Consider the following 57671-nt stretch of genomic DNA (forward strand, 5'->3'; position numbering starts at 1 on the left):
CGATTTTGGAACTGATTTGCGCCAGTGTCGCAATGGAGCTGGCGCGGTGAATGTCGCCGACCAAATACACGGAATTGGCGCTCTGAAACCGCGTGAGATCGGTCGAGGACAGCAGCCCCGCCACGCGAGTGCCGTCGAGCACCGGTAAATGATGAACATTCAAGCGCGTCATCGTAATCAACGCCTGAAATCCCAGCGTATCCATATCCACAGTTTGCAGCGTTCGCGTCATAATTTCGCTGACCGGCTGCTCAGTCGGCAGTCCGGCAGCGATGCAGCGGCTGCGCAGATCGCGGTCAGTGACCATGCCGACCAACTGCTCGCCGTCCATAATCAGCAGCGACGACACATGCTGCGCCGACATGATTTGTGCGGCTTCGCGGATGCTGATGTCAGGCATCGCGGTAATGGGCACGCGCTGAATCATCGCCCGCACCGGCACGGTCATCAGTCCGATATTGGTGGCTGGTGCGGCAACCATGACATCCAACGCCTGCCGCAAGCGATTGGATGGTGACTGTTCAAAATAGCTCGCAAATGCGGGATGATCGCGGCACAGTTGCGCAAGTTCAGTGCACGGCAGCGCATAAACCAGCGTATCTTCTGCGGTTACGCCTTGTTCGTCAGTTGCAGATTGTCGGCAATGCTGTTCACAGAGATCGCCCTCTGCTAATTTGCCGATCAATTCGCTCTGGGCATTGCGCAATTCAACTGCGCCCTTGCGGAGAATATAAAGTTGTGGCGTGGCTGCATCCGGTGGCGGGAATGGCGAACCGCGTCGAAAATAGCGCACCGTTAATTGTTTGGGTAAACGGGTTAGCGTTGCTGCCGGAAGCTGATCGAATGGCGGATGGCGCGTTAAAAATTCTTGAATCTCGATGAGTTCGATGTCCATTGATTTGATAACCTCAAATCGAAAATTGCTGGTTTGAATGGCACATTACGGAGTAGTCTAACATTGCAATCCTTTGAACAAAACTTAATTGTTGCATTGCGTCATGCTACCGCTGGCGTACATGAATCAATTGAGCAATTAGCGATTATGCGCCGAATAATGTCATCATCAGTAACACGTGCCGATTACTGTCATTATTTATTCGTGTTGCGTGATTTATACACGCCATTAGAAGCAGCACTTTATACTGCAATAGATTGTGAAACGCAATTGCGTCTTGGTGTTCGCCCTAAATTACCGGCATTGCTGGCTGATTTGAATGAACAAATGGCGATGAATACAGATGAAACTTTTGTAACTGCCAATGCGATAGCACCAGCAACCATTGTGATACAGAATATCAATCATTTGGTTGGCAGTTTATATGTTTTGGAAGGAGCAACACTCGGCGGGCGCACAATTGCTCGCCATTTGCGGCGAGTGCTCAATGATAAATTGGGCGCAGCGCGGTTTTTAGATTTTCACGGTGAACAAACATCAGCAGTCTGGAAACAATTTGCTGGTGCGTTGGATGAATTATGCGCAGAACGGCGTTTAGAATCAGACGCAGTCATTGCTGGCGCACTTGCGACTTTTGATGATCTTTATCGGCAGCTGGCGCGGTGTGAATGATGATTCATATTAAATATGAAGATTTAACAGGCTTTAGTTAAATGCGCCAAATATCTTATGATTCATCTCAGTTTCCAAAAGCTCGTGTTTCTGCGTTGCCTGTTCCGTCATTCAATGCTTTTAGTTTTAATCCGCCTCCGGTCGCACTGGGAATTTTAACGCTCAATCACATTGTACATGTGCGCAGTGGACGTTACGCGATTGCATTAGCACTTAAACAAGCTGGCATTGGCTGTGGAGATGGTGTTTTATTGCCGGCATATCACTGTCTTGCAATGGTTGAACCATTACTTTTAGCTGGCATCAACCCAATATACTATCCAATCAATGCTGATTTATCAATTAACCTGAGTGAAATCGAAAAACGAGCAGCAGAAGTAAAAGCAATTATTGTGGTGCATTACTTTGGGTTTCCACAAGATTTTAGACCTATTCGCAATTTAGCTGATCGTTTGGGTTTAATTTTAATTGAAGATTGCGCCCATGCTTGTTTTGGTAAAGTTAACGATTTAGCAGTCGGCAGCTTGGGCGATTACGCGATTGCCAGCACCATGAAATTTTATCCAATTGGTCATGGTGGAGTTGTTGCCTCATCTCGTCATCCGCTGGTAAGTCTCAATTTAATTGATCCTCCGCTCAAGATTGAGATAAAAACAGCAATCAATTTATTGGAAGAAGCTAACGAATATGGAAGACTAGGGTTGTTATCTGGATTATTTAACGTTTTGATAAAAACCAAGAATTACTTAACACAAGTTAAACACCATGTTAGTAATTTTAAATCGAGACAAACAGAAAGCACTTCAGAAAAAATACCAGAATACGCGATGGATTTGTACCTGCTTGACTGGAAAAGTTCTCGTGTGAGTCAGTTTTTATTACAGCATACGCACACACGGAAGCTAGTTAAAACACGACAAAGTTATTACAGAATGTTTTTGGATGTTTTGTCGAATAGAAATGATTGCCGTCCACTTTTTCCAATACTGTCGATTGATGTTGTTCCGCAAGTTTTCCCTTTATACGTCAATCAGAGCTTGCTAGTATTTGTTAAATTAAAAAGCCAAGGAGTTCCCATCATTCGCTTTGGTGAATTCCTTGATGAAAAAATTACCAATGATTTTTGTTCAGTTAGTATTGATTACTCAGAGCATGTTTTACAATTTCCTTGTCACCAAACCTTAAAAGTTGATGAAGTTCAGTGGATTATTGAACATCTAATTTGTGCCTTAAACGAAATTTAGACATGTGAAAATTTCATGTGTAATAGAGGAAACATAGAATGTTGAAATGGGAACTATATCCAGCTCAAGATTTTGAAAAATATCGTGAGCAATGGGATGAACTTAACAAATTTTACTATGGATCAGCATTACTTGAATCGCGGTTTGTTGCGCTTTTGCTTCAGTATTTTGGAAATTCAAAAATTAAGTTAGCCATTGGTCAAAGTGATCAAAAAATTGTTGTTATGACATTGCTTGAACCGAATACATGGGGCACAGTTTGGACAACTTTTCAACCTGCTCAAGCGCCACTTGGTTTGTGGTTAATGTCACCTACATTAAATCAAGAACAAGCAATCCAATCATTAATGAGTACTTTTTTTAGAACTGCTATATTATTCGGAATCACGCAACAAGACCCTATTTTCATATCAAGACCAAAACAAACTTTAAATCTTCATACAATCGACTATATTTCTACAGCTCGAATACAAGTAAATGGCACTTTTGAAGATTATTGGTCTGTACGAGGCAAAAACTTACGTCACAATTTGAAGCGTCAGCGAAATCGTTTAGAGCGCGAAGGAACTACGTTGCATCTTGATGTGGTCTATCAACCAGAAGCAATTGCTGAAGCACTTTCGGATTATGGTCGCCTCGAAAGCGCGGGCTGGAAAAATGTTTCTGGAACCGCAATATCTGAGCACAATACTCAGGGTGCTTTTTATCTGCAACTTCTAAAGACTTATGCAGAAACTGGTGATGCTTTTATCTACCGTTATTTTATAACAATCGCGTAGTAGCCTGTGATCTTTGTATTGTCGGTAACGGTATTATCAATTGGCTAAAAACGACTTATGATGAAAGCGAAACAACTTCTTCTCCGCGCACTTTTACGTCAAGATTCGTTTGAACAGATATTTCAAATCCGCATATCAATACCATCGAGTTTTATGGAAAAGTGATGGATTGGCATACCAAATGGTCTGATGAAATCCGCACTATGTATCATGTTAATGTGTATCGTGGGCGGGCTGGCGAAGTTACATAAAACCAAAACAAAGTTGACAGTCTAAAATATGTGCTGGAAAGTATTATCTTTAACAGATGAGCAAAGTATTATCTTTAACAGATGAGCTAGGAGTTTATCGCCAAGATTGGAATCGTCTAAACATTGATTTATATCAAGGACAACCATTTTTTGATAGCCGTTTTGTTGAACCCGCATTGAAGTATTTTGCAACAGGAAAAGAACGTCTCTGTGTTCATTCGCACAAAGGAAAAATTGACGGTCTTTTAATTTTGACCCCGCGTCGCACTGGTGTTTGGAGTCTTTTCGCACCATCACAAGCACAAATCGTTCCAATTTTATTGAAAGATGACACTATTTTACCCTCACTCTTTACATCACTTCCTAATTTTTCTTTAAGTCTCGAATTCCTCAATCAAGACCCTTTGTTAACACCAATACAAGCTAATTCTAATCAACTTACAATTACAAGAGAACCACATGCGTTAACTATTGCTATAAAAATAACAGATAATTTTGAGAGTATTGGTCATCCAGATCAAAAAAACTGCAAAAAAATTACGGTCGCTATTTTCGGCGTTTGCAAAAAAAATCGTTATCTATGCGCATGGAATGTCGCGAAGGAATCTAGCCAAATCAGCGAAGCAGTCATTCGATATGGAGTTAGAATCACAGGGTTGGAAAGGTCTTCAAGGAACTTCAATTCACGCGAATAATATACAGGGCGCCTTTTATGCTCAGTTAATGAAAGAATTTGCAGTTTCTGGCAACGCATCTGTTTATGAACTTTATTTTAACGATACGCTCGTTGCTTCACGTTTATGTATATTTAATTCAGAAATGCTGATTATATTAAAAACAACCTACGCTGAAGAATTTTCAGAATATGCTCCTGGAAGACTGTTGCTATATGCGGTGATAGAACGGGAGTTTGCACAAAAGCGCGTTAAAAAAATAGAGTTCTACACCAATGCAAATCAAGATCAAATTAGCTGGAGTACAGAACAACGTTATATTCAACACATCACATTATTTCGTCACTCTTTACTAAAAAAAGCGTATCAAGCAAAAAATGTAATACGTGGAAAAATCTAAGAGTAATTAGCGTGTTTGCACAATTCAGCAGCACATTTTTAAATACACCTGTTAATTTGCCAGATCAAGCACAGCAAATCCTCAATGACCACGAAAAAAGAAGTTTTGACCTTGGATTTGACTGGCTCAAACTGTTAGTAGAAGTAGCTTTAGATGTTGATGACCATATCCGAATCTATTTAGTAAAAGAAAATGTTGATAATACTCAATTGATATTACCGCTGAAACACAAAACAGGAGCGCAAAACCTGTTTGCGTTAACCACTTTTTACACCTCACTTTATTCCCCAGCTATTATACAAACCAATGCAGTTTCAATCATGGTTAGTTGCTTCTCGGCAATTCGTCATGAAATCCCTGCATGGCATTCACTGCGCTTGCAGCCATTAGCTCGTGACGCAGAATATACGCAGATCAAAACGGCATTACGTCAAGCCGGATGGTTGACCTTTGAATTTTTTTGTTTCGGCAATTGGTATCTTCCCATTTCAACTACCAATTATGATGCAATTTTTGCTAATTTTTCGTCACGGGTGAAAAGTACGCTGAAAAGAAAACATAAGCAATTTTTAATGCATGGTCATGGTCATCTGACAATTATTACCAGAGACAAACATTTAGAGCAATTCATTCAGGATTATGTACATGTTTATGCTTCAAGTTGGAAAAAACCCGAACCTTATCCAGAATTTATTCCAGCACTAATTCGGTTATGCGCACGACGCGGCTGGTTGCGCTTGGGATTGGCTTATATTAATGGAGAAGTTGCTGCTGCGCAGATTTGGATTGTTTGTTATGGACGTGCTGCAATTTATAAGTTGGCTTATGATGCACGATTTGAGCACTATTCAGTCGGTACGTTATTAACCGACCATCTAATGCGCCATGTGATTGAAGTCGATCAAGTCAAAGAGATTGATTATCTTATTGGTGATGATCCATACAAACGCGACTGGATGACTCATCGTCGTGAACGCTGGGGATTGATCGCCTATAATCCACGTACCATTTCAGGATTATTTGGTGCAATGAAACAGTTCACTGTTGATTCTGCAAAAAAACTGTATTTTTGGTTAAAGCGCAATTAAAAATAGCAGTTTACTGTATTACAAATTGTTACGAAATTAGACGCGATAAATACTAAAAACATTTCAGTGAAAGTGATTCACTGCTGCCATATCATTAGCACTTGCATTTTAATTTGAAATTTATGAGATTGATTCGAGGCTTACACAATTTGCGCTCCACTGATTGCGGCTGTGTCGCCACTATCGGCAATTTCGATGGTGTGCATTTAGGACACCGCGCTGTGTTCAAACGTCTGCTGGCACGAGGGCGCGAACTCAGTTTGCCTGCGACCGTGATCACTTTTGAGCCGCAACCGTTAGAATTTTTTAATCCAACTGCTGCACCAGCGCGATTAACTCGTTTGCGCGAAAAGCTAGCGGCAATAAATCACAACGGCATTGAGCGCGTCATGTTATTGGAATTTAATCCAAAATTGGCTGCGTTACCGGCGAGGGATTTCGTCCAGCAATTGTTGATTGATGGGCTGGGAGTGCGGTTTTTGCTGGTTGGCGATGATTTTCGATTTGGTCATAAACGCAGCGGTGATTACGCGCTGTTGCAGACGATGGGTGCAGCGGAAGATGCTGATTTTACAGTTGAAAATCTTCACACCGTCACCCATAACGACGCACGCATCAGTAGCACCCGTGTGCGCGAGGCGTTGGCGCAGGGCGATTTTACGCAGGCACAGCATTTGCTTGGGCGGGCATATCAGATAGCGGGACGGGTTGCTTACGGCGAACAGCGCGGGCGAACGATTGGTTTTCCTACGATAAACATAAACTTACATCGTCGTTTTAGTCCGCTGCGGGGTGTTTATGCAGTGGTCGTGCACGGGCTGGGCGAGCTGCCACATCCCGGCGTTGCCAACATCGGCAACCGTCCGACCATCAGCGGGCGCGATGATCGTCTCGAAGTGCATCTATTTGATTTTAATGAACAGCTTTATGGGCGACATTTAGCGGTGGAGTTTCGGCATAAGCTGCGCAACGAACAACGGTTTGAATCATTTGACGCGCTTAAACAACAAATTCAACAGGATGCAGCAGCGGCGCGAGCGTATTTGGGATTGAATTAAAGGTAGTGATCATATTAAGCAAATGTACCAATATAAAGACTGCGGATGACAATTTGTATTAAGCCCTAATAAAAGCATGATCTTCGATGAAAATAAATCTTTGATTGAGCGATTTATTTTAGTTAGCATCCTGATTAAAAGCCTCGCAATAAATCTGATAATGCCGTGCAAAAAGTGTTTCTAATTCATCAATGACGACTTCCGCATTTCGCCCTTGTAGTACATGTGCTGACATCAGTGTTGAAGTATCATTGAGCAAAGTTGAACGGTCGAGCATATAATACGCATTTGAGAGTCTTTTAATCGCACCAATCACGGTTTCAATTGCCGGACGTTCAATCTGTTGTGGAAGACTTAACGTTTGTGCTGCCATTGGCGTTGGAGCGCGTTGCACTAAAAATTCAGCAAAAGCCAGTAACGCATGACGATCAGTGGCTGTTAATTGCGCAAACAATTTGAGTAACTGCCGTTTTTCACTGAATTGAGGATGTTGCATGTGCATGGTTTTAATTATGGACGTTTGCATTGGGAGCGACAGTAATCTCGCGCAAAATCAAGCAATTCTTCCATAACCCGTTGACGGAATTTTTGCTTTTGATGAACGAATGAAAAGGGACGTTCTAACGGTGGAATCATTGGAATAGCAACGAGCGTACCGAGTTTTAATTCTTTTTGAATTGTCGTACTGGACACCACTGATACACCCATTCCTGCTTCTACCGCACCTTTAAGTGCCTCTGGGCTGCCTAATTCCATTGCAATTTTCAATGTAGAATAACCTTCCGGTTGATGTTGCAAATAATCGTTAATCACTTCACGTGTGCCCGAACCTTCTTCACGGCAAATAAATGGATATTCCAATAGATGTGCAAAGGTCACTTCTGATTGCGTTGCCAATGAATGATTAGGGTGCATGATTGCTACTAAATGATCGAGTTTGCACACCTCAACCACCAGATTTTTGTTCGCCACTGGCGCTTCCACCACGCCCAAATCAATCACATTATTTTCCACCATCGACACGATACCTTCGGTATTCGATACCTTGAGGTGAATCGATACTTCTGGATAATGCGCCCGAAAATCACCGAGCAGCGGCGGCAGCATGTATTCCGCAATGGTGGTGCTCGCGCCGATCGTTAACATGCCGCTAATTTGCCCAGTGATGCCGCGCACTGCATTTTCCATTTCCGCATAAATTTCAAAGATATGATCTGCTGCTTCACACACGGTACGCCCCGCTTCCGTGAGGCTGATGCGGTTATGTGTACGGTCAAACAGCCGGGTATTGAAATGCTCTTCAAGCTGGCGCACCTGAAATGTCACCGCTGGTTGGGTCATGTGCAGTGTTTGCGCGGCTTTAGTAAAACTCAGCAACCGTGCAACGGTATGAAAAACTTGAAGTCTACGATCAGCCATCGAGAAACCGCTCTAAACGAGATACCGATATAGAAAGAACTTATATCATAGACTGAAAGCATCCCACTGACGCGCCATTAACGTCCTCGCGGCGCAGATTCTAAACTGGTCAACGGCGAGCGATCTTGTTTGAAATCGCTGCGCAACCGTTTTAACAAACGCATTCGCTCCGTAGCGTTGCTCACCATCAGCGCCGTAAATGCTGCTCGCCAATGCGCAAAATACTTCCGATCAGTCGCCGATTCGGTGTAAAGCATCACCGCCGTGCAGTAGTCGGTTGCTCGCAGATATTCTTTAAATGGGCTGTCGGTCGGCACGAGAAATTGCGCTACCAAGTCATGTGCTCGCGGTGATGCCGTCAGCGGCTCTGGTGGTCGCGCTGGTGTCATCGGTTTTTCCATGTCAATAAGACAGCATGGCAACGCGCCAGCCATGCGTATCTAATTGTAATCCCAGTATCAATGGCGGCATTTTTTCACTCACGATCTGCACTTGAAACGTGCGCCAATTGACGAAACTGCTCGCCGTCAACGCCGGTAAAAATCCTCCTTCCGTCGTCATTCGCGCTTGTAGCTGCTCGCGTATCCACTCGCGGGTGATTAATTTCTCCAGTACAGCAACGCCGTGATAACGAATTCCTGCGCCTAACCAATTGATAAAATTGTCTGAAATCTCGGCGATGGGACTGGTTTCATCTTTATTGAGCCGCCGTCGAATTGCGTCACGCACTGCGTCCACATCAATCAACGCAGTCAATGTCACCTGCTCATTGTGCAATAGTGCCTGATTCAGTTGCCACAGCGTCACATAAGGCCAGCTCCCATAACCCAACGCCAGCAACAATGCCAACACAATCAACCACTTCTTTGATTGGCATTTACATTGCCACCAGCGCGGAAGGTGTTCCCAAGTTGAGCGGCGAGCGAACTGGCGCATTAGCACCACCTGCGATTTTTCAACGCGCATTCTCATCTTCGCGTGACCCAAATTGCTCAATGGCTTCAGTGACTTCTAACCACGCATCTTCAGTTGCTTCGACATCAGCACTGAGCTGGCGCTGCTCGGCCAACCGCGCCAGCAACCGCGATTTCTGCTCCGGTAGATACAGATCGGCTGCCGCCAGCGCCTCCTCCACCGCTGCCCGTTGCGCGGTTAATTTAGCAAGCTGCTGTTCCAACTGCTTTTCACGCTGGCGCAGTGGCTGCAACGCCTTCCGCGCTTCGGCAGATTGCCGACGCTGCTGTTTGCGCTCACCGCCATCGCGGTTGGATTCCGGTACATCGCTGGCGCGGGTGAGATCACGCCCCGCCAGCCACGCCGGATAATCATCCAAATCACCGTCAAACGGACGCACCGTGCCAGCGTCCACCAACAACAACTGGTCACTGGTCACGCGCAGTAAATGGCGATCATGCGACACCAGCACCAGTGCGCCGTCGAATGCTTGCAGCGCCTCAGTCAGCGCATGGCGCATATCCAAATCCAAGTGATTCGTCGGCTCGTCGAGCAGCAGCAGATTCGGGCGCTGGCGGATGATGAGCGCCAGCACCAGACGCGCCTTTTCGCCACCGGACAGCGGCGCAATCGGATCAAGCGCCCGGTCGCCGATAAAGCCAAACCCGCCGAGATAGTTGCGCAACACCTGCTCGGTCGCATTCGGATCAATGCGCCGCAGATGTCCGAGCGGTGTGCCGTTGCGATCCAGTTGATCGAGCTGATGCTGGGCGAAGTAGCCGACACGCAGCTCCTGCGCTTGTTCATAGTGACCGGAGAGCAGCGGCAGCGTTCCAGATAACACCTTGATTAACGTCGATTTACCTGCGCCGTTGCGCCCGAGTAAACCGATGCGGTCGCCCGGTTCCAGACTGAAACCAACGCCGTTGAGAATGGGTTTCTCGCCATAACCGGCGACGGCGCGATCCAGGCGCAGCAGCGGACGCGGCAAATTTTCTGCGGGTTCAAAGCCGAAGCGAAACGGCGAATCAATGTGCGCTGGCGCAATCAGCTCCATCCGTTCGAGTGCTTTCAGCCGACTTTGCGCCTGCCGCGCTTTGGTCGCTTTGGCGCGGAAGCGTTCGACAAAGCTGTGCATGTGGGCGATTTCGCGCTGCTGGCGCACATAAGCCGATTGCTGTTGAGAAAGTCGTTCCGCACGCTGGCGCTCAAATCCCGAATAATTACCGGCATAAAGCGTCAGGTGCTGATGTTCGAGATGGAGAATGTGGGTGGCGACTGCATCGAGGAAATCGCGGTCGTGCGAAATCAGCACCAGCGTTCCGGTGTAGCTTTTGAGCCAGCCTTCCAGCCAAATCACCGCATCCAAATCCAGATGATTGGTCGGCTCGTCCAGCAGCAGCAAATCGGAGCGACACATCAGCGTTCGCGCCAGCGCCAGCCGCATTCGCCAGCCACCGGAATAGCTGTTGACTGGACGCTGCTCGTCGCCGGGCGCAAAGCCCAATCCGTGCAACAGTCGCGCTGCGCGGCTGGCGGCGTCATATCCGCCAATCGACTCGAAATGTCCGAGCAGTTCGCCGTGACGCAACCCGTCTCCGGCAGCATCAGCGACCGCGAGATCGCGCTCAATCTCACGCAATTCGCGGTCGCCATCGAGCACAAAATCAATCGCTGGGCGGGTGGTGTCCGGGGTGTGTTGGGCGACATGCGCCACTTCCCAGCCGACGGGAATGGTAACTGCGCCGGCGTCAGCGTGAAGATCGCCGAGCAGCAGCGCAAACAGACTGGATTTCCCGCAGCCGTTCGCGCCGACCAGTCCGACTTTTTGCCCGGGATAAACAGTGAGTGATGCCGCCTCCAGCAGGAGGTGTGGACCACGGCGGAAACTTAAATCGTTCAGTTGCAGCATAATCGTGGCGCAATTCAAACGAGCGTAGACAATTTGCCGCAACCTGTATCGGTGCTGGCGCAATATGGCAAGGTCTTGGTTTGAATGTCTAATCGTTGCATAGATGCCACTCTTGATAAAATTCTGTGGCGTCTATTCTAGCGCGGAAAGGGAATTCCCTAATAGTTGCGTTGTGCGCCGCAGCTTACGGGTGTAGCAAAAAAGCAAATGCAGAGTGATTTTTTCATTGCGCAGTGCGATATTGCACAATTCATTGAGTGAAGACAATTTAACAGACAAAACAATGGGCGGATGATACACGCTGCCATTGCAGCATGTATCACCCGCCCATTGGTAAAGCGTATCAGAACTTACTGAGCTTGAGTCGCAGGTGCAACAACAGCAGCAGGCGCTGCAACGCGTACGGAATCCTTAAAGCCATAGCCTGGCAGAGCCAGTGCGTAGCTGTGAATCATCCACATCTGTACGAACAGAATGCCGAAGAAAGGAACCATCCAAGTGGCTGGATTAATAACAGTCCAGATTTTCCAATCTTCTTCAGGATGGTTAGGAGCGGCAACAGACGGATCGGCTAACATGACAGGTACTTGCATCGGAGATCTCCTAGAGAAATAGGGAAACTAAAATCTTAGAACCAGGGCTGATAAACCCAAGTGACGACGTGAACGGCACACGCGATCATCACCCAGCTCCAGGTGCCATGCTTCCAATGCTCATGGAATTCTTTTGCTTGTGCATCGGTCAAGCCCGACAGGTTCTTTGCTGCTTCTGCCATTGGTATATCCTCAAAAGATAACTGAAATTAACACACACTTTTCAGTGTGTAACTGAGCTTGTTGTTGCGTTTCAAACTCTATTAAATGCGCTTGAATCTCAATCAACAGCGAGTGAGTGTTAGTTTAGCCTGACAGCTGGGCGTGTCAAGTTTTATTTACACAACACGACGAACATCGTAATGACGACACCAACATTCAACATCGGTGTGCTGATGGACCCCATTAGCACCATTAACATCAAAAAAGACAGCACCTTTGCGATGTTGCTCGCAGCACAACGACGCGGCTGGACAAACTGGTATTTGGAAATTGCCGATCTAAGTCTGCACAACAATCAGGTAATGGCGCGGCTGCGCGAAGTGACAGTCATGGATGATCCACGGGGTTGGTATCAGTTTGGGCGCGAGGAATGCCGACCATTGGCGACGCTTGACGCGGTATTGATGCGCAAAGACCCGCCGTTTGATATGGAATACATCGTCACAACCTATCTGCTGGAGCAAGCGCAGCGCGATGGTTGTCTCATCGTCAATGATCCGCGCAGCCTGCGCGACGCGAATGAAAAGGTGTTTACAACTACTTTTCCGCACTGCATTCCGCCGACGCTCATCACCCGCAGTGCTGCCGAGATTCGCGCTTTTCACGCCACGCATCAGGACATCATTCTCAAACCGCTCGACGGCATGGGCGGCGCTTCAATCTTTCGGGTGCGCCCGGATGATCCCAATCTCAACGTCATTATTGAAACGCTCACGACACACGGGCAGCGGTTTTGCATGGCGCAGCGGTTTATTGCCGACATCAGCGCCGGTGATAAACGCATTTTGATGATTGACGGCGAACCCGTGCCCTATTGTCTGGCACGACTGCCAGCGCCCGGCGAAACGCGTGGCAATCTCGCCGCTGGCGGTCGGGGCGAACCGCGCCCGTTGACCGAACGTGATCGCTGGATTGCGGCACAAGTCGGCTCGCAATTACGCGCTCGCGGCATTCTTTTTGCGGGTTTGGATGTGATCGGCGATTTTCTCACTGAAATCAATATCACCAGTCCGACCTGCATCCGCGAACTCGATGCTGCCTTCGGTCTCGATATCGCCGGTGAGTTAATGGATTGCATCGCGCAGCATCTCGCTACCGCCGTTAAATCAAAGTGTTAATGCGCCAGCCACTGCCTGCAATTATTCCGGCACTGCTTGGCGCAGCACTGCTGCATCTGGTTGTGATATTCACCGTGCAATTTGCGCCACCGACGCCAGCACCTGCGCTTCCCGATACGGCACTAGATGTGTTGCTACTACGCAACATAGTGCCAACCTCCGCACCGCCTGCGCCCAACGCAACACCAGCACCGCAGAATCAAGCTGGCGATTCGCCGCTGGGCAACGCCAGTGTAACGATGGCGCTCACGCCCAATGATGTGCCTCCACAATTGCCAGAACCCGTCGCGCTGCCGCCACCCGTTGCACCACCAACGCAGAAACCACTGCAACAACAAACGGTTATTCATCATCCACAACCTGCGCCGACACCGGTTGAACCAGTTGATGCGCTGGCGCTGCCGACTGCGCCAACGGCAACTGCTGCCAGCATTTTCGCTAGTCAAGGCGCTGAAATTACGCAATTAACCAGTGATTTAGATGCTCGTGCAACATTAGAAAGTGGACGGTTACGCCGTCAAGCAGTCAGCGCCAGCACCCGCGAATTGCGTTACGCCAATTATTTGGCGGCGTGGGCGCGTAAAGTGGAGCGCATCGGCAACCTGAATTACCCGCAAGTTGCCCGCGAGCAGCAGCTTTACGGCAATTTGATTTTGCACGTTGCAGTGCGTGCGGATGGCAGCGTCGAACACATTCGCGTGGTGCGGTCATCTGGGCTGGAGGTGCTCGATCAGGCAGCGATTGAAATTGTGAAATTAGCTGCGCCCTACGCGCCGTTTCCGCCTGATATTGCTAAAGATACTGATGTGCTTGACATCATTCGCACTTGGCAATTTACGCGCCGTGGCGTGCTCGGCTGGGAACGTACTCGCTAATTGGCGCTTGAATAAAATTCTCAGGTGATTACAATAGTCGGTCTTTAGCGCCCTTAGCTCAGTCGGTAGAGCATCTGACTTTTAATTAGGTGGTCGCGCGTTCGAGTCGCGCAGGGCGCACCAAACAAATCAAGCGGTTATCGTTCATTCGATAGCCGCTTTTTTTGTGCTCGATGCTATGGAGACAGCCATGCTCCGAAATGTGTATCAATCTTTTACGCAATAGAAAACGCCTATTTTCTGCTGACATCTAAACCAATGATCAACACTGGAGTATTAATAGTTTTCGTGATTCGCTAGATTGGCGCTGGTTTTAGGCAGCAATTTGCTGTGGCTTTGTTTGCGCTTCGGGATAAGGTCGCCCCATTTTTTTACAAGCTGCTAACCAAGATTCCATTGCTTGCTCCATTTCCTTAGCTGCCTCTTGTTGAGTATCACCAAAGGCAGAACAGCCCGGCAAATCAGGAGCAGTAGCAATAAATCCTTGGTCTTCATCGCTCCAAAAAATTTGAACCAGATATTTAAGACTGTTATCCATACTTATTTACCATAGCAATAAGTTGATGCGCCTGATAGGGCTTAATGTATCCGTCACGGTCTTGAAAATTGAGTAAAACAGGTTCATTTACATATCCATAAGTTCGATGAGAACCCTTACCACCTTTCCATTGAAAACCAAGTGCTTCAGCAATCAGACAAGCATCTTCAAAACGCACAGCTTTTGGGTTGGCAAGCAATCCAGCAATACGTTTATCATTTTTCGACATTGATGAGTTTTCTGTTTGATTTGCGGATTTACATTGCAACAAAAACGCCCCGTTAATGCGGGGCGTTTTCTATTCATTCAGTCAAGCAATTCGTGGAGTATTTCGGAATTAAGATTCAGCGAATAAATAGGGTTCTCACTGCTGTTCCTAATCTATCGTCAGTTTTGCAAGCTACTATAAACTTGCTCAATTAAACTTCAGGACTTAAATGTCTTAACAGACATAATTTTTCCATTCCCACCTCCCATACTAGTCACAGCAACGTCTACGCGAGCCATAGAGGTAATTCCGCCACCGCCAAAAATGACGAATACATACGAACAAGCCATACCTTGCAATTCAGGCATAGGAATCTTGTTCCAATACCACTCTTGTAGACCGTTATCAGAGCGATACTTTTTATAATCCTCTTGAGCTGTAGAACCAGATTGTCGCGCAATATGTGCTCCAAACACCCGTCCTCCTCCTTTACCTACTGCAAACTCACATCCGCTAAATGGTCCCGAAGCAACCCAAGTTTGTTGACCGCTGGCATATCCTACTACTGCCTGACTTTCCGCGTAGGGAACCCAGAGACCGTTATTATCTACTCCGTCTTCACGTTTAAGCGTGACTTTTTCTTCTTCCAAGACAATTAAAAACCCATACTCTTTAACAATTACACCGTCTGAGTTGTTCGGTGCTCTAGCACCAAGCCTACTATCAAGCGAGATTGCTTTTCCAATAAGCGTAATCAAATTTGCTGGCGTCGGAATCATCATAATCTCCTAAGAATTAAAGTACAAAATTTGGTAGTGCCCCGATCAATAGGGCTAAGTTTTCTTAGTGCTTTGTAAAAGAAAGATAAAAATCAATTTTTTCCTGTTGGTTTGAGCACTGCCAACTTTTCTTTTAGTTCTAATGCTCGACAACAAAAATCAACAGAATAAGTTATTTGTTTTTTACTCCATGCTTATAAAATCATTTTGTGTTGGAATTACTATATTAACTTAGTGTACTCAAAAATTACTCAAACCCATAGCCAAATTCACCCGCAATCACGCTCACATGCACCCGTTCAATCGGCTTGCCTTCCATCATCCGCGTTAAAAATTCCTCGCTGATTTTCGGCAACACCGTATTAGTGAGAATGGCATCAATCATCCGCCCGCCGCTCTCCAATTCCGTACAGCGTGATGCAATGAGTTTAATCACCTCATCATCATAAGTAAACGGCACTTTATGATTGTCTTGCACTCGCCGCGCAATCCGTCCCAACTGCAATCGCGCAATCGCGCCAATCATTTCGTCATTCAGCGGATAATACGGAATCGTTACTAAACGACCCAATAATGCTGGCGGAAATACTTTTAACAACGGTTCACGCAGCGCCTTCGCAATATCTTCCGGTTCTGGCATCAATTCAGGATCGGCACACAAGCGGCTAATCAATTCGGTTCCGGCATTGGTGGTCAATAAAATCAGCGTGTTTTTGAAATCAATCACCCGCCCTTCGCCGTCTTCCATCCAGCCTTTATCAAACACCTGAAAGAAAATCTCATGCACATCTGGATGTGCTTTTTCGACTTCATCCAATAAAACGACTGAATACGGACGCCGCCGCACTGCTTCGGTTAAAACGCCACCTTCGCCATAACCGACATAGCCGGGTGGCGCACCTTTTAAGGTCGAAACCGTATGCGCTTCTTGATATTCACTCATATTGATGGTGATGATATTTTGTTCACCGCCATATAACACTTCTGCCAGCGCCAGCGCCGTTTCCGTTTTACCAACGCCAGAAGTTCCCGCCAACATAAAAACGCCAATCGGTTTATTTGGATTATCCAATTTAGCGCGAGAGGTTTGAATACGCCGCGCAATCATATCGAGCGCATGACGTTGTCCAATAATGCGCTGTTCCAACGTATCGGCTAATTTCAAAATCGATTCCACTTCATTCTTCACCATCCGCCCCACCGGAATTCCCGTCCAGCTTTCGACGACGGCAGCGACGGCCTGATGATCGACGGTCGGCAAAATCAGCGGATGATCGCCTTGCAGCGCGTGCAGTTGCGCTTGTAACCCTTTGAGTTCACTCAATAATGCAGCGCGGTCATCCGCAGTTAATTCTGGTGTCGTCGTGTCCGCAGCGGCTGGCGTGTCCACTGTGCCAGCAACGCCGCGCAGTCGCGCTCGCAGCGCCAAAATCTGCGTCACCAGCGCCTTTTCCTGTTCCCAGCGCGTTTCAATGTCCGCTAGATGTGCTTGTTCTGTCGTGAATTTTTCCGTCGCCACCGTCTCCCGCTCGGCAGTGTCAATCCCGACCACCGTCTCGCGGCGAATGATCGCCAATTCATTCTCCAGCGCCGCAATCCGTTTGCGGCAATCGTCCACTTCCGGCGGGACGGCGTGTTGGCTGATCGCAACACGAGCGCAGGCGGTATCCAGCAAACTCACTGATTTATCAGGCAATTGTCGCGCCGGAATGTAGCGATGTGACAGCCGCACTGCCGCCTCCAGCGCCTCATCCAGCACCTGCACGCGATGATGCTGCTCCATCGTCGTCGCCACGCCGCGCATCATCAAAATCGCCTTGTCTTCGCTCGGTTCCTCAACCTGCACCACCTGAAAACGCCGCGTCAGTGCTGGGTCTTTTTCAATGTGCTTTTTATATTCCGCCCACGTCGTCGCCGCGACCGTGCGCAACGTGCCCCGCGCCAGCGCCGGTTTCAACAAATTCGCTGCATCGCCCGTGCCCGCTGCGCCACCCGCGCCGACCAGCGTATGTGCCTCATCTATAAAGAGAATGATCGGTTTTTGCGACGCTTGGACTTCCTCAATCACCGAGCGCAGCCGCTGCTCAAATTCGCCTTTCATGCTCGCGCCCGCTTGCAGCAGCCCGACATCCAAGGTGCGCAGCGTCACGTCTTTGAGCGGCGGCGGCACATCGCCAGCAACGATTTTGTGCGCAAAACCCTCCACGACGGCGGTTTTGCCCACGCCCGCCTCGCCGGTCAAAATCGGATTGTTCTGGCGACGGCGCATCAAAATATCGACGATCTGGCGGATTTCGGCGTCGCGCCCGACGATGGGATCGAGCTTGCCGCTGCGGGCTTGTTCAGTTAAATCAACGGTGAAGCGTTGCAGCGCCTCCTGTTTACCCATTGACGCAGGCGCAATCGCGCCGCTGGTTTCACCGGGCGCGGCGCCGCCGATTTGCGAACCATCCTGCGCCGTCATCGTTTCTTCTGGTGAACCGCCGACGATTTCACCAAAACGTTCACATAACGTTTCGAGTTTAATTTTATCGAATTCTTTAGAAATCGCTGGCAAGGTATTCCGCAAGCCGGGCGTTTTCAAAATACCAAGCACCAGATAACCGGTGCGCACCTGCGATTCTTTGAACATCAGCGAGCCGTAAACCCAGCCGCGTTCGACCGTTTCCTCAACATGCGCCGACAGATCGGAAATTGACGTGGAACCACGCGGCAGACGATCCAACGCCTCGGTGATGTCTTTTGCCAACCGCGACGGTTCAAGATTAAATTGCTTAATAATGCGATGTAAATCCGAATCCGGCACTTGCAGAATTTGATGAATCCAATGCACCAGCTCGACATAAGGATTGCCGCGCAACTTGCAAAATACCGTGGCGCTTTCAATGGCTTTATAACCAAGCCGATTAAGTTTGCCGAACAGGGCGACGCGACTGATTTCTGACATGTTTTAGTCTTCTATTGACGAAATTTAATGGGTGAAAAAATCCCTTTAGCGGCGATTGCTGCCGCTAAACATCAATCAACATCAGTATAGTAAAGCTGCCTGAAATGCGATATTCACACCTGATTTTAGTGTGTCAAAATGATGTAGTTTTTCGAGCACACACGACGACTGACAAAATCGCCAATTCCAGTAAGGATAATCCTTTAATTCTCGAATTGACAACGCCAAATTTCAAATCTTTAAGCACTATAATTTTTATATTCGTTAACGGTTGTGATTAACCCGTTGCCAAGACTAGAATCATCGGTTTTCTCTTTTCAATTGCCGAATGCGGGTGGAGAGATTTTGACTACAGCTACAAATCTTCAGTATCAAATGACGCCCGGCGGTGCCTTGACTGGACGCTGGCGTGTGCCCGGCGATAAGTCGATTTCCCATCGCGCCATCATGTTGGCCGCCATTGCCGAGGGCGAAACGCGCATCAGTGGTTTTCTTGAAGGCGCCGACGCACTGGCGACGCTGGCAGTGTTTCGGCAGCTGGGCGTGAACATTGACGGTCCTGATGGCGGTCTGGTGCGGGTGCGCGGCGTGGGAATGCGCGGGCTGCAAGCGCCAGCCGAGGCACTTGATCTCGGCAATTCCGGCACGTCGATGCGGCTGTTGGCGGGATTATTTGCTGGTCAAACTTTTCCGGTGACGTTGACTGGTGACGTCTCGTTGTCACGGCGACCGATGCGGCGCGTGACCGAACCGCTGGCGCTGATGGGCGCACAGATTGCGACCACTGCTGATGGCACTGCGCCGCTGGTGATCACGCCAACCGCGCAGCTAAAAGGCGTGGATTACGCGCTGCCGGTCGCCAGTGCGCAGGTGAAATCAAGCGTGTTGCTGGCAGGTTTATATGCCAACGGCGAAACCTGCGTCACTGAGCCAGCCCGCACCCGCGATCACACCGAGCGCATGTTGACCACTTTTGGTTATTCGATCCGGCGGCAAGGGCTGCGCGTGTGTCTGACTGGCGGCGGGAGATTGAGCGGTTGTCGGTTGACCATTCCGGCAGATATTTCATCCGCAGCGTTTTTCATGGTCGGCGCGAGCATTGCGCCGGGTTCTGACGTGTTACTGGAAGAAGTCGGCATCAATCCAACTCGCGTCGGCATCGTCAACATTTTGCGAGCGATGGGCGCAGACATCGAACTGATTGATCGGCGCACCGTCGGCGGTGAACCCGTGGCGGATATTCGCGTCTGTTATGCGCCCTTGAAAGGCATTCAAATTCCCGTCGATCAAGTGCCGCTGGCGATTGATGAATTCCCTGCCATTTTTATCGCGGCCGCCTGCGCTGAAGGCGAAACCATTCTGACCGGCGCAGCAGAATTGCGGGTGAAAGAGAGTGACCGAATCGCGGTCATGGCGAATGGGCTGGCGCAGTTGGGAATTGATGCCGAACCACGCCCAGACGGAATTCGTATCATCGGTGGTCAACTCGGCTCCACTGCCGCAACGGGCGCAATTGATGCGCACGGCGATCATCGCGTGGCAATGGCGTTTGCGATGGCAGGTTTACGCGCCAGCGGCATCATTGAAATTCACGATTGCGCCAACGTCGAAACTTCATTTCCCGGTTTTGCCACGCTCGCTGCGAACAGCGGATTAAATATCGTGGAGCAACGGGTGTGATTCCGGTCATCGTCATTGACGGACCAGCGGGCACGGGCAAGGGCACGATTGCCGCATTGCTGGCGGAACGGCTGGGTTGGCATTTGTTGGATAGCGGCGCGTTGTATCGGGTGCTGGGATTGGCGGCGCTGCAACAGCAAGTGTCATTTGATGATGCAGCGGAATTGACGAAGTTGGCAGAAGCGCTGGCGCTGCAATTTGACGCCGGGCGGATATTTCTCGCTGGCGCAGAGGTGACTGACGCGATCCGCACCGAGGCGGTCGGCATGGCGGCATCGCAGGTGGCGGCACATCCGCCAGTGCGCGACGCATTGTTGGATTGGCAACGCCAGTGCGCCCAATTGCCGGGGTTGATTGCCGATGGGCGCGATCTGGGAACGGTGGTATTTCCCGATGCCGCACTGAAGATTTTTTTGGATGCCAGCGCCGAAGTGCGGGCGAATCGACGCTATAAACAGTTGATAGAAAAGGGTTTGAGTGCTAACCTTTTTGAACTGATTGCAGACATTCGTGAACGTGATGACCGCGATCGTAACCGTGCTGTTGCGCCTCTGTGCGCGGCAGCGGATGCGGTGATTGTGGACTCGACCACCTTGTCGATTGCAGCAGTGTTCGACCGAGTCTTGGAAGAGGTGAGGCGTGTCTTCCCGGATTTGGTCTTGTGATCTGTCAAGATTAGCGAGACAGATTTAACCGACAGGTCGGTGCTGAGTTGCATCGGCCTTTTCATTTCATTCATACCCCTCGCCCTGGATTAGGGCGGAATGGCGCGCCGTTCTCAGGATACTTGCATCCCATGACCGAAAGCTTTGCCGAACTTTTTGAACAGAGTCTCAACACAACCCAGCTGCAGCCGGGCTCCATCCTCATCGGGACGGTCATTGAGATCACGGCGGACAATGTCGTGATTAACGCCGGACTCAAGTCCGAAGGCGTGGTGCCACGCAGTCAGTTCCTCAGCCCCGAAGGTGTGCTCGAAGTCGCGGTCGGCGATGAAGTCGCCGTGGCGCTTGACGCAGTGGAAGATGGCTTCGGGATTACCCGTCTGTCCCGCGAGAAGGCAAAACGCTTCGCGTCGTGGGATTTCTTAGAAAAGGCCTTTGAAAACGCCGAGACCGTGAAGGGCATGATTAACGGCAAGGTCAAGGGTGGTTTCACCGTTGAGCTGGGCGCAGTCCGTGCCTTCCTGCCGGGTTCATTGGTCGATGTCCGCCCCGTGCGCGATACCGCCTACCTCGAAGGCAAGGAGCAGGAATTCAAGGTCATCAAACTTGACCGCAAGCGCAACAATGTCGTGGTTTCGCGCCGCGCCGTTGTAGAAGAGGAATACAGCGCCGAGCGTGATAGCCTGCTGAAAAACCTCGAAGAAGGCATGGAAGTCAAGGCTGTCGTCAAGAATTTGACCGATTACGGTGCGTTCCTCGACATGGGCGGCATCGACGGCTTGCTGCATATCACCGACATGGCATGGCGGCGCGTCAAGCATCCGTCCGAAGTGGTGGAAATCGGCGACGAAATCAGCGTCAAGGTGCTGAAATTCGACCGCGACCGTCAGCGCGTCTCGCTGGGTCTGAAGCAGATGGGCGAAGACCCGTGGGTCAACATTTCGCGTCGCTATCCTGAAAGCACCCGCGTTTTCGGCAAGGTCACGAACATCGCTGATTACGGCTGCTTCGTGGAAATCGAAGAGGGCGTGGAAGGTTTGGTGCACGTTTCCGAAATGGATTGGACGAATAAAAACATCCATCCCAGCAAGATTGTCTCGCTCGGCGACAACGTGGAAGTGATGGTGCTGGACATCGACGAAGAGCGTCGCCGCATCTCGCTCGGCATCAAGCAGTGCGCGTTGAATCCGTGGGATGAATTCGCAGTCACCCATAAAAAGGGCGATCACGTTTCCGGCAAAATCAAATCCATCACTGATTTCGGCATCTTCATCGGCTTGGATGGCGGCATCGACGGTTTGGTGCATCTGTCTGACATTTCGTGGGATGAAACTGGCGAACAGGCGCTGCGTCGCTACAAAAAGGGCGATGAGTTGGAAACCGTCGTGCTGTCGGTTGACCCAGAACGTGAGCGGATTTCGCTGGGTGTCAAGCAACTCGACCGCGATCCGTTCTCCAGTTTTGTCGCCATGCACGAAAAAGGCAGCGTCGTCACTGGGGTCGTTGCCGATGTAGACGCGAAGGGCGCGACCATCACGCTGGCAGATGGCGTGGAAGGTTATCTTCGCGCTTCCGAAATCAACCGCGACCGCATCGAAGATGCTCGCGCAGTGCTCAAGGTTGGTGAGGAAATCGAAGCCAAGTTCCTCGGCGTGGATCGCAAAAACCGCACCCTTTCGTTATCAATGAAAGCGAAGGACATGGAAGAAGAGCAATCGGCGATCAAGGGTTATTCGCGTGACGCTTCCAGCGGCACGAGCCTTGGCGACATTCTCAGAGAACAGATGGAAGAGGGACAGCGGGGGAATTAAACCCACCGTGTTGATGTAAATGCGGGGCGCGATGTCGCGTCCCGCGAGCTTTATTCTAGGACGCGACACCATGACCAAATCGGAGCTGATCGACATTCTCGCCGCCGAACAAGACCAACTTTCTTCTAAGGATGTCGAGGTGGCGGTGCGCAAAATTATTGAACGCATGACCGCTGCGCTATCCTCTGGGGAACGCATCGAGATTCGTGGCTTTGGCAGTTTTTCGCTGCATTACCGTCCACCTCGCGTTGGACGCAATCCCAAAACCGGCGAGTCAGTGTCTTTAACCGGCAAAAATGCTCCGCATTTCAAGCCCGGAAAAGAACTGCGGGATCGGGTCAATGAGGCATTTCAAGAATCACGCGCAGCGAAATAACACGCATCTTTTGCGTTTACACTATTCCAGTCACATCGCTATTGCGGTGTGACTTTTTTTTGCTCAAATCATCTCGCTGACTTCACGCGCCAGCCCACGTTGAATTGGAAATAGACAGGAAAAACGCACCCCATTTCCAACTTCACTGACAATTGAAAGCTGCGCATCATGGCGATTGAGTACGTGTTTCACGATAGCTAATCCCAATCCAGTTCCGCCTGATTCCCGCGACCGCGCACAATCAACACGATAAAACCGCTCGGTCAAACGCGGCAGATGTTCCGGCGCAATGCCTGGTCCTGAATCTTCCACCGCAAATAACACGCCGTCCGCTGTATTGCGCCATTCAATCTGAATACGTGTGCCTGCTGGCGTATGCCGCACTGCATTAAAAATTAAATTAGAAAAAGCACTGCGCAATTCCGGTTGATTACCCAGCAACAGCAAATCGTCATTCACGCGCATTTCAAATTGATGTTGACCGCCACTTAATGCTTGCGCTTCCTGCACAATTAAATGCAATTCATCCGGCACTTCCACTGGTAATTGTTCATCTTGCTGCTCGTGCATTTCCAGCCGTGATAGCGTTAATAAATCTTCAATAATTGAACGCATTCGCTCTGTCTGATGCAACATCAGCGTCAATGGTCGCCGATGATTTGCTGGTGTCGTTGGCGCATCTAATAGCGGCTCTAAAAACCCAGCAATTACCGTTAATGGCGTGCGTAATTCGTGCGAGGCGTTGGCAACAAAATCGCGGCGAATCATATTGAGATGATAAATCTTGGTAATGTCACGTCCGACCACCAGCCGCTGTTTTTTGCGTTCACCAAATGGCGTAATTCTCAACGATAACATCAGTGTACGGTTATGCAGCGGCGCAATATCCAGTGGACGCATGTATTCGCCAGCCTCCACAAATTCCGCTAAATCAGAATGAGTGAGAATTTCAGTAAATCGCTGTCCGTCATCCTCCGGCCAATGAATGTTCATTAAACGCGCTGCTGCCGGATTCGCCCATTCGATACGCAGTTGTTTATTCAGAATCACCAGCGCATCGGGCACGGCATTAGCCGCTTCTCGAAAGCGCCGTGAAAAACGAATTTGGCGTTTGCGGCTCTTGCGTCCGCGCTGTTGATAACGGGCGATGCTGCGATAAATGTCGCCCCAGAGTCCGGGCGGAAAGGGTGGAATCAATCGGTGCTGACGCCGAATCAGCAGCGCCAGCCGCATGAGATGGTAAAATTGCCATAACACATACGGTTGCAGCGCCAGCAAATAAATCCATGTGAATTCAACACCCAATAGCCACAGTCCACCGCTAATCCCTATTGGCAGCAGCAAAATAGTCAATTCGACGAGCACAGAGCGGAGCATCGACATTTTAATTGTGGGAGAAATTGCAACCAATACAGTTAATTCTTATCTGAAAAACGATAACCCACACCGCGCACCGTTTGCAGTAAACGGTCGTGCCCCGTCACTTCTAATGCCTTGCGCAGCCGCCGAATATGCACATCAACCGTGCGCTCTTCGACATACACTTGATCGCCCCACACCTGATCAAGCAATTGCGAGCGACTAAATGCACGATCGAGATGCGTCATAAAAAAATGGAGCAAACGGTATTCGGTCGGCGCAATATCCAATACATTACCGTTTGCCCGCACCCGATGACTGATGTGATCAATACACAGTCCGCCAATATCAATTTCATCATTAGCATCATCGGGTTGGGTGCGTCGCAATACCGCTTTCACTCGCGCCACCATTTCACGGGGTGAAAAGGGTTTCGCAATATAATCATCAGCTCCCGTTTCTAATCCGCGCACGCGATCTTCTTCTTCACCACGCGCACTAATCATAATGATCGGCACCGCCCGCGTTTTTGGATTCTGTTTCAACTGCGCCGCCAATTCCAAACCCGAACGCCCCGGCAGCATCCAATCCAACAAAATTAAATCCAAACTCTCGCTCGCTAATATCTTGCGGGCATCATCGGCATGACCAGCCTCAATGACCCGAAATTGCGCATTTTCCAACGCAAACCGCATCACTTCGCGGATATCCGGTTCATCATCAACGACAAGAATAGTTACCATAGCTATGAATCCTTAAAGAAAGCAAAACGCTACATCTCGGCGCAGCGGTTATAAAATGACTTTGGGTCTATCTTATTGACATCTGGTTACGGTCGGATGACCGTATTTGTTCTACGCCTGTGCGCAGGCGCAATTTTAATGAGGATCATGCAGTGAATAACGGTCAATTACTCAAATGCGAACCTATTCATCAAGGGCGCGTCATTGAATTAACTTTGGAAACAGTAGAATTGCCTAATGGCGATCAAGTTGAATTAGAAATTATTCATCACCCTGGTGGTGCAGCGGCAGTTGCCATTGATGAACGCAATCATGTTTGTCTATTGCGCCAATTTCGTCATGCCAGCCAAGGTTGGTTATGGGAACTGCCAGCAGGGCGTATTGATGCAGGAGAATCAGCGGCAAATACAGCGCAGCGTGAATTAGCAGAAGAAGCAGGATTAAGCGCCAGCGAATGGATTAGTTTGAGTTTTATTCATAGTTCGCCGGGCATTTTTACCGAGGTCATTCATCTGTGGTTAGCGCGTGACCTCGCGCATTTACCAACCGCACATGAACACGGCGAAGTAATTGAAATTACTTGGCTACCACTGGATCAGGCGCTGGCATGGTGCAATGACGGAACCATTACCGATAGTAAAACATTGGTTGGTTTGTATCGTGCTGACGCATTCATTAAAAATGCGGTTGAACTGCGAACTGAAGATCAAGGTTGTTAAACAAACTACGCATTAAAAACCGCAAAGCGATTTAATAAGTCGCCATGCGGTTTTTGAATTGCAGCGCAGTTTACCAATAACTGCGCCGTATCATAATAAAATAACTGCCAGTTTTTAACGCCGAATAAGCGCGAATTTTTACATAATAGGTTCCGGGCGTCAGCCACCGGGTGATTTTCGCCATATTGCCTAAACCATCATCGTCGTCTTCTTCCAAAATAAGTGTTTGACTGTTTGGCCCATAAAGCTCCATATAATTATCTGAAAGTGTTCCAGACCAAGTTTCAAGCACGTAATAGTTTGCTGTTTTTACCACGAATTGATACCAATTCGCACCACCGGCTGTCACAATTTGTCCACTGGACATCATGCCATTCACTGTTAATGCAGAAATCGTACTTAATGCTGTACTAATAGTGCAATAACCGCTATTGAATGCGCTAAAACCACTGGTTCCTGCTGCATTAACCGCCTTAACCCAATAATAATAGGTTGTGCCAGCGACAGCACTCACATCGTCATAAGTTGTAGTCGTTGAGGTTCCGATTTTAGTGGCCAAAACTGTATTGTTAAACGTACTGCGCCAAATCTCATAACTGCTGGCATTTGTTGAAACATTCCAAGTAATTTGTACTCGATCTGTTTTTGTTCCATCGCTGGCAGAAATACTGGTTGGCACAGATGGAATAGTAAGTAATGGCGTCATTGGTGTTGTTATATTTGATGTGTCACTTGCACTTAACCATTGTTTCAACCCAGCATTATAAGCGACATCAAAACGACCATAAGTTGACGTACCAGTGGTGTTATAGCAGGAATCATTACCACCCCAAAGCGTACCAAGCACTTGGCTATTATTATTCAATAGTGCTGATCCACTGCTTCCGGCTTCTGTTGTGCCGCTTGACCAATCAATATCAAGATAGTCACCCGTGCTGCTTGATGCCGAATAGCACGAAAAGTAGTCTGCACTACTGGCATGACAATCTTGATAAGCATCAATTTTACCGAAACTAATTTTTTTCAAATCACCATCAGGATGATGAATACCAATAACATTGTCATTAACTGCTGGAATCGCGGTTGTCCAACCGAAATATAACACGCCAGAAGGTGGTTGTTTATTCAACTTCATAAATGAAGTATCAGTAGCATCGCTTTGATAAAGAAGCTGTGCACCACCAGTTAATCGCGTATAGCGAGAATCACGGGTTTTACCATTACAACTGGATGATTGATAAAACCATTCTGTCTCAAGTGTTGATGCCGCAGTTTGCGTTGAAATACAGTGATTTGCACTTAAAAAATAAGGAATTTGCGTGGTATTATCGCTATCATTTAATAAGCTGCCGGTGCATCTGTAAGAATAACCATGATCGGTATAAATCATTTTAGCAACGCCGCCAGCTTCATCTTTCCAATCGGCATAACAGTTGACATCAAGATTGCAATAACTGGCAGATTGCGCAGACAATGGGTCTTGAAATAAATGACTGAGTTTAGGAATGCTTAACTGCACATCATCAACGTCAATTCCATTGGGAATATAAATTAAGAAAACCGCAGTTTCACCGGCAATTACTGGACTCCAATACGTTTGACCTTCAGCAGAAAGATCACCCGCAACACGATTCGCATCTAAGAGTTGATTAATCTCGCTTCCAATACTTGGCGGTGCGACAGGATTTGTACTTTCAGCGGTAAAAAATGCAAGTTGTACCGTTGCAGGTAATTCTTTAATTTGCAATCCAAGACGGATGCCTTTTGCTTCTGGCGAATCAATTCTTAATCCCAATAACGTACCACCATAAGGCGCAGAAAAACGCACAAAATGGCGTATTGCATCAGCGCCACTGAGTTTAGAAAGATCAATACTTTCGCCGATTAATGTTGGCGTTGCAATTCCTTCTTGTGATAATGGCGGAATGATTGGTGTTATTGGAATAGCAGTGATCATCGGTAATTGACGACGAATTGTTACGATGTTTGCAAAGGGTGATCGTTGCGCTGTAGTTGCGGATTGTGCAGTGTGAACTACGCGCTGATCTAATGCCGCTGGAACTGAAATAACGGGAGCTGCCACGGCGGTAATTGATATGCTTGCGCAGCATAAAAATATATGGCGTAAAATTCTTTGAAAAATTGAGTTGTTGTTCATTGTTTTATCCTGAGTGATAACTGTTAAATCCGTGATTGTTGAAGGTTGCGGAAAGACGTTATAACATTGATAGTACAAGCTATCAGTAACCCAAGTATCATTAAAAACCAATTCGAGAATCGTTAACTGTGAATTGGTCATCATTACAGATAATCTTGCGAGACAATTGTCGATAATGACCCTTAACATGCCCATTGTCATCGTCAATAATCGATGTGGGCGGAGCGCAATTTGCAATTTTTATTAAAGCCAACAAACGTTATTTCTACTGAATCGCCCAAATCGATCGTTACTGCTACGCCACCTGATTCATTATGGCAGCGCATTTGGCGTATTCCAGCGCAACTATTGGTGACATTGCTCGGCGTTGCGTTGCAGATACTGTTGCTTGGTAGCCTGGGAGCAGCGATTTTTGTGGAAGCAACGTTACCGGATTTGCCAAATGTGCAACAGTTACACACTGTGGTTTTGCAGCAACCATTGCAGGTGTTGAGTGCTGATGGAGCATTGATTGCAGAATTCGGTATTGAACGGCGACAAGCAGTGCCTTTACAAGATATTCCACAAATGGTGGTGCAAGCATTCTTAGCCACTGAAGATAATCGTTTTTTTGAACATCGTGGTATTGATTTAATTGGTATTGGACGAGCGTTATTGAGTTATTTAAAAACTGGTGAAAAAACACAAGGCGGCAGCACCATTACCATGCAAGTTGCTCGCAATTTTTTTCTATCATCAGAAAAAACATTTCAACGTAAGCTCATAGAAGTTTTACTCACTTTACATATTGAACAGACATTAACTAAACCAGAAATCCTTGAACTTTATCTCAATCAAATTTTCTTTGGTCATCGCACTTACGGCATTGTCGCCGCTGCATCTCTTTATTATGATCAACCGCTTACGGCATTAAGTGTGGCGGAAATTGCGATGCTTGCGGGCATTCCCAAAGCGCCTTCTGCCAATAATCCACTCACTAATCCGGTGCGGGCATTGGAGCGGCGCAATTACATTTTGGGGCGCATGTACGAACTCGGTTATCTCAATACGGCACAATATGAACAGGCTCGCGCTGCACCGAATACTGCGCAGTTGCATTCACAACATCGAACTCGATGCTGGTTACGTGGCAGAAATGGTGCGGCGGAGGTGCAAAATTTCTACGGTGAAGCCGCAGTCACGCAGGGTTATCGGTGACACAACGCTTGATTCTAAACTGCAAAATGCCGCTCAAGATGCAGTGCGTTCTGCGCTGCGCCAATACGATCGGCGTCACGGTTATCGCGGTCCAGAGGCGACGCTGCCGACGAATATATTGACGGAAACGCAACTTGATGACTATTTAGCCACTGTGGTTGAAATCCCAACGCTAACGCCGGGCGTAGTGATGAGTAGTAGCGCCAGCGAAACAGTGGTTTATTTAGGCGATGGGCAACGGGTCACGCTCAAACCACGTCAATTAGCGTGGGCTCGCAGTCAGCGTGATGTGGCGCATTGGCGCGGACCACGGCGAAATGCGGCGGCTTCGGTGCAGGTTGGCGATCTCATTCGGCTGCGGCGCACTGCACAAAACGAGTGGGAAATCAGCCAAATTCCCCGTGTGGTGGCGCATTGGTGGTGGTTTCACCGCGTGATGGCGCAGTGCGGGCACTGGTCAGTGGCTACAGTTTTAATGACACCAAATTTAACCGAGCGGTGGACATGCGCCGCCAGCCGGGTTCCAGTTTTAAGCCTTTCGTTTACGCCACGGCGCTGGCAAAAGGTTGGAAGCCCGATAGCGTAATTCACGATCAAACGGTGGCGCTGCCTGCTGCGTTAAATTGGAATCCGCAAAATTCCGATCATCGGCAACTGGGGGCGATTCCACTGCGCAAGGCGCTGGCGTTGTCGCGTAATTTGGCAAGTATCAATCTGTTGCAGCGCATCGGCATCAACACAACGCGAGCGTACATCCGGCGTTTTGGATTTACGGACGAGGCGCTGCCAGCGGGTTTGTCGATGGTACTCGGCAGTGGCGCGTTATCGCCGGTCAAGCTGGCGGAGGGTTACGCGGTATTTGCGAATGGTGGTTATCATGTGATTCCCTATTTTATTCAACGCATTGAAGATGGCGATGGGCGCGTTCTGTTCACAGCACAACCGCCGCAAGCCTGCGCCGATTGTTGGTATCAGCGCAGCGATACACCAACGCCGTCGCCGCCAGAGACTGCGCCAGCACCGAATCCTACTGCCGAGCGAGTGCTTGATCCGCATGTGGCATATCGCATGACCGAAATGTTGCGCGGCGTGATTGAACACGGCACTGGATTTCGTGCCAAAAAGTTAAAACGCTCGGATATTGTTGGTAAAACGGGAACAACCAACGAGGTGCGGGATTCGTGGTTTGCGGGTTATCAAGCGAATTGGGTGGCAGTGGCGTGGATGGGTTTTGATGATTTCGGCAAACTGGGTTGGGGCGAAGAAGGTGGGAAAGCGGCACTGGGATTGTGGAGCGATTTCATGCGCGTGGCGCTGGTCAATCAGCCAGTGGCGACGCTGAAAATGCCGTCTGGTGAACTGGTGGTAGATACCACGACTGCGCCTGATTCCGATTTACCGCCGCCCGAAGCTGAACCTGTTACCGCCAGTGTGCCGGTACGCACTGCGCCGACAGTGCGGCGAACACCTGTCGTCACGCGAGCTGCGAAACCACCCGTTAAACCAAAACCAACTCCTCAACCAAAACCTAAAGCCCCGCGGGTGATGGACGAACTGTTTTAATCGGTGGCAATGGACGACGTTGGAACTTCATCAGCGTCAGGGATTGGAGCTTCCGAGGATTCATCAGGATGCAGGGCTTTGCGTTGTTGCTTTTCTTCTTTTTTCTGTTTTTTGGCGAGATCACGCTGGCGCTTTGCAAACGCATAGTTGGGTTTAGTCATAGCAACACTTCGATTCAATTTGAAGATAAAGACCACAGAATAGAGTATTTTCGCTCATGGTTGCGAACGGTTTGTCAGTACTGCTACTGCCGTACCACTACAGCCGCTACTTATCCCCGCTCTCGCTGGCGGGTTTTTTGCAGAGAATTTGATGCTCGAATCTTCAGAACCTTGCTGTGAAATGACCCTTGATGACGTGCAAATCACGCTACTGGGAACGGCGCATGTCTCGCGGATTAGCGCCGAACAGGTGAAACGCGCCATTCAAAGCGGTGGCTACGATGCAGTAGCCGTTGAATTATGCCGCAGTCGTTTTAATGCGCTGACTGATCCGCGAGCACTCGCGCAGATGGATTTGTTTTCAGTCATTCGCCAAAACCGCGTGGCAATGGTGGTCGCCAATTTAGCGTTATCGGCTTATCAACAGCGGCTTGCCGAGCAATTCGGCATTGAACCCGGCGCAGAACAACGCACCGCATTGCGGCTGGCAAAAGAACGCGAGCTGCCGATTTTGCTGATTGACCGCGAGGTCGGCATCACCCTAAAACGGATCGCCGCAAATTTGAGTTGGTGGAAACGCTACACGCTGTTTGCCGGACTGTTGACGGCGCTCGTGACCACTGACGAAATCACTGAAGACGCAGTCGAAAAGTTGAAAGAAGGCGACGTGCTGGAAATGACTTTTGCGGAATTTGCAGCGGATCAACGTGATCTGTACACGCCGCTCATTGCCGAGCGAGATCAATACATGGCGGCAAAATTGCGTCGTGAAATCTCGCGGTTGCAGGTCAAGCGCGTGCTGGTCGTGGTTGGCGTCGGTCATCTCAGAGGCATTGCTGAAGTGCTGGCGCAGGAACACACGCCGCCGACACCAACACTGGTCGCGTTGGAACAAATTCCGCCACCCAGCCGCTGGCCAACGCGATTTGCGTGGGCATTATTGGCATTGATTCTCGCCGGATTTATTTGGGGATTTGCGCAAGATGCAGCGCTGGGCTGGGCATTGATCAACACCTGGATCGTGCTGACTGGCGGTTTAGCCGCACTCGGTGCGCTGGTCGCCAATGCGCATCCACTGACCATTGTGGTCGCGTTTTTAACTGCGCCGTTGACGACACTTAACCCCTTGATTGCAGTGGGAATGGTGACAGTCGCAGTCGAGTTATATCTCCGTCCACCGCACGTTGGCGATTTCAGTCGGCTGCGCGCAGACGTCGCACACTGGCGCGGCTGGTGGCACAACCGCGTGGCGCGAATCTTCGTGTTATTTTTATTGAGCAATTTAGGCGCAGCTTTTGGCACTTACATTGCGGGGTTTCAAATCATCGGTAAACTTTTTCATTTGTAGGCTTGACGCAGTTAAAACGGTTATTTTTTACTGCTAACTAAATCAATCGTTGATGATTTAACTGCGTCATCAGGCGCAACAGTCACCAAATTTCGTATCCTCGGAAATCTACCTATGTTCACTAAAGATCAATTGACCGCCGTTGTGATGACGTTATTTGTTTGGGGATTTGCTGGCGCACTTTTTGGGGCATTATTTGCCGGACTTTATCAAGTATTACAACTGCTTGGTTTCAGTGTCTGGCAACCGCTTATTATCGCAGCAGCATTGGCGGCAATGACCACCTCGGCATTTTATAGCGCCATGCCAGTGGCATTAGTCGGCGCAATGGCAGGCGTATTAGCGTCAATCAGTTATCTCATTGTCATCGGACAAGACATTGAATTGCTTGCCATGATTGTTGCAGCGGGTGTTTTTGGCATGATGGCAGGCGGTTTTTATGCGTGGATGGTCACTGGCGGCAGCCAATCGTTGGCAGAAGCATTAACTGGATTAAGCTCTGGATTATTAGCCGGTATCGCATTGGCATTGCTGCTCGCATTTACCGGCAAACACATCAGCATGTTTGCGCTGGCAGCGGGAATCGTGGCCATCGTCGGCAGCCTGTTTCAAATTTCGGAACGGTGGCTGGTGGCGCGAAGCATGGCGTGGCTGCCGAGTCAACTGTCAGCACCGATTGTGGCTGGTCTCGTCGCCGCAGTGGTGGGCGCAAGCATCGGCATCATGGACGGCGCGACGGCACTCAATACCGAAGCACAAGACATGATTGGGCTGGTACTGCGGGAAGTGCCTAACGGGTTATGGGGCGGATTATGCGGCGGCGCATTTGCTGGTTTAGTCCTTGAATTATTGGGATTTCGGCTTGAAGACCGGCAGTAAACAGCGGACTGTTTCAGCGCATTTGCGTCCGCTGTGGATTGCTGGACGATTTTTAACGCGCTTGCCATTTCCTGATCCGGGCGCAACCACGGCAGCGGAAGTCGGGCAATCCGTGCTGTGGTATCCGTTGACCGGTCTGCTACTCGGCGGGCTGATTGCGAGTATTGCGTGGCTGGTGAGTGGCGCAGCAGTAAGCGTTGCCGCTGCGGTGGTGTTAATTGCGTGGGTGTGGGGAAGTGGCGCGATTCATTTGGACGGCATCGCTGACAGCGCCGATGGCTGGGTGGGCGGACTGGGAAGCCGCGAGCGCACTTTGGACATTATGAAAGACCCGCGCTGCGGATCAATGGGCGTGACGGTGATCGGACTGGTGTTGATCGCCAAATTCGCCGGATTACAGGCGCTGCTGGCGCAGAGTGATGGATGGTTATTGCTGTGGCTGCCGTTGCTCGGACGATGGCAATTGCCGCTTTTGCTCCTGACCACCCGTTATGCGCGTTCGCACGGAATGGCGTTTGAACAGGCGCAGCATTTACCGCGTCGCGCTGGCTGGCTGGTGGTCAGCGCCGTACTGCTTGCCGAAATCCTAATTGTCAGCGCAACCCAAAATTGGATATTGGCAACCACGCTGGCGCTCGTCACCGTGAGCATTTTGCTGATCATGCGCCGCGCTATGGTGCAGCGATTGGCGGGATTTACGGGCGACACGGCTGGCGCAGTGGTGGAAGTGACCGAAACGGCGTTGCTGCTCGTCATCAGTTGGTCGTGAACACTAGCTTCGATGAAACAACAGGCTGGGTTGACCCGGCGCTGGGTATAAACACAAACGGGAAAGGTTGGCGGGCGGGACTTCGAGCAGCGCCAGCGCCGTGACTGGCATTTGCAGCACTTCCGCAATGAGCACCCGAATCACCACGCCGTGCGTAATTAGTAAAGAATGCGGTTCATTGGATTGCTGCACCGTTTGCCATGCCGTGAGCACTCGGGTTTGAAATGCGGCGAACGGTTCGGCAGCAGGCGGCGCAAAGTCAGCGGGATTCGTCCAAAGTTGCAGCAATTGATCGGCTGGCAGTTCGCGAACGGTAAACCGTCCCATGCGCCAAAGTGCCATTCCGCCAGCGCCGAATCAAAGCGCAATGGGATTTGATGTTGGGCAGCAAGTTGGCGGGCAAAGGCAGCGCAGCGTTGCGCCGGAGAGCTGATGATGAGCGACCACGCTGGCGCATCTGCGGTTGCTCGCGCCATCTGCGCCCAGCCGTCGCTCGTCAATGGATCATCGCAACTGCCGCGCAATCGCGCTCCACCACTGACCGTACCGTGACGCAGCAAATCGACAAAACGCGGCGCAGTCATGGGTCAATCTTGACTGACACCTGCTTCGGCGAAGGTCGCCGTGTGTTGATGCAGTTCACACGCCAGCCGCAACAGCGGGACGACTGCCAATGCGCCGGTCGCTTCACCGAGCCGCAGTCCAAAATCCAAATAAGGTTTGGCATTGAGCGCGGTCATCATGCGCTGATGTCCCGGCTCCGCCGAGGCAGTGGCAAATAACATCCATTCGCGCACCTGCGGTTGCAGTCGCACTGCGGCGAGCGCGGCACTGCTCATAATGAATCCGTCCACCACCATCGGCAGCCCGTGCTGGGCAGCGGTGATAAACGCGCCGACGGTCGCCACGATGTCAAAACCAGCCAACCGTTGCAGCAATTCCAACGGTGAGGCATCCGGCGTCACATGTCGCGCCAGCGCACATCAATCACTCGTGTTTTTCGCGCCACACCATTGACATCCAAACCCGTCCCCGGTCCAGTCAATGTGGCAGCAGATTCGCCGAGCAGCGCACAGGCCAGCGCGGTCGCTGAAGTGGTGCTGCCAATGCCCATTTCTCCACAAATCAACAACTTCGCACCCTGCGCCAGCGCCCGTTCGGTCGCTGCTCGTCCGAGATTGAGACCAGCAACGAGCTGGCGCTCCGTCATCGCCGGTTCGCAGGCATATTGCCAGTGCCAGCGCCGAGCCGTTCGTTGCGCACATTGGGCAATTCGCCGGGATCGCCGACCGTGCCGACATTGGTGATTTCCAACCGCACACCCAGCGCCCGCGCCATCACTGTCACTGGTGCGCCGCCGTTGCTCATGTTGCGCAACATTTGAACGGTGACGATTTGCGGAAACGCAGAAATGTCCTCTACAACTGCGCCGTGATCCGATAAGAATTGCAGCACTTGTATTGGATCGGGCGATGGTGTGGCGGTATTTTGCATTCCCGCCAACGCAATTGCCATTTCTTCTAAACGCCCTAATGAACCATAAGGCTTAGTTAATTGATTTTGCCGTTGGCGAGCAGCTTCGGCAGCAGCGTTATTCGGTAATAAACAAGGAGTATTAAGCCAAGCCAGTTCTTCGATCATGCAATTCATTTCCAATGCTATTATTCGTTTTTATTTTGAGCAGTTGCCCATTTGATCCACATTGCGCGATAGGCTTGTTCAATTCGGCGTGCAAATCCAATTTCATCGCAACAAGGACTGGTTTTTAATTCGTCGCGCAAGCTGGCACGAATCGCAGCTAAACGCGGTAAATCATTTGCTAGCGCAACTGCTTTTTCAATGTATTCATCTTCACTATTTGCAATCCATTCAGAATGTCCAACCCCAGTTAAAATTGAACTGCCCAATCGTCCGACACTGGGGCGACTAGCCAAAGTAATAAAGGGCACTCCACAATAAAGCGTTTCAAACAACGTAGTTCCTGAATTATGCGGAAAACAATCTAAGCTAATATCAATTCCACGCAATACATCCCAAGGCGGGCTGTGATAACCAATTTCTAAACGGTCGGCGGTAATGCCGTGCGCAGCAAAGCGTTCGATTAAATCAGTTTGCATCGCAGCGGAGGTGAAATCTTTGCTATTCACAACTAAACGTGAATTAGGCAGTCGGCGCAAGATATTCGCCCATACGCGAATGGTATGGTGGTTAATTCTTATGGCGCGGGTTAGGGTTCCAAACGTGACATAACCATGCGCCAGTGCTGGCAAATTATTTACCTCACCCATTCCACAATTTGGTCGGTAAACATAAGCCGGCGTTGCAATGCGCCACGGCATTTCAGAAAACAGATATTCACTGCCTGCTGGTGTCATTATTTCATCAGTTAAAAAATAATCAATTGCCGTTAAACCAGTGGTGTACGCATAACCAAGCCAAGAAACTGCAATAGGTGCGGGACGATATGCAAAAACACTGAGACGATTATTTGAAGTATGACCTGCAAGATCAACCAAAATATCAATTTGATCGGCACGAATACGCGCTGCAAGCTCTGCATCAGTTAAATTTCGTGTGGATACCCAATGATCAACATATTGACGATAACGTTCTGTAATGACATCTTCGTTGGTTAATTCGGCATAAGCTGTCACTTCAAATTGTGTTTTATCGTGCTGCGCCAATAGCGGCTCTAAAAAATACAGAGTGGAATGCGCTCGAAAATCTGGCGAAACGTATCCAATTTTTAATTGTCGTTTAAGAGCACGATCATTGGTGTGTAGTTGCCAATTACAATGTAATGGTTCAGCGACCCGCTGATTGAATTCTTGATAAACAGAGAAAATTTCTTCTGCCGATTGATCAGGGTGGTAGTTTAGAGAAAAGAGTAAGGAGCTATAAATTTTCCTCGGTGCGTTAATCGCCAATGCTTGTTTATAATCACTAATCGCATCATCTAAGCGATTGAACGCTCGATTGGTATTACCACGAATTGCAAGCATTTCAGGGTCGTTTGATTGCAATATTACGGTTAAAAGTTGAGATGCAATTTGCTTGCGCTCTGTTTGGCGATTACTGCTGCAAAGGTCTAATGCTTTTTTATACATCGCCGCTGATTCATCTAAACGCCCGAGACGCTGAAATGCGTTGCCAAGATTAGATAGAATCTCGGGATGGTCGGGCTGAATCTGTACCGCACGTTGTTGCGAAATAAGCGCACTATTCAATTGACTAAAAGCGAGTTGTGTATTACCAAGACTGCTGAAAATCTCTGCGTTATTTGGCTGTAATGTAAGTGCTTGTTGATAACAGTCAATTGCTTTTTCAAACTTCTGTTCGTCGCGTAAAATTGCACCAAGAACGAGATAAGATTTAACGTGTTTTGCATCAATCGCCAGTGCGCGTTGGCAATATAACTTTGCGTCGTCTGCTTGTCCTAAGCTGCGGGATAGTTTTGCAAGGTTATAAAACGCAGCCACAAAATGCGGTGCGCATTTAGCAGCAAAGGCATAACAAATTAGTGCTTTGTCTAATTGTGCCAAATCTTCAAACGCCACGCCTAAAGTATTCAAGCATTCTGCGTCATCTGATTTTAATTGCAGTGCCTTTTCTAATGCCGTGACAGCCTCTTGATTGCGTTGGCATTGCGCCAACACTGTTCCCAACATTTTCCAACCTAAAGGATGATTTGGATAACGTTCTGTTAACGTTTGCGCCAATTGTTGCGCTGCTTCATTTTGACCCTGTTCAAATCGAGTGAATAACGCATCAATCTCAGTTACTGTCGGTTCTTGTGCGTCGATAGATGCGTACAGCGAAGGCGTTATCATTTGCACTAAACGCGCTTTTAACTCTGCCGCCGCTATAGTTTCCAATCCGTTCGCTTGTGCTTGTTCAATTACAGTTAACGCATCAGCAGCGCGACCATCTAATAACAAACCTTCAGCGAAGGCTTGCCAATACAGACCAACATCTGGGGCGATTTCCAATGCTTGCTGCAAATGCGTTAGACCGAGATCGAATTGACCACGTTCGATGATTAATACACCCAAACCATGATGCGCTGCCGCGTGATTTGGATCAGCATTTAATACCGCCTGATAACCTGCCGTTGCAACTTCCCAGTGACCGGCGGTGTGCGCAGCAATAGCTGCTTCCAGTAACGCTTGCGTGGTCATTTCTAACTCCGTCTGCACTACAATTGAGTGGCGTTATTCTTCTTTTAATCCCAATATCAATCTATCTGTGATTGGTTTAATGAGATATTCAAAGAAGGTGCGTTCACCAGTTTTAATCATCACGTCTGCGGGCATTCCGGGCAGTAAGATTAATCCGCGTAACGTATTCATGCCTTCCGGTGTGACTTGAATCCGCGCTAGATAATAGGGCGCTCCAGTACTGGGATCGGTTAAGCGGTCGCCGGAAATAGTTAATACTGTACCGAATACTGTTGGCGTTGTCCGTGAATTGAATGCTGAAAAGCGAATTTCTGCGGTCAAGCCCGGAATAACTTGATCAATGTCTGTGGGTTGCACCCGCGCTTCCACAATGAGCGGTTCACCTTCGGGAATGATGTCGAGAATTGGATCGCCGGAGCGTAAGACACCACCGATTGTATGAATGCGCATTCCTACAATTGAACCTGCTGAAGGAGCCATTACGGCAGTGCGTTCCAGTGCTTTTTCTAATGCTCGCATCCGTTCCCGTAAATCAGAAAGGTCAGTTTGTACTGCTCGCAGTTGTTCGACTACATCGCTGGTGAATACGCGCCGCACTTGCGCAATTTGCAATTTGGTTTCGCCAATTTGTACTTGTGTTGCAGCAATGGCAGATAGATGTTCAACACGCTCGCCGTCGATTTCTGCGGCTAATCGTTCCCATTCGCGCAAACGACTTTTTTCACCCAATCCCTTTTCAATCAGCTTCTGCAAACCGGCGATTTCTTCCTGATAAAGACCAATACGTTTTTCTTTACTGCTGACCAATCCAGTTAAACCACGAATCTGTTCCTGAAGTTGACCAATTCGTTGTTGCAACACATCAACTTCACCGGCGTTGGCCTGATGACGTGCTTGAAACATGCGTTGCTGACCCATCATCGCTTCTTCAACACGCGGATCATTTTTGGCTTCCAGTAAATCTGCTGGAAAAACCACTTTGTCTGCGTTGTCACGTTCGGCAATTAACCGCGCTTCTTCCGCTCGTCGCGCCAGAAATTTACCGCGAGCAATTTCTAGTTGCGCCCGTGACTCAGTGTCATCAATCCGCAACAGCACCTGACCTTTTTGCACGGTATCGCCTTCACGCACCATTATCTCGCTCACGATGCCGCCTTCCATGTGTTGTACCGTTTTGCGCGACGATTCGACTGTCACCACGCCGGGCGCGACCGTTGCGCTATCAATAGGTGCAAAGGCAGCCCACACGCCAAAGCCGCCGACACCTGCGAGCAAAATCAATAGCCCTAGTGTGCGTTCTGGACCGTCGCTGGTACGCAAACTGAGCGTATCTGGAGTTGGCTCCAGCGTTTTGGGAATAACATTGATATCCAAAGCAATTTCTCTCTAATAACAGCAAATTGGGTTCACGAAGAGCGCTGGCGCTATCCGACAGCCATATTGGTTGCTGGCGTGTTTGTCTGACTAACGATGCTGGGCTTGGCAAACTGCGATAGCACCTGATCGCGGGGTGCGAAGAGATGCAGCATTCCTTCGCGCAACACTAAAATTTTGTCCACGCCATTCAGTACGCTGGGGCGATGGGTAATAATGAATACCGTTGAGCCATCGGCTTTTAATTGCGCAATTGCCCGTACCAATGCGGCTTCGCCCTGTTCATCAAGGTTGGAATTTGGTTCGTCGAGCACGACCAGCACTGGTTGTCCATACATCGCTCGCGCCAAACCGAGACGCTGGCGCTGTCCGCCGGAGAGCACTGCGCCACCGACGCCGACCGGCGTGTCATAACCTTTTGATAAACCTAAAATCATTTCGTGGACTCCGGCGCGTTGCGCAGCTTTCACCACTTGCTCTGGGTCTACCGTGCCGAAACGGGCGATATTTTCGCCGACCGTGCCATCAAAAAGTTCAATATCTTGAGGTAGATAGCCGATGTGTGGACCTAAATCTTCGCGGTTCCAGCGGCTGATTTCTGCGCCGTCAAGCCGCACTGCGCCAGCGGCAGTTGGCCACACGCCAAGCATCACTCGCGCCAGCGTTGATTTTCCCGCAGCACTCGGTCCAATCACGCCGACGACTTCGCCGGGCGCAACGTCAAAACTGATACGTTTCAGCACGGCAGTCGTTGATCCCGGTGGCGCAGCGACAACATCCTGAAAACTGATCTGACCAATGGGCGAAGGCAAGCGCATATTGACTGGACGCGCCGGAATGGATTGCAGCAGTGCCTGTAATCGGCTGTAAGAAGTACGCGCAGTTAAAAAGCCTTTCCACGAACCAATCAGCATGTCGATTGGCGCAAGTGCTCGTCCCATCAGAATTGAACCGGCGATCATGATGCCGGGCGTAACGATTTGTTGAATGGCGAGATAAGCGCCAACGCCGAGAATGAGCGATTGCAGCGTGATGCGAATGGTTTTACTGGCGTTAATGAGCAAGCCAGCGCGGTCGCTGGCGAGGGCTTGCAGTTTGAGCATTTCTACATGTCGCGTCAGCCAGCGTTTGTGGACATTTTGCAACATGCCCATGGATTCCAACGCTTCTGCATTGCGCAAATTACCTTGTAAGTAATTATTACTCGCTGCTGCTTGGCTATTGGCTTGTGCGAGGGGTTTTCTGGTGGTGAGTTCATTGGCAACTGCTAATGCAATCAAAATTAATGCACCAACAACTGCGAACCAACCAATCAATGGGTGCATTAAAAATAACACCAGCATGTAGAGTGGAATCCATGGGGCATCAAAAAAACCGAATAAGCCATTGCCGGTGAGAAATTGTCGTAATGAAGTCAGGTCTTGAATGGGCTGGGTTCCGGTATTGCCGCCGCCACGCAAATTGGCATCAAACATTGCAGCGAATAAGCGGGTATTTAGTGCCATATCGAGCCGGGCGCTGACCCGCACTAGAATCCGCGAGCGCACCAATTCCAGTGCACCCATGACGACGTACAAACCGACAACTAAAAGCGTTAATACGAGCAGCGTCATTTCACTGCCGCTGGCGAGAACGCGATCATAGACCTGCAACATGTAAAGCGATGGAACGAGCAGCAACATGTTAATAAATGCACTGAAAAATCCGGTAAATAAAAATGAATTGCGGCTGGCTTGTAAGACGGCACGCAATTCATCAACGGGAGGACGGGAATGCTTATTCACAAGAGAATTACCAAAATGGTGGATCACAGTGGGTCGCAGAGTGCGCCCGGCGAGAGAATCATCCTATCAAAACCAACTGTTTGCGGCATTGTAATCATCGGACAGTGGTATGCAGCAGGATATTTGTGGATTTTGCAACAGGTGTTTGCTGGTCTAAAATGGCGCTGGGAAATGTCAAAAAGCCTTGAAATTTCCTGATATATCCTGACAATCTTAATCTGCAATGTTAAGATATTTGGTGTCAGTTCTGTTTCGTTTCAATCCGGTATCACGCCGCTCCTAATGACCAGATACTTAGATTGTCAAATTATGCAAGCGCGTTTTGCGGAATTGCCATCATTCGCCACACAAAACTTGCGTTCTGGCAACACATGGGTAAAATATAACTCAGGCACGCCCCGAAATGTAGTGATTTATACCACAAGCTGAACTCGGCGGTGTTTGCCAGTGTTATGGCATGTTCAGGCAGCGAAAAGCTGTCGATCACAGTTAGAGGCACTAAAACACCCCATCATGCTTGCGCCTGAGTGTTTTCCCTATACTTACGCTTGTGCACGATCCTGGTTGCTGGTAGCGTCCAAACGCACCAACTAATCCGGTTTCAAGGTTTCTGTCTTTTGTCACCCAACCCTTAAGGAATCCTAATCATGGCTCTTCAGACTTTCCAAGAAAATTTTTATTTGACCCAAAATCCTGACGTGTTCGCAGCGGTGCGCGACGGTCTGATGACTGCTGAGGAACATTACGTCAAGTACGGCGAACTGGAGGGGCGTCAGCCAAACCCATATTTCAATCCAGCCGGTTATATGGCGGTAAATCAGGATGTCGTGCCAGCGGTTGCGAGTGGCATTTTCAGCAGTTTTCTGTCGCATTTTGAACTAAATGGCGCACGTGAAGGACGTTCCCCCGGTGCTGACACCTTTAACGAAGCCAACTATCTCGCAGCAAATGAAGATGTTAAGGCTGCTGTTGACGCTGGAGATTTGAATAGCGGTTATGAGCACTATGTTCTTTATGGTGCTATCGAAGGTCGTGCTAATGGAATCGCTGAGAATCCTGATCCTACACAAGGTCAAACCTTCACGTTGACAGTTGCTCAGGATTTGTTCCCTGAACAGTCTGCTGCTGGTAACGCAGGCGCTGATGTGATTCGTGGTGTTGCCGGTCAAATTGAGGGCGCACAGGATCAAACAACTCTGAATTCTTCAGACATTCTTGACGGCGGCGCGAGCGACGCAGATAAGTTGGTCGTTAATATGACCGGCACACAATATCTCGGCGGTGCGACGGTTAAAAACATTGAGACGTTACAGATTGGTACTAACTTGACCAATCAAGAGGTTGCGTTCGACATGAACGTAAACCAAGGTTCTTACGAGGTCACCAGCGTCAATAAATTGGTGTATGACCAGATCACAAACACTGAGACGCTGGTAGTACAAAACGTTGTACCAGTTGCGGTTGGTGATGTAGCACCCGACATGGTTTGGGCAAATGAAAACGGCTCTGCAGCTGGCACAATTGCCACGACTTATCGGCAGGCTACCATTGATGGAACTGCTGACAATCAGACAGTAGAGCTGATCAATGTGACTGCCACCCAACATGTTATTGATGGTGTTTTGGCAATTGGAGGGGGGATGGAGCAACTCACCATCATCTCGTCAGGTGAGGTTGCACAGAACACTTTGAACAATAGCAATGTTGAGATTGCCTCGATCTCTTATGGCGACACCGGAAGTCGTAACGACAACGGCGCCGACCTGCTTTCAAAGGAATCGCTGACTTCAGTCGTACTGAAAGGTGCAACCGCAATTGGTGAAGGCGCTGACGTTATCGCATAGAAACAATCGGAGATGTCACTCCAGAATGGGTAGCGCGTGAGTGGACTGGCTTAACTGATCGTTGGGCGAGTGTTTATCGTGCACCTTCTTGACGGCGGAATTGTAGCTAGTGACGACGGTGGTATTTCCAATAGCTTTGGCGATGGAACGCGCTTCCAATTTGTTGTCGGTTGGTTCACGGGTTACTAAAGTAGATGCGTCAGAAATGACTGCAAATACTTTCGTGCGTTTTGCTGCTAAAAGCGATGAATCTGCTTCTGACAAGACGTTTATCGGTGGCACTGCCAATGACTACGTTGAGTTTGAAAACGGCAACGTCACGGCAACCGGTGATACCGGTGAAGATACCTTTGCGTTTATCAACGGTCAGCCCAATTCTACTTTTGGTGAGAATGATGTTCTGACCGGTGGCGAAGATTCCGACACCATTCTGCTGGGTATGAACGGCTTTGGTGATTACACCGTCGCACAAACGGAATTCCGCAACAAGACCGCTATTGATGTCTTGGATCTGCGCGGAAATACCAGCAATGTAACCCTGTCCTCTGAATTTGTGAGCAGTGCTGATGAAGGGCGAATTACCGTTCACACGGATCGCATTGTGCGGACGGCGCTGGATAACAATACTAATGGCGCAACCCATTCTCCTAATGAAGATAATTCAGTACACATCGTTGATTTGACCTTCTTGGGGGCTGCTGACGGCATCACCTTCCATGGTGGTTCCGGTAGTGATCGTCTTGTCCTCAACGATGCAACCTTCAATGTGCAGCAAGTGCTTGATGGCGGCGTCTTCACTGATTATGCCAATCGCACCGGATTCCAAGCTAACACTGAGGATTATGACACCCTGACTGTGATCACCAATGGTGAGCAGTGGTACTTGATGCGCAGGATTTAAGTCAGATCACCAATTTCAACGGTCTGATTCTGACAAAGAATTCCGAGACGGCAAGTTATAGCATCACGCTGACGCGCAGTTTCTTGTCGGCGAATACGCTGGAACTGGATGACGCGACGAACACCAATATCGATGACACTATTTTCCAAGTTGGTACTATCGCGGCAGCAAATCAGTCGATATTGAGCACTGGCGATACGGTCATGATTGATGTTTCTGATTTGTTGAGCATTACCAACAACGCAAAATCAACGCCCGGATTCATTCCAGGTTTTGATGTCAAGTCGTTAACTGAGCTTGGCGTTAATCCAATTTTCTTGGGCAATGGCGGCGAAGAGGTTGCGCTGTCCACTCTTGAGGGGCTTGGATTGGTCAGATATGACACCGCCACCGCTCGCAATGATGTGCTGGTGTCTGCGCCCAATGTGAAGGATTTGCAAGGCAATACCTTGACTGCGCAGGCAGCAAATTTTGATACCACGAGTGGGTTCTTATTGTCCGGTGGCTTGGCTACTGCGCAAGATGATGTGCTGAACACTACTGCGGCTTTTTTAACTGGGTCAAAAATCAGTATGGCCGGCGGCACTGACACGCTGAACATCACCGATGACGCAGCTGGCAAGGATGCTTCTGGATTAGCCACTGCCGATGCCCCTGAGATCGTCAACCTCAAGGGCGGCGCAACAGGTCTTGGATTCACTAACGCCAATGGCGCGGGATTTGAAGTGAATGCCAGTGTGGCTGCCGTTGTTCATCTGGGCAACCTTGGACAGATTTTCAACGGTTCTGTACAAGGTGATTTCGTTACTGGTGGCACAGGCGCTGATTCAATCGATGCTGGTTCAGGTGACGATGCCATCGTGGATGGTCTTGGCAATGACACGATTGATGCTGGCGCAGGCGCTGATGTGGTTGACATCACTGTCGGTGATGACATTGTTTACATGGGCAGCGGTGATGGTGATGTGCTGCGTGTAACCCTGAGCGGCAACGACACCGTGTATCTCGGCGCTGGCGCTGATGATGGCACTGATAATGTCGTGATTTTGAACACTAACTCGAAAGATGTGGCGCAAATTGATACGGCTGTGGTCACGATTAACGACTTCAGCATTGCCAGCGATAAGCTCATCATGGCATCTACGGAAGACAATGCCGTTGTTGCAACTTCCTACGGCACATTCATCAATAACGCTGTTGACGGTGAGCTTGCTATTGATGCTAGCATCTTAGAAATCAGCTCTGCCAAGTACCAATACACTGGTGAACAACCAGATGAGGGCACCTTGCTGTCGTTTATCAACGACTCTATGGGAGAGACCGCTGCCGATGGCGCAGTGATTACTGTGGTTGTTTATAACGGTGATGGTTCCAACGGTCTTGTAAACGCAGCGATTTTCCAGATGCAGGAGGATGGTACTGTTACACAAGAATTCGACAACATTGAATTGGTTGGCATTGTCACTAACGTAGCGGCAGACTCATTTACTGCGGCGAACTTCTCTTAATGGTCTGAGTCTGTGTTTAATCCTTCCTCACGTTGAGGAAGGATTACTGACCAAAATCACTTCACCCTTTCAATAAACCGATCTTTCTCCATTACATGGGTAAGTAAACATGGCTACCGATTTGAAATCCCTTTTGAACCACCCTCTCAGTTCTTATTCTGCTGTTCTTGATGATTTGACTGCAGAAGATGCGAGTGGTCTTTTTAGTTTTACCAAGGCGTCGTTGGGAACTTTTTACAATTCCGCCCCCGTTTTATCTGGTCTTGCAGATACCAATATCACCCCTGATCAAAATCTTGTATTGAACTTTAACGAGAAGGTGACAGCTGTTGCTGGAAACATTCAAGTTTGTGATTCTGATAAAAATGTAGTTGCTACGGTTTCTGTGACTGATAAGGCTGTCACTGTTTCTGATTTATCAGTAACAGTTGATTTACCCAGCGATTTAGCGATTGGATCATACTGCATCACGATTGGTGCGGGTGCTTTTGAAGATGCTGATCATCGTGATTTTACTTCCACTGATGTGATTAATTTCACTGTGAGTGCGGCGGGTACGGGTGGCGTCGATCCGACCGATCCAGGCACGGACGATGTCGTTTCAAAAAGCCTAGACGGTCAAGGTACTGCGACCGTTCCGGTAGAGCTTGACGCTCTGACTAGTGCATTCAACTTCACCGATGATACGGTTGAGGTGGTTGGTAATAACGTGGTCATCACTGGTTTTAGTGCGAATGATTCAATCACAATCACTGGTGCGGTGAAGGCAGATTACGATGATGGCGTCATTGGCTCCAATGGTGCGGGTGATGTCACCATCCTTTACAACCTCGATGGCATCGTGCATCAGATTGAGCTCACTGGAGTTGCTGTGGGCGCAGGACTAGTCTTTGATGTAAATAGCTTTAACGCCTTACCTGTTGGTGATCTAACCTTCAATTGATTTAAGGGGGAAATAAAAGTTTCTCCCGTTGTTAGGTAAAGTGGAGATAGTGAATTGTTCGCTGTCTCCACTTAAGACAGATTAAAAACGGCTAGTGATCCTCCGATAGAGTAAGAATTTCTTAATTCTTTGTAATTAAAGTAGGAGTTACGCAGTTGAAAACTTAACCTACTGATTTTTATGAAAACGCAATTGTGCAGCGCACAAACCAGTTTCAATAAAATCAAGCATTTAGAAATCCAACTGCGTAACTCCTATAAAGAATAAAAATCTGTACAACCCTATTGATGAGGTCACCACCTAAAAACTGGTTTATTTCTGTTCACAACAACGCAAGCTGTTTACTTGTGAGTGTAGAATTTTTATACGCTTGTTTTTATTAAAAAATCTCACAAAAGCGCGGTGCTAGTTTCAATATTTTTATACATGTAATATTTTGGAGATTAGACGTATGGCAAGATTAATCCTGACATCAGAAGATAATGGTAAAACTATCCCGCTGAGTGGAACGCTTTTTTGGGATGTGGTTGGTTCGGCACGAGTTGACTTTTTCGAAATTCAGGCGGGAACTGCTGCGTCTATTTTGGGAGGCGCAAGTAAAGATTTATTTCGTTTGCTTGGCAACCAAGCTGATTACAGCGTTTATCAAGCCAGCTCGAACGTTATCTTTACGCACCAACTAACAGGGGAAACGGTCATAATCAAGTCGCTGAGTGCAACTGGTGACGAAATAGCTTTTTTGGACACTGTCCCTATCAGTCTGAAAATCACGGGCGGAGCGTTGATGCTTGGCGAGCAGTTGTTGACGCCAACCCCTAGCCCAATTACAGCAAGCACGGATACCGCTGATAGCAACTTCAGCTTGGATGGTAAAGGAACAGCTGTTGTTCCCGTGGAGATTGATGCCAGTGAAAGTGCTTTCATTTTCACTGATTTGGTGTCGACATCTAACAATGTCTCCCTTCTAAATTTCACGGCAGACGATGAAATCATCATTTTTGGCGCCACTGCGAGTGATTATGATGACGGGGTCATTGGCACGAACGATGCGGGTGACGTTACAATCACTTACAACCAAGCTGGAATCCTCAATCAGATTACGCTTCTTGGCGCAGTAACGGATACATCTCTTATTTTCGACGTTGCTTCATTCAATGCTCTTCCCATCGGCAATCTAGTTTTTGGTTAGTGGTTCTTAAAACGCCATTGGTTACAAACATTCCTGTCACTCGATTCACCCTCAAAGACAGCAGTTGGAGAATATTTCATGGCAAGCATCCTTACACTCGATAGTAATGCGGCAAAAAATCCCATTAACGTTCCGGTTTTATCGGGCGAGCTCGTCATCAACGGCACCGCTGAACTTGAAACGTTTGTGGTCCCAGTTGACGCAAATGTCAAAATTAACTCTGGTGGTGCGGTTGATATCATCAAATTTATTGGTGGCGCATCAGAGTACTCCGTACACAGTGACGGTAATGATGTCCTGTTTACAAACAAAAGCTCTGGCACCGTCATTACAGTAGCGAAAGTGGGAGCAGTTGGTGATCAGGTGCAATTTGGCACCACAGGTTTACCTACCGCGCTGAAAATTGTCGATGGCGCCATTGTTCTTGGTGAAGATGACACTGCCCAGACAATTACCACTGAAGTTTTAGATGTGACTGGCGCAACGGGTACGACTGGACCCGCTGATGAAGATGCTCCAGTATTCATCAGTGCAACGGTTGTAGATAACACGTTGATAATGTCCTACGCAGATGCCAGTGCGCTTGCCGCTGCGACCAAGCCTGATGCAAGTGCTTTTGTCGTGCAGACAAATGACACCATTAAAGATGTGACTGCTGTCACGGTCGATGCCACTGCTAGGACCGTTACCTTGACGTTGGCGACTGCGGTTGTCTTTGGTGAGACGGTTAAGGTTTCCTACTTTGATTCGACCGAAAGTAATGATGCTAAGGCGATTCAAGATGCGTCCGGCAATGATGCGGCGACTCTTATTCAAGGAGCGGTCGTCAATGCAACATTAGAAAAAGATGACGTTGCTCCGGTTTTTCTAAGTGCTGTTGCAGCGGATCAAACCCTGACCTTGAATTATAACGAAGCACTTAATGCGACAAACTCGCCGACTGATAAGTTATTTGTAGTTCAAGTTGACGGGGTGACGACTTCCGTCACGAACGTAGCTGTTGTGGATAACACAGTCGTGCTGACGTTGGCGAGTGCGGTGATTCCTGGCGCAGTTGTCACGGTATCTTACCTTGACCGGAATGCCACTGATGACACCAACGCGATTCAAGATGCGTCCGGCAATGACGCGGCTTGGTTTATCGGTAAGGTTGCTGTCACGGCGCCACCAAACGAAGCGCCAGTTGTCGATGCAGGTAGCTTCACCGTTGCAACTGACGGCACCGAAGTGGGCGCGGTCACGGCAACTGATCCAGAAGGGACTGCTGTTACTTACGCGATCACCGACGGCAATGATGCTGACGGCAATGGCATTGATGCGTTTGTAATCGATACTGAAACCGGTGCGTTGACGGTCAACGATCCAGCAGAGTTGGTTGCTGGTGAAACCATTACGCTGACGATTGAAGCGACTGATGAAGCCGGTCAAGTTGGCACTGGTACGGTCACGGTTGCTGTTACTGAGCCAGTTGAGCCACCAAACGAAGCGCCAGTTGTCGATGCAGGTAGCTTCACCGTTGCAACTGACAGCACCGAAGTAGGCGCGGTCACGGCAACTGATCCAGAAGGGACTGCTGTTACCTATGCAATCACTGACGGCAATGATGCTGACGGCAATGGCGTTGATGCGTTTGTAATCGATACTGAAACCGGTGCGTTGACGGTCAACGATCCAGCAGAGTTGGTTGCTGGTGAAACCATCACGCTGACCGTTGAAGCGACGGATGCTGACGGAATCGTTGGCACGGGTACGGTGACGGTTGAAGTGACTGAGCCAGTTGAGCCACCAAACCAAGCGCCAATTGTCGATGCAGGTAGCTTCACCGTTGCAACTGACGGCACCGAAGTAGGCGCGGTCACGGCAACTGATCCAGAAGGGACTGCTGTTACCTATGCAATCACTGACGGCAATGATGCTGACGGCAATGGCGTTGATGCGTTTGTAATCGATACTGAAACCGGTGCGTTGACGGTCAACGATCCAGCAGAGTTGGTTGCTGGTGAAACCATTACGCTGACGATTGAAGCGACTGATGAAGCCGGTCAAGTTGGCACTGGTACGGTCACGGTTGCTGTCACTGAGCCAGTTGAGCCACCAAACGAAGCGCCAGTTGTCGATGCAGGTAGCTTCACCGTTGCAACTGACGGCACCGAAGTAGGCGCGGTCACGGCAACTGATCCAGAAGGGACTGCTGTCACTTACGCGATCACTGACGGCAATGATGCTGACGGCAATGGCGTTGATGCGTTTGTAATCGATACTGAAACCGGCGCGTTGACGGTCAACGATCCAGCAGAGTTGGTTGCTGGTGAAACCATTACGCTGACGATTGAAGCGACTGATGAAGATGGAATGGTTGGCACGGGTACGGTGACGGTTGAAGTGACTGAGCCAGTTGAGCCACCAAACCAAGCTCCAGTTGTCGATGCAGGTAGCTTCACCGTTGCAACTGACGGCACCGAAGTGGGCGCGGTCACGGCAACTGATCCAGAAGGGACTGCTGTTACCTATGCAATCACTGACGGCAATGATGCTGACGGCAATGGCGTTGATGCGTTTGTAATCGATACTGAAACCGGTGCGTTGACGGTCAACGATCCAGCAGAGTTGGTTGCTGGTGAAACCATTACGCTGACGATTGAAGCGACTGATGAAGCCGGTCAAGTTGGCACTGGTACGGTCACGGTTGCTGTCACTGAGCCAGTTGAGCCACCAAACGAAGCGCCAGTTGTCGATGCAGGTAGCTTCACCGTTGCAACTGACGGCACCGAAGTAGGCGCGGTCACAGCAACTGATCCAGAAGGGACTGCTGTTACCTATGCAATCACTGACGGCAATGATGCTGACGGCAATGGCGTTGATGCGTTTGTAATCGATACTGAAACCGGTGCGTTGACGGTCAACGATCCAGCAGAGTTGGTTGCTGGTGAAACCATCACGCTGACGTTGAAGCGACGGATGCTGACGGAATCGTTGGCACGGTACGGTGACGGTTGAAGTGACTGAGCCAGTTGAGCCACCAAACCAAGCGCCAATTGTCGATGCAGGTAGCTTCACCGTTGCAACTGACGGCACCGAAGTAGGCGCGGTCACGGCAACTGATCCAGAAGGGACTGCTGTTACTTACGCAATCACCGACGGCAATGATGCTGACGGCAATGGCGTTGATGCGTTTGTAATCGATACTGAAACCGGTGCGTTGACGGTCAACGATCCAGCAGAGTTGGTTGCTGGTGAAACCATTACGCTGACGATTGAAGCGACTGATGAAGCCGGTCAAGTTGGCACTGGTACGGTCACGGTTGCTGTCACTGAGCCAGTTGAGCCACCAAACGAAGCGCCAGTTGTCGATGCAGGTAGCTTCACCGTTGCAACTGACGGCACCGAAGTAGGCGCGGTCACAGCAACTGATCCAGAAGGGACTGCTGTTACCTATGCAATCACTGACGGCAATGATGCTGACGGCAATGGCGTTGATGCGTTTGTAATCGATACTGAAACCGGTGCGTTGACGGTCAACGATCCAGCAGAGTTGGTTGCTGGTGAAACCATTACGCTGACGATTGAAGCGACTGATGAAGCCGGTCAAGTTGGCACTGGTACGGTCACGGTTGCTGTCACTGAGCCAGTTGAGCCACCAAACGAAGCGCCAATTGTCGATGCAGGTAGCTTCACCGTTGCAACTGACGGCACCGAAGTAGGCGCGGTCACGGCAACTGATCCAGAAGGGACTGCTGTTACTTACGCGATCACCGACGGCAATGATGCTGACGGCAATGGCATTGATGCGTTTGTAATCGATACTGAAACCGGTGCGTTGACGGTCAACGATCCAGCAGAGTTGGTTGCTGGTGAAACCATTACGCTGACGATTGAAGCGACTGATGAAGCCGGTCAAGTTGGCACTGGTACGGTCACGGTTGCTGTCACTGAGCCAGTTGAGCCACCAAACGAAGCGCCAGTTGTCGATGCAGGTAGCTTCACCGTTGCAACTGACGGCACCGAAGTGGGCGCGGTCACGGCAACTGATCCAGAAGGGACTGCTGTTACCTATGCAATCACTGACGGCAATGATGCTGACGGCAATGGCGTTGATGCGTTTGTAATCGATACTGAAACCGGTGCGTTGACGGTCAACGATCCAGCAGAGTTGGTTGCTGGTGAAACCATTACGCTGACGATTGAAGCGACTGATGAAGCCGGTCAAGTTGGCACTGGTACGGTCACGGTTGCTGTCACTGAGCCAGTTGAGCCACCAAACGAAGCGCCAGTTGTCGATGCAGGTAGCTTCACCGTTGCAACTGACGGCACCGAAGTAGGCGCGGTCACAGCAACTGATCCAGAAGGGACTGCTGTTACCTATGCAATCACTGACGGCAATGATGCTGACGGCAATGGCGTTGATGCGTTTGTAATCGATACTGAAACCGGTGCGTTGACGGTCAACGATCCAGCAGAGTTGGTTGCTGGTGAAACCATCACGCTGACCGTTGAAGCGACGGATGCTGACGGAATCGTTGGCACGGGTACGGTGACGGTTGAAGTGACTGAGCCAGTTGAGCCACCAAACCAAGCGCCAGTTGTCGATGCAGGTAGCTTCACCGTTGCAACTGACGGCATCGAAGTGGGCGCGATCACGGCAACTGATCCAGAAGGGACTGCTGTTACTTACGCGATCACCGACGGCAATGATGCTGACGGCAATGGCATTGATGCGTTTGTAATCGATACTGAAACCGGTGCGTTGACGGTCAACGATCCAGCAGAGTTGGTTGCTGGTGAAACCATCACGCTGACCGTTGAAGCAACTGATGCTGACGGAATCGTTGGCACGGGTACGGTGACGGTTGAAGTGACTGAGCCAGTTGAGCCACCAAACCAAGCGCCAGTTGTCGATGCAGGTAGCTTCACCGTTGCAACTGACGGCATCGAAGTGGGCGCGATCACGGCAACTGATCCAGAAGGGACTGCTGTTACTTACGCGATCACCGACGGCAATGATGCTGACGGCAATGGCATTGATGCGTTTGTAATCGATACTGAAACCGGTGCGTTGACGGTCAACGATCCAGCAGAGTTGGTTGCTGGTGAAACCATTACGCTGACGATTGAAGCGACTGATGAAGCCGGTCAAGTTGGCACTGGTACGGTCACGGTTGCTGTCACTGAGCCAGTTGAGCCACCAAACCAAGCGCCAGTTGTCGATGCAGGTAGCTTCACCGTTGCAACTGACGGCACCGAAGTAGGCGCGGTCACGGCAACTGATCCAGAAGGGACTGCTGTTACTTACGCGATCACCGACGGCAATGATGCTGACGGCAATGGCATTGATGCGTTTGTAATCGATACTGAAACCGGTGCGTTGACGGTCAACGATCCAGCAGAGTTGGTTGCTGGTGAAACCATCACGCTGACCGTTGAAGCGACGGATGCTGACGGAATCGTTGGCACGGGTACGGTGACGGTTGAAGTGACTGAGCCAGTTGAGCCACCAAACCAAGCGCCAGTCATTACCAGCGCAGCGGCAGTCAACGCGGCAGAAAATCAAACTGCGGTAACAGCGATTATTGCAACAGATGCTGATACTGACGACACGCTGACTTACACGTTGAGTGGCGGCGCTGACATGGCGTTGTTTGCCATCGATACGACTGGCGCGTTGACATTCGTAACTGCACCAGACTTTGAAACACCGGCATCTGCTGCTGGCGACAACAACTATCTGGTGACGGTAGCGGTGTCGGATAGCGTCAATGCTGCGGTCACGCAAGAAGTGACTGTCAAGGTGACGGATGTTAACGACACACTTCCCGCCAGTCCCACCACTCCGCCAGCAGTTCCTGCTGACACCGCAGCCAACGAAAACATCGATGGCACCCAAGGTAGTGTTTTCAGTGACGCCGTTGCGCTCACCACTGTTGGCATGGATCGCTTTATCATCGAGTTCAACAGCAATTCGATGGTTGTGGAGAATGCAAATATCAGCATCACCGGTTTCGACGCCAACGACCGCCTGTTCTTTGACGATGCGGCCGAAACTACGCTCACCTCTGTTACTGCGCTCGATGCTTTGAGTCTGTATAACTTCGGTGACAATGGCACTGATTTGACGATCAGTGCAGGTATCGGCGACGTACAACAATCAATCACCCTCGTTGGAATTACTGCAACAGGTGCGACTGGTGTTGGCACTTCAATCGACAGCTTTGCCGAGTTGAATACCTTTATGGGACAAACCGTGGTTGAGGTTGGCTGATTGATTTAGCTTGCGGCGAGGGATCGCCGCACCCATGTTCGTCATAGCACACTAGAAATCCTTTTCAACACTTTAGTTCTGGGAGATTTTCCACATGGCAATCGCAGCTTCTCAATCCGCAACTGGTGGCGTACTCGGTCTGATTTCCAATGACACTACCAACATGTTAATCGGCACAAGTGGCGTCGATCAGTTTTCCTATGAAGGCACTGGTAATCTGACCATTAAGGATGTTAGTACTGGCGACTCCCTTGCTATCGAAGGTTCCGCTACCGCTGCAACATTCAAGGTCACTGCTAGCACCGTTACCGTTACTGTTGGTACTCAAACTTTTACCTTGAACGGTTTAAATGACGGCACTTCCAACACGCTGATCTTTAACGATGATGTTAAGGTCACTCTGACTCGCAGTGGTGACGTCTACGCCGCTACAGCCACTGGTGGTACGGCGCTTACTCTCACTGGTGTCGCTCAAACCGTCACAATTCCTGATACCCTCAAGCCGACGGCCACCGTCGTATTGGCTGATCCTGCGCTGATCGCAGGCGAGACCACGACGCTGACCGTGACCTTTAGCGAAAAGCCAACTGGCTTTGATGCAGCTGTCGATTTGACGGTTGACAACGGCGCTCTGTCCGCTGGAGCGTTCGATGCTACCGGTCTGATTTACACGGCAATCTTCACGCCAACCGCTAACATCGCAGATACCACCAACGTGGTCACGCTGGGTATTGGCTGGACGGATGCAGCCTTAAATGCACCGGCTGCTGTTGCTACCTCGGCTAATTACACCGTCGATACGGTCGTCGATATCATTAAGCCGACGGCCACAGTGGCATTAGTTGATTCTGCGCTGATCGCAGGCGAGACCACGCCACTGACCGTGACCTTTAGCGAAAAGCCAACTGGCTTTGATGCAGCTGTCGATTTGACGGTTGACAACGGCGCTCTGTCCGCTGGAACGTTCGATGCTACTGGTCTGATTTACACGGCAATCTTCACGCCAACCGCTAACATCGCAGATACCACCAACATGGTCACGCTGGGTACTGGCTGGACGGATGCAGCCTTAAATGCACCGGCTGCTGTTGCTACCTCGGCTAATTACACCGTTGATACGGTCGTCGATATCATTAAGCCAACGGCCACAGTGGCATTAGTTGATCCTGCGCTGACAGTGGGCGAGACCACGACGCTGACCGTAACCTTTAGCGAAAAGCCAACTGGCTTTGATGCAGCTGTCGATTTGACGGTTGACAACGGCGCTCTGTCCGCTGGAGCGTTCGATGCTACCGGTCTGATTTACACGGCAATCTTCACGCCAACCGCTAACATCGCAGATACCACCAACATGGTCACGCTGGTACTGGCTGGACGGATGCAGCCTTAAATGCACCGGCTGCTGTTGCTACCTCGGCTAATTACACCGTCGATACGGTCGTTGATATCATTAAGCCGACGGCCACTGTCGTATTGGCTGATTCTGCGCTGATCGCAGGCGAGACCACGCCACTGACCGTGACCTTTAGCGAAAAGCCAACTGGCTTTGATGCAGCTGTCGATTTGACGGTTGACAACGGCGCTCTGTCCGCTGGAACGTTCGATGCTACTGGTCTGATTTACACGGCAATCTTCACGCCAACCGCTAACATCGCAGATACCACCAACATGGTCACGCTGGGTACTGGCTGGACGGATGCAGCCTTAAATGCACCGGCTGCTGTTGCTACCTCGGCTAATTACACCGTCGATACGGTCGTCGATATCATTAAGCCGACGGCCACTGTCGTATTGGCTGATTCTGCGCTGATCGCAGGCGAGACCACGACGCTGACCGTGACCTTTAGCGAAAAGCCAACTGGCTTTGATGCAGCTGTCGATTTGACGGTTGAAAACGGCACTCTGGCTGTTGGAACGTTCGATGCTACCGGTCTGATTTACACGGCAATCTTCACACCAACCGCTAACATCGCAGATACCACCAACATGGTCACGCTGGGGGTACTGGCTGGACGGATGCAGCCTTAAATGCACCGGCTGCTGTTGCTACCTCGGCTAATTACACCGTCGATACCGCCGCGCCGACCTTGACCACCAGCTCCCCAGCAGATGGCGCGCTCGCCGTTGCGGTTGGCGATAGTCTGACGTTGACTTTCAGTGAATCGGTTAAAGCAGGCGCTGGCAACATCACCATCACCGGCGGCGCTACTCCTATCGTCATTCCAGTGACGGATGCGACGGTTTCTGTCGCTGATAAAGTGGTCACGATCAACCCCACTGCTGATTTGGCGGCTGGCACCAGTTACAGCGTGCAGATCGCATCCGGCGCGATTGAAGACACAGCTGGCAATGATTACGCAGGTATCGCTGCGGCCGATATCACCACGCTGAATTTCACGACTGCGGGAATGAAGGCGGTTGAAGTAAAAACCCTGAATACCGAAGCCACCGCTTTTGACGCGGCAGTAGGTGCCTTTAGTTTTGTGGTGAGTCCTGGGAACTACGATTACTACATCAAGGGCTTTACCGCTGATGACCAGCTTGATTTCCCTGTTGGTAATGAAGCGTCAGTCAACAACACCAATTTCAAAGATAACGCGGTTAATCTGACATGGTCATCTGCCGGAAATACGGTCACGATTCATTTAACCGGTTTGGCGACTGGCTTGGACGCACAATTGAATTTTGTGTCTGATTTCAACCTTGATGCCACCTTTGGTAGCGAAACGATTATCTAAATGTGGTGATGCAGTAATAACCCCATGGCTGCCGCCGTTCTGGCGGCAGCCAAACAAGCCGATTTGATTGTTAATCCTCTGGAGAATTTTCATGGCAAAAATCTATCTTGAAACAACTGACACCACATTTACCCTGAGTAATGCGGCGACCGTGTATGGCGCCGCTGGTGATCAAAAAGTGATCGTTAATGAGGGTGTCACCGGTGTGACCTTCGATCAGCTCGTGGAGCGCGTTGATCTGCCGGGTTCTTTCGCCTCGTTCAAATATCAACAGGCCGGTAATGGGTTGCAAGTGTATTCGGGGACGACGCTGCTTGCGACGATTCCGTTGCAGGCCGATGGCACTCAGATCGTGACCTCGGGTGGAAGTGTGATGGCATCGTTGGCCGCTGGAGTGATGACTCTCGGCGGTTCAACCGTGAGCGATGCCGCAGCGGGTGCAGTAACGCCTTTAGCAGCAGCCATCACTACGGCAGTCACCACCGGCTCGACCTTTGTGCCAGTGCCGACGTTTAGCATCAGTACAGCAACTTCCACTTCCGCATTTGAAGGCACCAGCGCAACGTACACCGTGCTGCTCAATACACCGCAGGCAACCGCCAGCACCGTGAAGTTGGTGGCAACGCCAAGCACCGGCGCAGTCGCAGCCGATTTGGGCACGATGACCGTGACTGGCGCGACGCTGGCTGCCGATGGCACCTTGACCTTTGCCCCCGGCGCAGTCGCTGCGACGGTAACACTGCCAATCGGTTTCGATAGCCTCACCGAAACCGGCGAGAGCGTGACGCTGGCGTTGTCAAATCCCAGCACCGGTATGGCACTCGGCGCCAGCAGTGTCACCACGACGCTGACTGACCCGGCGCCACCTACATTTAAATTGACCTCAAATGCAGTTGCCGGTA

General features: G+C 49.7%; 48 protein-coding genes, 1 tRNA gene and 5 pseudogenes (2 of these 54 running past the window's edge). 32 read left to right on the plus strand and 22 right to left on the minus strand.

The features are described 5' to 3' along the window. Positions 1-895 (minus strand): annotated as a pseudogene (locus CXB77_RS09760) (putative nucleotidyltransferase substrate binding domain-containing protein) (it extends 964 nt beyond the left edge of the window). Positions 896-958: 63 nt separating this feature from the next. Between CXB77_RS09760 and CXB77_RS09765 the strand changes: the two are divergent. The 7 genes from CXB77_RS09765 to ribF all read left to right on the plus strand — a co-directional run bounded on the left by CXB77_RS09765 (position 959) and on the right by ribF (position 7061). Next, positions 959-1567 carry a biliverdin-producing heme oxygenase gene (locus CXB77_RS09765; protein WP_242445609.1) on the plus strand — a complete coding sequence of 203 codons (609 nt, stop codon included), beginning with the start codon at positions 959-961 and terminating at the stop codon, positions 1565-1567. A 41-nt stretch (positions 1568-1608) separates the two neighbouring features. Beyond that, on the plus strand, positions 1609-2811 hold the full coding sequence (locus tag CXB77_RS09770; RefSeq protein ID WP_105073737.1) for a DegT/DnrJ/EryC1/StrS family aminotransferase: 1203 nt from the start codon (positions 1609-1611) through the stop codon (positions 2809-2811). A 38-nt stretch (positions 2812-2849) separates the two neighbouring features. Further along, positions 2850-3590 (plus strand): GNAT family N-acetyltransferase, encoded by a 741-nt coding sequence (locus tag CXB77_RS09775; RefSeq protein ID WP_105073738.1) that lies wholly within the window; start codon positions 2850-2852, stop codon positions 3588-3590. 307 nt (positions 3591-3897) lie between these two features. Beyond that, positions 3898-4536 (plus strand): hypothetical protein, encoded by a 639-nt coding sequence (locus tag CXB77_RS19720; protein ID WP_172452621.1) that lies wholly within the window; start codon positions 3898-3900, stop codon positions 4534-4536. After that, the gene (locus CXB77_RS09785) at positions 4478-4915 is read left to right on the plus strand and encodes a GNAT family N-acetyltransferase (protein WP_172452622.1); all 438 of its coding nucleotides are present in this window, start codon (positions 4478-4480) and stop codon (positions 4913-4915) included. Before CXB77_RS19720 ends, CXB77_RS09785 begins: the two co-directional genes overlap by 59 nt. A gap of 11 nt (positions 4916-4926) precedes the next feature. After that, the gene (locus CXB77_RS09790) at positions 4927-6003 is read left to right on the plus strand and encodes a GNAT family N-acetyltransferase (RefSeq protein WP_105073741.1); all 1077 of its coding nucleotides are present in this window, start codon (positions 4927-4929) and stop codon (positions 6001-6003) included. A gap of 122 nt (positions 6004-6125) precedes the next feature. Beyond that, positions 6126-7061 carry a bifunctional riboflavin kinase/FAD synthetase gene (ribF, locus tag CXB77_RS09795; protein WP_105074025.1) on the plus strand — a complete coding sequence of 312 codons (936 nt, stop codon included), beginning with the start codon at positions 6126-6128 and terminating at the stop codon, positions 7059-7061. Between the two features lie 118 nt (positions 7062-7179). Here ribF and CXB77_RS09800 read toward each other — a convergent pair whose 3' ends face one another. From CXB77_RS09800 to pufB, 7 genes are all read right to left on the minus strand, one after another. Beyond that, positions 7180-7587: a hypothetical protein gene (locus CXB77_RS09800; protein ID WP_242445610.1), complete on the minus strand. Its 408-nt coding sequence runs from the start codon at positions 7585-7587 to the stop codon at positions 7180-7182. Then, complete coding sequence (locus tag CXB77_RS09805) at positions 7572-8480, minus strand: LysR family transcriptional regulator (protein WP_105073742.1); 909 nt, start codon at positions 8478-8480, stop codon at positions 7572-7574. The genes CXB77_RS09800 and CXB77_RS09805 overlap by 16 nt, the downstream gene beginning before the upstream one ends. Before the next feature lie 77 nt (positions 8481-8557). Further along, on the minus strand, positions 8558-8869 hold the full coding sequence (locus CXB77_RS09810) for a hypothetical protein (RefSeq protein WP_105074027.1): 312 nt from the start codon (positions 8867-8869) through the stop codon (positions 8558-8560). A 13-nt stretch (positions 8870-8882) separates the two neighbouring features. Continuing rightward, a complete protein-coding gene (locus tag CXB77_RS09815; RefSeq protein ID WP_172452623.1) occupies positions 8883-9446 on the minus strand; it encodes a DUF2939 domain-containing protein in 564 nt (187 codons plus the stop codon). After that, the gene (locus tag CXB77_RS09820; RefSeq protein ID WP_105073744.1) at positions 9436-11346 is read right to left on the minus strand and encodes an ATP-binding cassette domain-containing protein; all 1911 of its coding nucleotides are present in this window, start codon (positions 11344-11346) and stop codon (positions 9436-9438) included. The genes CXB77_RS09815 and CXB77_RS09820 overlap by 11 nt, the downstream gene beginning before the upstream one ends. 350 nt (positions 11347-11696) lie before the next feature. Further along, a complete protein-coding gene (pufA, locus tag CXB77_RS09825; protein WP_105073745.1) occupies positions 11697-11939 on the minus strand; it encodes a light-harvesting antenna LH1, alpha subunit in 243 nt (80 codons plus the stop codon). A gap of 35 nt (positions 11940-11974) precedes the next feature. Beyond that, complete coding sequence (gene pufB, locus CXB77_RS09830; protein ID WP_105072690.1) at positions 11975-12121, minus strand: light-harvesting antenna LH1, beta subunit; 147 nt, start codon at positions 12119-12121, stop codon at positions 11975-11977. A gap of 180 nt (positions 12122-12301) precedes the next feature. Here pufB and gshB point away from each other — a divergent pair, with 180 nt between their 5' ends. The 3 genes from gshB (at position 12302) to CXB77_RS09845 (ending at position 14277) form a co-directional block, all read left to right on the plus strand. Further along, complete coding sequence (gene gshB / locus CXB77_RS09835; protein WP_105073746.1) at positions 12302-13279, plus strand: glutathione synthase; 978 nt, start codon at positions 12302-12304, stop codon at positions 13277-13279. Further along, positions 13279-14154, plus strand: a complete 876-nt coding sequence (locus CXB77_RS09840) for an energy transducer TonB (RefSeq protein WP_105073747.1) — start codon at positions 13279-13281, stop codon at positions 14152-14154. Before gshB ends, CXB77_RS09840 begins: the two co-directional genes overlap by 1 nt. A 47-nt stretch (positions 14155-14201) precedes the next feature. Further along, positions 14202-14277: transfer RNA gene (locus CXB77_RS09845), tRNA-Lys, on the plus strand. A 190-nt stretch (positions 14278-14467) separates the two neighbouring features. On the opposite strand, the gene CXB77_RS09850 is transcribed toward CXB77_RS09845, so the two are convergent. The 4 genes from CXB77_RS09850 to tssH form a co-directional block, all read right to left on the minus strand. Further along, positions 14468-14692, minus strand: coding sequence for a type II toxin-antitoxin system HicB family antitoxin (locus CXB77_RS09850; protein ID WP_105073748.1), 225 nt, complete (start codon positions 14690-14692; stop codon positions 14468-14470). Further along, on the minus strand, positions 14685-14921 hold the full coding sequence (locus tag CXB77_RS09855) for a hypothetical protein (RefSeq protein ID WP_105073749.1): 237 nt from the start codon (positions 14919-14921) through the stop codon (positions 14685-14687). Before CXB77_RS09855 ends, CXB77_RS09850 begins: the two co-directional genes overlap by 8 nt. A 197-nt stretch (positions 14922-15118) precedes the next feature. Then, entirely contained in the window at positions 15119-15679 is a 561-nt protein-coding gene (locus tag CXB77_RS09860) for a hypothetical protein (RefSeq protein WP_105074028.1), read from the minus strand. Positions 15680-15926: 247 nt separating this feature from the next. After that, positions 15927-18626 (minus strand): type VI secretion system ATPase TssH, encoded by a 2700-nt coding sequence (gene tssH / locus CXB77_RS09865; RefSeq protein ID WP_105073750.1) that lies wholly within the window; start codon positions 18624-18626, stop codon positions 15927-15929. Positions 18627-19001: 375 nt separating this feature from the next. On the opposite strand from tssH, the gene aroA reads away from it, so the two are divergent. The 4 genes from aroA (at position 19002) to CXB77_RS09885 (ending at position 23158) form a co-directional block, all read left to right on the plus strand. Further along, positions 19002-20306, plus strand: coding sequence for a 3-phosphoshikimate 1-carboxyvinyltransferase (gene aroA, locus CXB77_RS09870; protein ID WP_105074029.1), 1305 nt, complete (start codon positions 19002-19004; stop codon positions 20304-20306). Further along, positions 20303-20971 carry a (d)CMP kinase gene (cmk, locus tag CXB77_RS09875; protein ID WP_105073751.1) on the plus strand — a complete coding sequence of 223 codons (669 nt, stop codon included), beginning with the start codon at positions 20303-20305 and terminating at the stop codon, positions 20969-20971. The genes aroA and cmk overlap by 4 nt, the downstream gene beginning before the upstream one ends. A 131-nt stretch (positions 20972-21102) precedes the next feature. Continuing rightward, positions 21103-22782 carry a 30S ribosomal protein S1 gene (gene rpsA / locus CXB77_RS09880; RefSeq protein WP_105073752.1) on the plus strand — a complete coding sequence of 560 codons (1680 nt, stop codon included), beginning with the start codon at positions 21103-21105 and terminating at the stop codon, positions 22780-22782. A 70-nt stretch (positions 22783-22852) separates the two neighbouring features. Further along, entirely contained in the window at positions 22853-23158 is a 306-nt protein-coding gene (locus CXB77_RS09885; RefSeq protein ID WP_105073753.1) for an integration host factor subunit beta, read from the plus strand. Positions 23159-23221: 63 nt separating this feature from the next. Here the strand turns inward: CXB77_RS09885 and phoR are convergent, their stop codons facing one another. Beyond that, positions 23222-24535 (minus strand): phosphate regulon sensor histidine kinase PhoR, encoded by a 1314-nt coding sequence (phoR, locus tag CXB77_RS09890; RefSeq protein ID WP_105074030.1) that lies wholly within the window; start codon positions 24533-24535, stop codon positions 23222-23224. Positions 24536-24573: 38 nt separating this feature from the next. Beyond that, positions 24574-25260 (minus strand): phosphate regulon transcriptional regulator PhoB, encoded by a 687-nt coding sequence (phoB, locus tag CXB77_RS09895; protein WP_105073754.1) that lies wholly within the window; start codon positions 25258-25260, stop codon positions 24574-24576. Between the two features lie 152 nt (positions 25261-25412). On the opposite strand from phoB, the gene CXB77_RS09900 reads away from it, so the two are divergent. Then, positions 25413-25979 (plus strand): NUDIX domain-containing protein, encoded by a 567-nt coding sequence (locus tag CXB77_RS09900; RefSeq protein WP_105074031.1) that lies wholly within the window; start codon positions 25413-25415, stop codon positions 25977-25979. Positions 25980-26049: 70 nt separating this feature from the next. On the opposite strand, the gene CXB77_RS09905 is transcribed toward CXB77_RS09900, so the two are convergent. After that, positions 26050-28062: a trypsin-like peptidase domain-containing protein gene (locus CXB77_RS09905; protein WP_172452624.1), complete on the minus strand. Its 2013-nt coding sequence runs from the start codon at positions 28060-28062 to the stop codon at positions 26050-26052. 306 nt (positions 28063-28368) lie between these two features. Here CXB77_RS09905 and CXB77_RS21775 point away from each other — a divergent pair, with 306 nt between their 5' ends. The 3 genes and pseudogenes from CXB77_RS21775 (at position 28369) to CXB77_RS21785 (ending at position 30897) form a co-directional block, all read left to right on the plus strand. Next, entirely contained in the window at positions 28369-29334 is a 966-nt protein-coding gene (locus tag CXB77_RS21775) for a transglycosylase domain-containing protein (RefSeq protein ID WP_242445612.1), read from the plus strand. Then, positions 29273-29680, plus strand: a pseudogene (locus CXB77_RS21780) (hypothetical protein); the annotation flags it as partial. The gene CXB77_RS21775 and the pseudogene CXB77_RS21780, both read left to right, overlap by 62 nt. Before the next feature lie 98 nt (positions 29681-29778). After that, complete coding sequence (locus CXB77_RS21785; protein WP_242445662.1) at positions 29779-30897, plus strand: penicillin-binding transpeptidase domain-containing protein; 1119 nt, start codon at positions 29779-29781, stop codon at positions 30895-30897. Here CXB77_RS21785 and CXB77_RS19725 read toward each other — a convergent pair. Further along, positions 30894-31058 carry a hypothetical protein gene (locus tag CXB77_RS19725; protein WP_172452625.1) on the minus strand — a complete coding sequence of 55 codons (165 nt, stop codon included), beginning with the start codon at positions 31056-31058 and terminating at the stop codon, positions 30894-30896. The genes CXB77_RS21785 and CXB77_RS19725 overlap by 4 nt on opposite strands. A 151-nt stretch (positions 31059-31209) precedes the next feature. On the opposite strand from CXB77_RS19725, the gene CXB77_RS09915 reads away from it, so the two are divergent. The 3 genes from CXB77_RS09915 (at position 31210) to CXB77_RS09925 (ending at position 34054) form a co-directional block, all read left to right on the plus strand. After that, positions 31210-32406, plus strand: coding sequence for a TraB/GumN family protein (locus tag CXB77_RS09915; RefSeq protein WP_105073756.1), 1197 nt, complete (start codon positions 31210-31212; stop codon positions 32404-32406). A gap of 114 nt (positions 32407-32520) precedes the next feature. Further along, complete coding sequence (locus CXB77_RS09920; RefSeq protein WP_105073757.1) at positions 32521-33285, plus strand: spermidine synthase; 765 nt, start codon at positions 32521-32523, stop codon at positions 33283-33285. After that, the gene (locus CXB77_RS09925; protein WP_242445613.1) at positions 33269-34054 is read left to right on the plus strand and encodes an adenosylcobinamide-GDP ribazoletransferase; all 786 of its coding nucleotides are present in this window, start codon (positions 33269-33271) and stop codon (positions 34052-34054) included. Before CXB77_RS09920 ends, CXB77_RS09925 begins: the two co-directional genes overlap by 17 nt. A 3-nt stretch (positions 34055-34057) precedes the next feature. Here CXB77_RS09925 and CXB77_RS24610 read toward each other — a convergent pair. The 6 genes and pseudogenes from CXB77_RS24610 to CXB77_RS09950 all read right to left on the minus strand — a co-directional run bounded on the left by CXB77_RS24610 (position 34058) and on the right by CXB77_RS09950 (position 41390). Beyond that, positions 34058-34638, minus strand: a pseudogene (locus CXB77_RS24610) (histidine phosphatase family protein). Positions 34639-34641: 3 nt separating this feature from the next. Then, positions 34642-35019: a nicotinate-nucleotide--dimethylbenzimidazole phosphoribosyltransferase gene (locus tag CXB77_RS23780; RefSeq protein WP_347338095.1), complete on the minus strand. Its 378-nt coding sequence runs from the start codon at positions 35017-35019 to the stop codon at positions 34642-34644. Next, positions 35016-35704, minus strand: a pseudogene (locus tag CXB77_RS24615) (nicotinate-nucleotide--dimethylbenzimidazole phosphoribosyltransferase). The gene CXB77_RS23780 and the pseudogene CXB77_RS24615 overlap by 4 nt, the downstream one beginning before the upstream one ends. An 11-nt stretch (positions 35705-35715) precedes the next feature. Next, entirely contained in the window at positions 35716-38232 is a 2517-nt protein-coding gene (locus CXB77_RS09940) for a tetratricopeptide repeat protein (protein ID WP_105073758.1), read from the minus strand. 33 nt (positions 38233-38265) lie between these two features. Then, positions 38266-39606, minus strand: coding sequence for an HlyD family type I secretion periplasmic adaptor subunit (locus CXB77_RS09945; RefSeq protein WP_105072307.1), 1341 nt, complete (start codon positions 39604-39606; stop codon positions 38266-38268). Between the two features lie 50 nt (positions 39607-39656). Next, entirely contained in the window at positions 39657-41390 is a 1734-nt protein-coding gene (locus CXB77_RS09950; protein WP_105072308.1) for a type I secretion system permease/ATPase, read from the minus strand. A 647-nt stretch (positions 41391-42037) separates the two neighbouring features. On the opposite strand from CXB77_RS09950, the gene CXB77_RS09955 reads away from it, so the two are divergent. The 11 genes and pseudogenes from CXB77_RS09955 to CXB77_RS10005 all read left to right on the plus strand — a co-directional run. Beyond that, positions 42038-43234 (plus strand): hypothetical protein, encoded by a 1197-nt coding sequence (locus CXB77_RS09955; RefSeq protein WP_105073759.1) that lies wholly within the window; start codon positions 42038-42040, stop codon positions 43232-43234. A gap of 205 nt (positions 43235-43439) precedes the next feature. Further along, positions 43440-44135, plus strand: coding sequence for a hypothetical protein (locus tag CXB77_RS09960; protein ID WP_146108785.1), 696 nt, complete (start codon positions 43440-43442; stop codon positions 44133-44135). After that, positions 44111-45643, plus strand: a complete 1533-nt coding sequence (locus tag CXB77_RS09965; RefSeq protein ID WP_105073761.1) for a calcium-binding protein — start codon at positions 44111-44113, stop codon at positions 45641-45643. The genes CXB77_RS09960 and CXB77_RS09965 overlap by 25 nt, the downstream gene beginning before the upstream one ends. Positions 45644-45752: 109 nt before the next feature. Then, complete coding sequence (locus CXB77_RS09970; protein WP_105072311.1) at positions 45753-46586, plus strand: Ig-like domain-containing protein; 834 nt, start codon at positions 45753-45755, stop codon at positions 46584-46586. Positions 46587-47037: 451 nt separating this feature from the next. Then, entirely contained in the window at positions 47038-47775 is a 738-nt protein-coding gene (locus tag CXB77_RS09975) for a hypothetical protein (RefSeq protein ID WP_146108615.1), read from the plus strand. A gap of 78 nt (positions 47776-47853) precedes the next feature. Continuing rightward, complete coding sequence (locus tag CXB77_RS09980; protein ID WP_105073762.1) at positions 47854-50772, plus strand: cadherin domain-containing protein; 2919 nt, start codon at positions 47854-47856, stop codon at positions 50770-50772. 1 nt (position 50773) lies between these two features. Continuing rightward, the gene (locus CXB77_RS09985) at positions 50774-54031 is read left to right on the plus strand and encodes a cadherin repeat domain-containing protein (RefSeq protein ID WP_172452626.1); all 3258 of its coding nucleotides are present in this window, start codon (positions 50774-50776) and stop codon (positions 54029-54031) included. A gap of 94 nt (positions 54032-54125) precedes the next feature. Then, positions 54126-55421: an Ig-like domain-containing protein gene (locus CXB77_RS09990; protein WP_105073764.1), complete on the plus strand. Its 1296-nt coding sequence runs from the start codon at positions 54126-54128 to the stop codon at positions 55419-55421. Positions 55422-55480: 59 nt separating this feature from the next. Next, positions 55481-56059 (plus strand): Ig-like domain-containing protein, encoded by a 579-nt coding sequence (locus tag CXB77_RS09995; RefSeq protein ID WP_277949397.1) that lies wholly within the window; start codon positions 55481-55483, stop codon positions 56057-56059. 53 nt (positions 56060-56112) lie between these two features. Continuing rightward, positions 56113-56769, plus strand: a pseudogene (locus CXB77_RS10000) (Ig-like domain-containing protein); the annotation flags it as partial. A gap of 91 nt (positions 56770-56860) precedes the next feature. Then, on the plus strand, positions 56861-57671 hold the 5' end (the start) of the coding sequence (locus CXB77_RS10005; protein WP_105073767.1) for a beta strand repeat-containing protein. Its footprint extends 1973 nt past the window's final position; 811 of the gene's 2784 nt are visible here — the first part of the coding sequence; it begins with the start codon at positions 56861-56863; its stop codon lies off the right edge, out of view.

This window comes from Chromatium okenii, assembly GCF_002958735.1.
GTDB classification, from domain to species: domain Bacteria; phylum Pseudomonadota; class Gammaproteobacteria; order Chromatiales; family Chromatiaceae; genus Chromatium; species Chromatium okenii_A.

Coding starts and splice junctions, on each gene's coding strand:
- CXB77_RS09840 (WP_105073747.1), top strand. CDS start 13,279: ATGCGCCAGCCACTGCCTGCAATTATTCCGGCACTGCTTGGCGCAGCA.
- pufB (WP_105072690.1), bottom strand. CDS start 12,121: ATGGCAGAAGCAGCAAAGAACCTGTCGGGCTTGACCGATGCACAAGCA.
- CXB77_RS09990 (WP_105073764.1), top strand. CDS start 54,126: ATGGCAATCGCAGCTTCTCAATCCGCAACTGGTGGCGTACTCGGTCTG.
- CXB77_RS09775 (WP_105073738.1), top strand. CDS start 2,850: ATGTTGAAATGGGAACTATATCCAGCTCAAGATTTTGAAAAATATCGT.
- CXB77_RS09820 (WP_105073744.1), bottom strand. CDS start 11,346: ATGCTGCAACTGAACGATTTAAGTTTCCGCCGTGGTCCACACCTCCTG.
- CXB77_RS09785 (WP_172452622.1), top strand. CDS start 4,478: ATGGAGTTAGAATCACAGGGTTGGAAAGGTCTTCAAGGAACTTCAATT.
- rpsA (WP_105073752.1), top strand. CDS start 21,103: ATGACCGAAAGCTTTGCCGAACTTTTTGAACAGAGTCTCAACACAACC.
- CXB77_RS09800 (WP_242445610.1), bottom strand. CDS start 7,587: ATGCAAACGTCCATAATTAAAACCATGCACATGCAACATCCTCAATTC.
- CXB77_RS09885 (WP_105073753.1), top strand. CDS start 22,853: ATGACCAAATCGGAGCTGATCGACATTCTCGCCGCCGAACAAGACCAA.
- CXB77_RS09920 (WP_105073757.1), top strand. CDS start 32,521: ATGTTCACTAAAGATCAATTGACCGCCGTTGTGATGACGTTATTTGTT.
- CXB77_RS09915 (WP_105073756.1), top strand. CDS start 31,210: ATGCTCGAATCTTCAGAACCTTGCTGTGAAATGACCCTTGATGACGTG.
- aroA (WP_105074029.1), top strand. CDS start 19,002: ATGACGCCCGGCGGTGCCTTGACTGGACGCTGGCGTGTGCCCGGCGAT.
- CXB77_RS09810 (WP_105074027.1), bottom strand. CDS start 8,869: ATGACACCAGCGCGACCACCAGAGCCGCTGACGGCATCACCGCGAGCA.
- CXB77_RS09975 (WP_146108615.1), top strand. CDS start 47,038: ATGGCAAGATTAATCCTGACATCAGAAGATAATGGTAAAACTATCCCG.
- CXB77_RS19725 (WP_172452625.1), bottom strand. CDS start 31,058: ATGACTAAACCCAACTATGCGTTTGCAAAGCGCCAGCGTGATCTCGCC.
- tssH (WP_105073750.1), bottom strand. CDS start 18,626: ATGTCAGAAATCAGTCGCGTCGCCCTGTTCGGCAAACTTAATCGGCTT.
- gshB (WP_105073746.1), top strand. CDS start 12,302: ATGACGACACCAACATTCAACATCGGTGTGCTGATGGACCCCATTAGC.
- CXB77_RS19720 (WP_172452621.1), top strand. CDS start 3,898: ATGAGCAAAGTATTATCTTTAACAGATGAGCTAGGAGTTTATCGCCAA.
- CXB77_RS09860 (WP_105074028.1), bottom strand. CDS start 15,679: ATGATTCCGACGCCAGCAAATTTGATTACGCTTATTGGAAAAGCAATC.
- ribF (WP_105074025.1), top strand. CDS start 6,126: ATGAGATTGATTCGAGGCTTACACAATTTGCGCTCCACTGATTGCGGC.
- CXB77_RS09970 (WP_105072311.1), top strand. CDS start 45,753: ATGGCTACCGATTTGAAATCCCTTTTGAACCACCCTCTCAGTTCTTAT.
- CXB77_RS09855 (WP_105073749.1), bottom strand. CDS start 14,921: ATGTCGAAAAATGATAAACGTATTGCTGGATTGCTTGCCAACCCAAAA.
- pufA (WP_105073745.1), bottom strand. CDS start 11,939: ATGCAAGTACCTGTCATGTTAGCCGATCCGTCTGTTGCCGCTCCTAAC.
- CXB77_RS09960 (WP_146108785.1), top strand. CDS start 43,440: ATGACTGCAAATACTTTCGTGCGTTTTGCTGCTAAAAGCGATGAATCT.
- CXB77_RS09770 (WP_105073737.1), top strand. CDS start 1,609: ATGCGCCAAATATCTTATGATTCATCTCAGTTTCCAAAAGCTCGTGTT.
- CXB77_RS09805 (WP_105073742.1), bottom strand. CDS start 8,480: ATGGCTGATCGTAGACTTCAAGTTTTTCATACCGTTGCACGGTTGCTG.
- CXB77_RS09850 (WP_105073748.1), bottom strand. CDS start 14,692: ATGGATAACAGTCTTAAATATCTGGTTCAAATTTTTTGGAGCGATGAA.
- CXB77_RS09815 (WP_172452623.1), bottom strand. CDS start 9,446: ATGCGCGTTGAAAAATCGCAGGTGGTGCTAATGCGCCAGTTCGCTCGC.
- CXB77_RS09940 (WP_105073758.1), bottom strand. CDS start 38,232: ATGACCACGCAAGCGTTACTGGAAGCAGCTATTGCTGCGCACACCGCC.
- CXB77_RS09955 (WP_105073759.1), top strand. CDS start 42,038: ATGGCTCTTCAGACTTTCCAAGAAAATTTTTATTTGACCCAAAATCCT.
- phoR (WP_105074030.1), bottom strand. CDS start 24,535: ATGCTCCGCTCTGTGCTCGTCGAATTGACTATTTTGCTGCTGCCAATA.
- CXB77_RS09980 (WP_105073762.1), top strand. CDS start 47,854: ATGGCAAGCATCCTTACACTCGATAGTAATGCGGCAAAAAATCCCATT.
- phoB (WP_105073754.1), bottom strand. CDS start 25,260: ATGGTAACTATTCTTGTCGTTGATGATGAACCGGATATCCGCGAAGTG.